Here is a 54,945-nt window from a genome sequence, read left to right as displayed (position 1 = left end):
GCCGCTACGACCTCAAGGGCAAGGGTACCTTCGAGTTCAAGGACAAAGAGCAGACCGTGATGCTCACCGCCGAGGAAGAGTTCCAGCTCGAAGCGATGCTGGAAATCCTGCGCCTGGCGCTGGTCAAGCGCAAGATCGACGTGAAGTGCCTGGAAACCAAGGACCCGTACGCCTCGGGCAAGGAAAAGAAACAGGAAGCCAAGTTCCGCGAAGGCATCGACAAGGACCTGGCGAAGAAGATCGTCGCCACCATCAAGGATGGCAAGCTGAAAGTGCAGGCCGCCATCCAGGGCGAACAGGTACGCGTTACCGGTAAAAAGCGTGACGACCTGCAGGAAGCCATTGCCCTGCTGCGTACCAAGGAATTCGACATGCCGTTGCAGTTCAACAACTTCCGCGACTGATGTGGGCACCACCCGGAACCCCGATGGCGAAATGATGTCCATGGGGGCCGGGGCTGCGCAATCGCGCGCGGCCTGTTCTACCGTGTACTTGCCGCTCGGCATCAGGAGATGAATATGGATTTGAACGCTGAAGTCGATCAGCTGGTCCGCCAATCCCAGACCTGGATTCCCTTGATCATGGAATACGGCAGCCGTGTGCTGCTGGCGCTGCTGACCCTGGCGGTCGGCTGGTGGATCATCAACAAGGTCAGCGCCCGCCTGGGCAGGCTGGTTGGCCTGCGCAACGCCGACCTGGCGCTGCAGGGCTTCATCAGCACCCTGTCGAATATCGTGCTGAAGGTGCTGCTGTTCGTCAGCGTGGCATCGATGATCGGTATCGAGACCACCTCGTTCGTTGCCGCCATCGGTGCCGCGGGCCTGGCCATCGGCCTGGCCTTGCAGGGCAGCCTGGCGAACTTCGCCGGCGGTGTGCTGATCCTGATGTTCCGCCCGTTCCGCATCGGTGACTGGATCGAGGCGCAAGGCGTGGCTGGCACCGTCGACAGCATCCAGATCTTCCACACCGTGCTGCGCACCGGTGACAACAAGACCGTGATCATGCCCAACGGCAGCCTGTCCAACGGCATCATCACCAACACCAACCGCCAGCCGACGCGCAAGGTGGTGTTCGATGTGGGCGTGGACTACGACGCCGACCTGCAGAAGGCCCGCAACGTGTTGCTGGAGCTGGCGCAGGACCCGCGTGTACTGCCCGACCCGGCGCCGCAGGCGGTGGTCGCGACCCTGGGCGACAGCTCGATCACCGTGTCGTTGCGCTTGTGGACCAAGACTGCCGATTACTGGGATGTGATGTTCATGCTCAACGAGCATGCGCGCGACCGATTGAAGGCTGAAGGGATCGACATTCCGTTCCCGCAGCGGGTGATTCGCGTGGTGCAGGAGACTGCAGCGCAGTAATACCGCGTTGAAGCCGGGGCCGCTTCGCGCCCCATCGCCGGCAAGCCAGCTCCCACAGGGTTCTCACAGTCTTCAGGCCTGTGTCGTACCTGTGGGAGCCGGCTTGCCGGCGATGGGGCGCGAAGCGGCCCCGGCTTTTTACACTTGTTCACAGCAATACCCCGCCATTTCTGGCATATAGCCTGACCCCACCTGCCACACCCGATACGCCATCATGAAACCACTGCTGTACATCACCCCCCTGCGCGCCTTGCTGTTCGGCCTGACCCTGGCGCTGTTCGAGCTGCTCACCTACCTGGCCAGCGACGCCGTCATGCCGGCCATGCCGGTGGTGGTCGGCGACCTGAACGCCAGCCCCGAATACATTCCCCACGCCCTCAACCTGTACCTGCTGGGTGGCGTGGTGCTGCAATGGCTGATCGGCCCGCTGGCCGACCGTTATGGCCGGCGCCCGTTGCTGCTGATTGGCTGCGCGTTCTTCGGCCTGGCCTGCCTGGCCACCTTCTGGGTCCACGACATCGGCCTGTTCAACTTGCTGCGCCTGCTGCAGGGCATCGGCCTGGGCTTTGTGGTCACGGTCAGCTACCCGGCCCTGAACGAAGCCTTCAGCGAAGCGGACGCCGTGCGCATGATGGCCCTGCTGGCCAACATCGCCTTGCTCTCGCCACTGCTCGGGCCGCTGGTGGGCACCTTGCTGCTGCAGTGGCTGGACTGGCGCTGGCTGTTCGTGGCCTTTGCCATCGGCGCGGTTCTGGCCTGGCTGCTGCTGCACCGGCTGATGCCGGAAACCCTTGGCGTGGAACGCCGTGATGGCTCGCGCCTGGCATTCACGCCGATCCACCTGCTGCCGCTGCTGGCCGGTTACGGCCAGTTGCTGGCCAACCGCCGCTTTGTCGCTGGTAGCGCGGCCCTGGGCCTGGTCGGTCTGCCGCTGATTGGCTGGATCGGCCTGTCGCCGGTGCTGCTGATCCACGACGAGGGGCTGAGTACCATGGAGTACGCCTTGTGGCAGTTGCCGGTGTTTGGCGGGCTGATCCTGGGCAACCTGATCATCAACCGCATCGCCGACCGCTATCCGCTGCCGGCGCTGGTGCGGGGTGCGTTGTGGCCATACCTGGCCGGCCTGTGCCTGATGGTGCTGGCGACCTGGTACTGGCCGAGCGTGACCAGCGTGGTGGCGGGCATGTCGCTGTACGCATTGGGGTTGGGCGTGGCCAACGCGGTGCTGTATCGCATGACGCTGTTCGCCAGCGAGCAGAGCAAGGGCCTGGTCTCGGCCATGCTGGGGATGATCACCATCGCCTTGCTGGGGTTGGGTGGGACGGTGCTGGCGTTGATTGGCGCCGGGGCCAGCTTGCTGCACTTTGCCCTGGCGGCGGGTGTGGCGGGGGCCTTGGCGCTGTGGCCGCTGTGGTTTGTGGTGGGTGGGCGGCCTGGTGAGGGGGCTGTTGCTCAGTAAACTTTATAGCCTGTACCGGCCTCTTCGCGGGTAAACCCGCTCCCACAGGGACTGCACAGCTCTCGAGGGCAGTGTTGTACCTGTGGGAGCGGGTTTACCCGCGAAGAGGCCAGTACAGGCAATACAAATCTGTCAGGGCCGCTCGGCCGCCGAACCTTCCTCTGCCACCGGTTTGCCCGGCCCGGCCTCCTGGCGCCACTGCAGGGCAATCAGGATCAAGGTCGGCACGCCCAGCAGGGCAGTGATCAGGAAGAAGTCGTGGTAACCGAACTTCTCCACCATCACCCCCGAATAACCCCCGATCAGCCTTGGCAACAGCAGCATGATCGAACTGAGCAACGCGTACTGGGTAGCCGAGAACTTCAGGTTGGTCAGGCTCGACAGGTAGGCGACGAAGGCCGAGGTGGCCATGCCGGAGCTGAAGTTGTCCAGCGAGATGGTCACCACCAGCATCTGCAGGTTCGGGCCCATGTCGGCCAGCATCAGGAACAGGATGTTGGTGCCCGCCGAGGCCACACCGCCGATGAACAGGATCGGCATGATGCCGAAGCGCACGATCAGCAGGCCACCAACCCCGGCGCCGACCAGGGTCATGATCAGGCCGAAGATCTTGCTGACGCTGGCGATCTGGTCCTTGGTGAAGCCCATGTCGATGTAGAACACGTTGGCCATCACGCCCATCACCGTGTCCGACATGCGATAGGTGGCGATCAGGCCGAGCAGCAGCAGGGCCTGCCAGCGGTAGCGGGCGATGAAGTCGTTGACCGGGGTCAGCACCGGGGCCAGGCCGCGACGACCCAGGCTCGACAGGCACGCCCAGGTCAACAGCACGTAGAGGATCAGGCGCAGGAAGGCGCGATCTTCCAGCAGCAGGTCCAGTGGCGTGGCATCACCGGAGATGACGCTGGACCAGCCGGTATTGAACATCTGGGTGAAGCTGGCCGGTACCGAAACCAGCAGGATGATCAGTACGAACACCGAGGCCAGCTGGTGCACCAGCCCATAGCGCGCTGCCGACAGCTGGGTACGCATGGGTACGGGCGGTTCGCGCATGATCAGGGTGGTGAACACGGCGGGCAGCATCATTACTGCGAACATGACGTAGGTGCCGGCCCAGGCCTTGTGCAGGTAGCTGAAGCCGGTGGAGCCGAACCACTCGGCGAAGAACAGTGCACCAGCCGTGGCCAGCAGGGCCGCCACGCGGTAGCCGGCCATGTAGCTGGCAGCGAGCGCAGCCTGGCGCTGGTCGTCGGCGATTTCCAGGCGGTAGGCATCGACGGCGATGTCCTGGGTAGCGGAGGCGAAGGCCACCAGCACCGCCAGGGCGATCAGCCATGACAGGTGCTGTTGCGGATCGCACAGGCTCATGCCGACCAGCCCGACCACCACCAGCGCCTGCGACAGCAGCAGCCACGAACGCCGACGCCCCAGGCTGCCGAGCAGTGGCAGGCGCCATTGGTCGAGCAGCGGCGACCACACCCACTTGAAGGCGTAGGCCAGGCCGATCAGGCTGGCGTAGCCAATGGTCTCGCGGGCCACGCCGGCTTCGCGCAACCACACCGAAAGGGTGGAGAACACCAGCATGTAAGGCAGACCGGCAGCGAAGCCGAGCAGCAAAAGTACCAAGGTTGACGGGCTGGCATAGGCAGCAAGCGCAGCGCGCCAGGTTTTACGGGGCATGGGCCAACATCTGCCTCAAGTTTGCGAAAACAAAGCGCGCACTCTAACCGCTGTGCTCCATCGGGCGCCAGCCATGGCGCGTCATATCCACACGATTGTTGGTTACATTCACACCCTCCGCACGCAGTCGCGCCCGTTGTTCATCCCCAGACGGGGTACCCAGTGCCAGGCTCAGCCGGCCACCTGCGCCAAGCACCCGGTGCCAGGGCAGGCGAGTGTCCGCGGGCAGTTGCCCGAGGGTACGCCCGACCCAGCGTGCCGCCCGCCCAAGCCCCGCCAGCTCGGCCAACTGGCCATAGCTGACCACCTTGCCGGCCGGCACTTGGCCGAGTACCGAATACAGCGCCGTTCGTCGGCCCTCGGCGGAGTCGAGGGCGTGCTCATATCCGTCAGACATCAGGCCCCCACTGGGCTGCAGATGAAACCGGACCGGCGGTCTGGCAAATGAGAGTTGAACTCAACGGCATGCTCCCGGTCTTTCCTTGCTCTGGTCGTGGTTATCTGGATAATGCCCGGCTTTTTTCGCCAAATCGAACCCGTAGTCCGCAAATCATAGCCCGCTTATGTATTCTAGATCCTTGTTGTGCCTGCTTGCTGTTTCCCTGTGCGCCTCCCCGGTGTTCGCCGACACCGTGTGGATGAAGAACGGCGACCGGCTCAGCGGCAAGATCAAAGTCTTCGACGGCGGCAAGCTGCTGCTGGAAACCCCCTATGGCGGTTCCATCGCCCTGGACTGGAAAGAAGTCCAGACCCTGGAGAGCGACCAGGAGATGCTGGTCAAGCAGGACGCCTACAGCGGTGAGCGCGCCAAGTCGCTGAAGGCCGCCGAGCCCGGCAAGGTGACCTTGGCCAATGGCGAGGCGCCAAAGACCGTGGAGCTGGCCAGCATCGAGCAGATCATGAAGCCCAAGCCACTGGTCGAGGACTTCGTGTGGAAGGGCAACGTCGACGTGGCGCTGGACTACAAGCGCGCCGAGAACGACACCGACGACTACGACATCGGCTTCAAGACCAGCGCCCGCCATGGCCGCTGGCGGCACAACGCCGAAGGCGAATACAACCGCGAGACCAAGGACGACGTCACCACCACCGACAACTGGAGTGCCGAGTACGCCCTGGACCGCTTCCTCACCGAGAAGTGGTTCTGGCAGGGGCGCGTGGAGTACAAGCGCGACCGCATCGAAGACCTCGCCCGCCAGCGCACCGTGGGTACCGGCCCGGGTTACCAGTTCTGGGACGACGAACTGGGCGCATTCTCGCTGGGTTCGCTGATCAACCGTACCGACTTCGAATACCAGGATGGCGCCAAGGACAACTTCTATTCCGCGGCGGTGAAGTGGGACTACACCCGCTACCTGATTGGCAAGAACGTGCAGCTGTTCACCAACGGCGAGTTCGCCAAGCCGCTGGGTGGCGTGGCCGACTACGCGCTGGATGCCGAGATTGGCCTGCGCTACAAGGTCACCGAGTGGGCCTCGCTCAACCTCAAGGCGGAGAAGGACGTCATCACCGGTACGCGGGACAGTGACCTGGACAAGACCCGCTATACCGCAGGCTTCGGCGTTACCTGGTAAACCGCCGGGGGCGCGTTGCGCCCCTTTCGCCGGCAAGCCAGCTCCCACAGGTCTGCACAGGCCTTGGCATTGCGCGGTCAGTGTGGGAGCTGGCTTGCCGGCGATAGGGCTGCGTAGCAGCCCCATTGGCACTGGATCTGATAATGCTTATCTTGTCCCATCCAGCCCGATATCAGGAGCCGCCCCCAAGTGAGTACCAATGCCATCCGCCCCGCCCGGGAGCTGCTGCTCAAGGAATACCGCGGCGTGCTCTCGACCCATTCCAAGTCGATGCCCGGCTACCCCTTCGGCTCGGTCGTGCCGTACTGCCTGGACGCTCAGGGCAACCCGCTGATCCTCATCAGCCGCATCGCCCAGCACACCCACAACCTGCAGAAAGACCCCAAGTGCTCGCTGCTGGTGGGCGAACGCGAAGCCGAGGACGTGCAGGCCGTGGGGCGCCTGACGGTGATGGCCGAGGCGCACAAGCTGGTGGAGGAGGCCGCCATCGAGGCCGCCGCCGAGCGCTACTACCGTTATTTCCCGGACGCGGCCAACTACCACAAGGCCCACGACTTCGACTTCTGGGTGCTGCAGCCGGTGCGCCACCGCTACATCGGCGGCTTCGGCGCGATCCACTGGCTTGACCAGGTAACCCTGGCCAACCCGTTCGCCGGTAAAGCCGAGGCGAGCATGGTCGAGCACATGAACAACGACCACGCCAACGCCATCGCCCACTATGTGCAACTGACCGAGCTGCCAAGCCATGCGCCAGCGCAGATGGTCGGGGTAGACAGCGAAGGCATGCACCTGCGTATCGGCCAGGCGGTGCACTGGTTGCCTTTCCCAAGTACTTGCAACACGCCGACACAAGTCCGCGAAGCCCTGGTTTTGCTGGCACGCGCCGACCAGTGGCCGGTTGCGACGGAAGTCGAGGGTTGAAAAGCCGAGCGCCCGCATCCATTTGTTGGTCTTACAGGAAGGGTCTCTTCCGACGAGGAATGCTTTGATGCGTGCTTTTCTACTGTTGTTTCTACTGTTTCCCGTGCTGGAGCTGTTCGTCTTCGTGAAGGTCAGTGCCGCCATCGGTTTTTTCCCGGCGCTGCTGCTGATCATCGCCGGCTCCGCCCTGGGTGTGCTGGTGATGCGCGTGGCCGGGCTGGCCACCGCACTGCGCGCCCGTGAAAGCCTGCAGCGTGGCGAACTGCCCGCCGAGGACATGTTCCAGGGCATGATGCTGGCCGTTGGTGGTGGCCTGCTGTTGCTGCCAGGTTTCATCAGCGACGTGCTGGGCCTGCTGTGCCTGCTGCCATTCACCCGTCACCTGGCCGCGCGCAAGATGCGCGAGCGTGCCGAGGCCCAGGCCATGCGCCAGCGCGCCTTCCAGGACGACCCGTTCCAGGCCCGGCCGCAGGATGGCGGGCATCGGCCGAATGTGATCGAAGGCGAGTACGAGCGCCGCGACAAGTAATAGCCGGGGGCCGCTTCGCGGCCCTTTCGCGACACAAGGCCGCTCCCACAGGGAATGCACACCTCCTGTGGGAGCGGCCTTGTGTCGCGAAAGGGGCGCGCAGCGGCCCCAGCTTTTTGCGGGGCCAAGGCGCTAATGAAAAATTTTCTGAAACAAGCCTTGTAATTGAATATGGCGGCCTCATGTATGTGGTCACCGCAAGGTTTCTGGTGGCGACACCAGACATTACACAGGTGCTTCGCCCATTGCGGATCACCCCCGGCAACGCCGGACTGCATCAAACCGCCGGTGTCGACACCGGCCGATGAAAACCACTATTTGGGAGAGATCGACAATGAAGCTTCGTCCTCTGCATGACCGCGTCGTTATCCGTCGCAGCGAAGAAGAATCGAAAACCGCTGGCGGTATCGTCCTGCCGGGTTCGGCCGCTGAAAAACCAAACCGCGGCGAAGTCGTCGCCGTCGGCACCGGTCGCATCCTGGACAACGGCGAAGTTCGCGCGCTGGCCGTGAAAGTGGGTGACAAAGTGGTTTTCGGCCCTTACTCGGGCAGCAACACCGTGAAAGTCGATGGCGAAGACCTGCTGGTCATGGCCGAGAACGAAATCCTCGCCGTTATCGAAGGCTGATTTCCCCGACTTCCCGTTACTCCAAAGAATTCCAAGGATTAAACGATCATGGCTGCTAAAGACGTAAAATTCGGCGACTCCGCTCGTAAGAAAATGCTGGTTGGTGTCAACGTTCTGGCTGACGCGGTAAAAGCGACCCTGGGCCCGAAAGGCCGTAACGTGGTGCTGGCCAAGAGCTTCGGCGCGCCGACCATCACCAAGGACGGCGTTTCCGTCGCCAAAGAAATCGAGCTGAAAGACGCCTTCGAGAACATGGGCGCCCAGCTGGTCAAGGAAGTTGCTTCCAAGGCCAACGACGCTGCCGGTGACGGCACCACCACCGCTACCGTCCTGGCTCAGGCCATCGTCAACGAAGGCCTGAAAGCCGTCGCTGCCGGCATGAACCCGATGGACCTGAAGCGCGGCATCGACAAGGCCACCGCTGCCGTCGTCGCCGAGCTGAAGAACCTGTCCAAGCCATGCGCCGACTCCAAGGCCATCGCCCAGGTAGGTACCATCTCCGCCAACTCCGACAACTCCATCGGTGAAATCATTGCCGAAGCCATGGAAAAAGTCGGTAAAGAAGGCGTGATCACCGTTGAAGAAGGCTCGGGCCTGGAAAACGAACTGTCGGTCGTGGAAGGCATGCAGTTCGACCGTGGCTACCTGTCGCCGTACTTCGTCAACAAGCCGGACACCATGGTTGCCGAGCTGGAAGGCCCGCTGCTGCTGCTGGTCGACAAGAAGATCTCCAACATCCGTGAGCTGCTGCCAGTTCTGGAAGCCGTTGCCAAGGCCGGCCGCCCACTGCTGATCGTTGCCGAAGACGTTGAAGGCGAAGCCCTGGCTACCCTGGTAGTCAACAACATGCGCGGCATCGTCAAGGTTGCTGCGGTCAAGGCTCCGGGCTTCGGCGACCGCCGCAAGGCCATGCTGCAGGACATCGCCGTCCTGACTGGCGGCCAGGTCATCTCCGAAGAAATCGGCCTGTCCCTGGAAACCGCTACCCTGGAGCACCTGGGTAACGCCAAGCGCGTCATCCTGTCCAAGGAAAACACCACCATCATCGACGGCGCTGGCGCCGACACCGAGATCGAAGCACGCGTCAAGCAGATCCGTGCCCAGATCGAAGAGACTTCCTCGGACTACGACCGTGAGAAGCTGCAAGAGCGTCTGGCCAAGCTGGCTGGCGGTGTTGCCGTGATCAAGGTCGGTGCTGGCACCGAAGTTGAAATGAAAGAGAAGAAAGCCCGCGTTGAAGACGCCCTGCACGCTACCCGTGCAGCCGTTGAAGAAGGCGTGGTGCCTGGCGGTGGTGTGGCCCTGGTTCGCTCCCTGGCTGCCATTGCCGACCTCAAAGGCGACAACGAAGACCAGAACGTCGGTATCGCCCTGCTGCGTCGCGCCGTTGAAGCGCCGCTGCGCCAGATCACTGCCAACGCCGGCGACGAGCCAAGCGTTGTCGCTGACAAGGTCAAGCAAGGTTCGGGTAACTTCGGTTACAACGCTGCTACCGGCGAATACGGCGACATGATCGAGATGGGCATTCTGGACCCAGCCAAGGTCACCCGTTCGGCGCTGCAAGCTGCTGCTTCGATCGGCGGTCTGATGATCACCACCGAAGCCATGGTTGCCGACCTGCCGGAAGACAAGCCAGCTGCTGGCATGCCTGACATGGGCGGCATGGGTGGCATGGGCGGCATGATGTAAGCCAGCCTTACCCCCTGCACCATGAAAAGCCCTGGTTCGCGAGAACCGGGGCTTTTTTGCTTTCCTGTTGGGGCCTTTGGGGCTGCTTTGCAGCCCATCGCGACACAAGGCCGCTCCCACAGGATTGTGCCAACACTGGGACTTGCGCTGTACCTGTGGGAGCTGGCTTGCCGGCGAAAGGGCCGCAAAGCGGCCCTTGGTTCAGGCGATGCTGAAGGCATGCTGGCATGCCGTAAGCCAGTCTTACCCCCTGCACCATCAGAAAGCCCCGGTTCGCGAGAGTCGGGGCTTTTTCGTTTGCCAGTGAGGGCCATCGGGGCTGCTGCGCAGCCCATCGCGCACAAGCCAGCTCCCACAGGATTGTGCCAACACTGGGACTTGCGCTGTACCTGTGGGAGCTGGCTTGCCGGCGAAAGGGCCGCAAAGCGGCCCTTGGTTCAGGCGATGCTGAAGGCATGCTGGCATGCCGTAAGCCAGTCTTACCCCCTGCACCATCAGAAAGCCCCGGTTCGCGAGAGTCGGGGCTTTTTTGTTTTCCTGTGAGGGCCATTGGGGCTGCTTTGCAGCCCATCGCGACACAAGGCCGCTCCTACAGGATTGCGCCAACACTGGGACTTGCGCTGTACCTGTGGGAGCTGGCTTGCCGGCGAAAGGGCCGCAAAGCGGCCCCTGGTTCAGGCGACGCTACGCTCGGCAGCAGGCACCTCAGCCATTCCCCGACGATACAGAACCAGGTAATACGACCCCAAGCCGATCAACCAGCAGAACACCGCCGTCCACACGTTGTGCGAAAGGAAGTGCGCCCCTTGCATCATCCTCCCCAGCGAAAGCACCGACCCGGCCACTAAGGCCACCGCCAACGCGACCCGCGCCAGCCTCGGCTTGCGATCACGCAACATGAAGAACAGCCCGAACAGGCAGAACCCGGTGGCGGCATGCCCGCCCGGCCAGCACAGCCCGGGCTTGTCGGTCGCCGGCCGCGGCTCCAGCAGCTTGCTGTAGGTTTCCTTCCCGCCAAACTGGGTCAGGCTCCACGGGCATTGCACCTGGGTCACTTTCTTCAGCGGTGTGACAAACGCCGTGGACAGGCCCAGTGCCAGCACCAGGCAGCCCAGCTCACGGCGCCAGCCGAACAGGCGCTTCCAGAAGAAGCTGGCAGCAAAGGTCACCAGTGACATCACCCCCAGCAGGATCACCCCCTGCTTGACCCGGTCATGCAGGATGTTCTCCAGCAAATAGCTGTGGCGGCCGATGAATTGCCCGGCAGCAGGGTCGAAGAACAGGTTGGCAATGTCCATGTCGACCGAGGTCAGTTCCAGCAGGATCAAGCCAAGCGCGGTCGCCAGGGGTAGCCCAAGGTACAGCCAGAAATTGATCGGGCGAGGGCGGGTTGGTTGCTGCATGACGGCTCCAGGGCGCGAAAAAGAACGGGCATTGTCGGCCGCCCGCTATCCTGTGTCCGTGAAGGATCAGTGAAAAAACCGTCAAGTGCGCTGAATTTTCCCTGGGGCTGGCACCCTGCAGGCATAGGCCTTAAGCTGCGCCTGCCGCGCACCACAGCGAGAAGCGCCGCACAGGAGAAACCGATGCGCATTCTTTTGGTTGAAGACAACCGCGATATCCTGGCCAACCTGGCCGATTACCTGGGCATGAAGGGCTACACCGTCGACTGCGCCCAGGATGGCCTGTCCGGCCTGCACCTGGCTGCCACCGAGCACTACGACCTGATCGTGCTTGACATCATGTTGCCGGGCATCGACGGCTACACCCTGTGCAAGCGCCTGCGCGAAGACGCCCGCCGCGATACGCCGGTGATCATGCTCACCGCCCGCGACCAACTGGACGACCGCCTGCAAGGCTTCCGCTCCGGTGCCGACGATTACCTGCTCAAGCCCTTCGCCCTGTCGGAGCTGGCCGCCCGCATCGAAGCGGTGCTGCGCCGGGCCCAAGGCGGCGGGCGCCGCACCTTGCAGGTGGCCGACCTCAGCTATGACCTCGACACCCTCGAAGTCACCCGCCAGGGCCGCTTGCTCAAGCTCAACCCGGTCGGCCTCAAGCTGCTGGCGGTGCTGATGCAGAAGAGCCCGCACGTATTGCGTCGCGAAGTGCTGGAAGAAGCCCTGTGGGGCGATGACTGCCCTGACAGCGACAGCCTGCGCAGCCATGTGCACCAGCTGCGCCAGGTGATCGACAAGCCGTTCGAAAAACCGTTGCTGCATACCGTCCATGGCGTCGGCTATCGCCTCGCCGAGGGCCGTGATGGAGTTTAAGCAAAGCCTTGCCCAGCGCATCATCATCGCCTTTGCCCTGATGAGCGCGCTGGTGGCCGGGGCCTTCGCCTTCGGCATCGTCGGCACCGTGCACCTGGTCGAAGAGCGGCTGATTTCCTCGGTGCTGGGCGGTGACCTGCAACGCCTGCTGCGCATGGACAGCGTCAGCGACTGGAGCCACCGGCCACGCCCCGACCAGCTGTTCTACTTCAGCGGCGGGCGTGACGACTTCGAGCTGCCCAAGGACCTGCGCCACCTCGACCGCGGCTTCCACGAGGTATTCCGCGATCAGCTGTCGTACCACGCCATGGTCGAGATCGTCGATGGCCGCCGCTATGTGCTGCTGCAGGACCAGAGCGACTTCGAGGAACGCGAGCGCGTGCTGTTCGCGGTGGTGGTGGTGGGCTTCCTGCTCAGCCTGGTGCTGGCGGCCATCCTCGGCTGGCTGGTGGCGCGCCGAGTGATGGCGCCGGTGATCCGCCTGGCGCGCCAGGTACGCCACCGTGATCAGTTGCTGGGCCTGGCCCCGCCGCTGGCGCCGGACTATGCCGCGGACGAAGTCGGCCAGCTGGCGGTAGCCTTCGACGATACCCTGGGCCGCCTGCGCGATGCGCTGACCCGCGAACGGTTGTTCACCAGCGATGTCAGCCATGAACTGCGCACGCCCTTGATGGTGCTGGCCACCTCGTGCGAACTGCTGATGGAAAACCCGACGCTGGACGCCCGCTCGCGCAGCCAGGTGGAGCGCGTGGCGCGGGCCACGGAAGAAATGCGCGAACTGGTCAAGACCTTCCTGATGCTGGCCCGGGCACAGCGCGACGAGGGCGCCGTGGCTTCGCGGGCCACCCTGCGGGAAGTGGCGGACGAACTGGTCGGGGTCTGGCGCGACACCATCGAGCAAAAGGGCCTGGCCCTGTATTTCGATGGTCGCGTCAGTGCCAGCCCGGTGCTGTACAACGCCACCTTCCTGCAATCGGTGATGGGCAACCTGCTGCGCAATGCCGCGCACTACACCGACAGCGGCTACATCCGCCTGAGCCTGGAAGCCAACGGCTTCAGCGTGGAGGATAGCGGTGTAGGTATCCCGGAGGAGCAGCGCGAGGCGATGTTCCGGCCGTTCGTGCGCGGCGACGAGCGGCGCGGCGAGGGCCTGGGCCTGGGCCTGTCGTTGGTACAGCGGATCTGCGACGACCAGGGCTGGCATGTCACCCTGACCTCGACCTTGCCGCACGGCTGCCGTTTCATGGTGGACCTGAGCAATACCGCGGCCAAGGGCGACCCGGAGGCTTTGGTCGAGTAATCTGTTGTAACAGGTCCTTCGGCGCTCAACATATTTTTCACATCGGCATGACCTGATTCCTACGCTTGCTTACCTAATGTGGGCGGAATGGAGTCAGGAGATGCCCAATGCGTAGCCCCATCAAGCTTGAATTTTCCGAGAAGTACGACAAAGAACATGCGCGCGAGTACTTTCTCAAGCACCAGGATGGCCTGGCGCGACGCCTTTCCCACAAGCGTGATGAGCAGCTGGCGCGTCGCGCCTTGGCATTGGCTGGTGAGCCTGGGCTAGTCCTCGACCTGCCATGCGGTGCCGGCCGCTTCTGGCCATTGCTGGCAGAAAAGCCCAACCGGGTGATCATCGGCGCCGACAACTCCGAAGCGATGATCGAGACAGCCTGTACCGCGCAAGCGCCAGAGGTGGTTGCACGGGTACGCCCTTTGCAGACTTCGGCGTTTGCCATCGACTTGCCGGACAACTCGGTGGACAGCATTTTCTGCATGCGCCTGTTCCACCACATTGGCGAAGCGGCGCACAGAAAGACCATTCTTTCGGAATTTCAACGGGTTAGCCGTGATAGTGTGATCCTGTCATTGTGGGTGGATGGTAACTTCAAGGCCTGGCGCCGGAAAAAACTGGAACAGCGTCGCAGCGCCAGAAAGGGCGACCAGGACAATTACCAGAACCGTTTTGTGTTACCGGCCGACACGGTCGAAGAAGAATTCCGAGCCGCCGGCTTCAGAATCCAGGAACGCCTCGACTTCCTGCCGTTCTATGCCATGTGGCGGGTATATGTATTGCGTAAGGGGTAGTGTTTGATGGCTGTAGCCCAGAGAGGGGAGTCGCGGTTCGATTTTTACTGGCGCCAGCAGGGCGAGTGGGTCGAGGAGCCTAACCAGCGCCGTGGTGGCGAGAGTGGTGTGCAACGCCTCGACGATGGCAATGGCAAGTTGCTGTATGCCAAGCGCCAGGTCGGGCATATCTACCGTAGCCTGCTGCACCCTTTCGGCCGGCCGACGGTATTGCGTGAACTCGATGCGTTGAACAGCTTCGAGCAACTGGGCGTACGTGTACCGCGCATCGTCTTCTGTGGCGCCGAGCGTGGTGCCGACCAGCAGTGGCGTGCGCTGCTGGTGAGCGAAGCACTCGACGGCTTCGTCGAACTCGACACCTGGCATGCCGAAGGTGCCCGCGAGCGTTACCCGCAGGTGGTGCATGAGCGCATGCTCAAGGACCTGGCGGACAACCTGGCGCGCATGCACCTGGGGCACTGGCAGCACGGCTGCCTGTATGGCAAGCACGTGTTCATCAAGGTGATTGGCGAGGGCGAGCAGGCCCGGGTCGAGGTCGCCCTGCTGGACCTGGAAAAATGCCGGCGGCGCATCAGCTGCCAGCGCGCGGCGGGCAATGACCTGCGCCAGCTGCGTCGCCATTCGTCGATCAATGACGCGGAATGGCAAACACTGCTCTACTTTTACCAGATGGCGTTTGGCAGCGCTGTCAAAGGGTTAGGGTAATGAAACTAGAAATAGCTCGAGCTTTGTTCCTGGTAGCTGGCCTGGCGGTGACCACCGCGGCGGTGGCTGCGTGGGAAGAGCCGAGGCCGACAGTGTTCAGCAAGGCCGAACTGGCCGACCAGTGCGCGTTGCCGCGGGATGTGAAACCGCAGCAACAGGCCGAGGCCGCGCCGGATCAGGACCTGTTGCTGTTCCTGTTCGGCATGCGCCAGGGGTTGCGGCCGTTCGGTTGAACCCGGTGTAGATGGAAATGCCAGAGGCCTCGCGATTGCGGGGCCTCTGGCATTTTTGCATCTGCCTTGCCGGCCTCTTCGCGGGCTTGCCCGCTCCCACAGGTATGGCACCGGTCCTGAAACTGGTGCCGCACCTGTGGGAGCGGGCGAGCCCGCGAAGAGGCCGGTTCAGGCAACCGATGTTTCCCTGGCAACCGCCTTGTGCGCCAGCAGGGTGTAGATACAAGGCAACACGAACAGGGTAAACAGCGTGCCGATCGACATCCCGGTGGCAATCACCGTACCGATGTCGAAGCGGCTGACCGCCCCCGCCCCGGTCGCCAGGATCAGCGGCACCATGCCGAACACCATCGCCGCCGTGGTCATCAGCACCGGCCGCAGGCGAATCGCCGCGGCTTCCTCGATCGCCTCGCGCACGCTCAGGCCGCGCTCCTCACGCAACTGGTTGGCAAACTCGACAATGAGGATGCCGTGCTTGCTGATCAGCCCGATCAGCGTCACCAGCCCGACCTGGGTGTAGATGTTCATGCTCGATACGCCCAGGAACAGCGGCAACAGCGCGCCACAGATCGACAACGGCACCGTCACCAGAATCACCAGCGGGTCGCGGAAGCTTTCGAACTGCGCCGCCAGCACCAGGAAGATGATTGCCAACGCCAGGCCGAAGGTCACCCACAGCGCGCTGCCTTCCTGCACGTACTGGCGCGCCACGCCGGCATAGTCGAAGGCGAAGCCTTCCGGAGCCTCTTCGCGGGCGATGCCCTGCACGGTCTGCAGCGCCTCGCCCAGACTGACCATGGGCACGCCCTGGATGATCGCCGAGTTCAGCTGCTGGAACTGGTTGAGCTGGCGCGGGCGGGCGCGGTCGGTGAGGGTGATGAGGGTGGATAGTGGCAGCAGTTGGCCCTGGTCGTTCTTCACGTAGTAGTTGTTCAGCCAGCCGGGGTTGTCGCGGTACGGCCGCTCGACCTGGGCAATCACCTTGTAGCTGCGGCCTTCGAGGGTGAAGCGGTTGATTTCCGCCTCGCCCAGCAAGGTCGCCAGGGTGCTGCCCAAGGTGTCCATCGACACCCCCATCTGCGCCGCCTTGGCCCGGTCGATATCCACCACCACCTCGGGCTTGTCGAAGGCCAGGTCGATGTCGAGGAAGGCGAACTTGCCGGATTCCTGGGCGCGGGCCTTGATGCGCTGGGCCACATCCAGCAGTGCCGGGTAGTCGCCAGCGCTGTTGATGACGAACTGGAATGGCAGGCCCTCGCCGGTGCCGGGCAGCGACGGCAGGTTGAAGCCGAAGATCTGCAGGCCGCTGATTTCCTCGAGCTTGCTCTGCACCAGCGGCAGCAGCTCCATCTGCGTGCGCTCGCGCTCGTTCCAGGGCTTGAGCAGAAAGCCGCCGATGCCGGTCTGCACGCCATTGAAACCGTTGATCTGGAACGACGAGTAGTACTCGGGGAAAGCCTTGAACAGCGGGGTGAATTCGTCGGTATAGGCGTTGAGGTAATCAAGGTTGGCCGGCTGCGGCGAGCTGCTCATCATGAAGATCACCCCCTGGTCCTCGTTGGGCGCCAGTTCGTTCTGGGTGAACTTCAGCAGTACCGGAATCAGGCACAGGATGATCACGGCAAACACCAGCACGACAGGCCGGCTGTCGAGGGTGGTGTGCAGCAGGCGCTGGTAGCGCACCTTCAGGCGTTCGAACAGCACGTCCAGGCGGTGGGCCAGGCCGCTGGGGTTCTGTTCCTGGCGCAGCAGCAGCGCGCACATCATCGGTGACAGGGTGAGGGCAACTATGCCGGAGATGATCACCGCACCGGCCAGGGTCAGGGCAAACTCCTTGAACAGCGCGCCGGTCAGCCCGGTAAGGAAGCCGATCGGTGCATACACCGCCGCCAGGGTGATGGTCATCGACACCACCGGCATGGCGATTTCGCGGGCGCCCTCGAGGGCGGCGTCGAACGGCGACTTGCCTTCTTCCATGTGCCGGTGGATGTTCTCCACCACGACAATCGCATCGTCCACCACCAGGCCGATGGCCAGCACCATGGCCAGCAGGGTCAGCAGGTTGAGCGAGTAGCCCATCATCTGCATGAAGAACAGCACGCCGATCATCGACAGCGGAATGGTTACCACCGGGATCAGCACCGAACGTAGGGCACCGAGGAACAGGAACACCACCACGATGACGATCAGTACCGCTTCGCCGAGGGTCTTGATCACTTCGTCGATGGAGGCCTGGATGAACAGCGTGGCGTCGTAGGCGATCGATACCTTCAGCGCCGAGGGTAGCTGGCTTTCCAGCTCGGGCATGATGCGCCGCACTTCCTTGATGACGTCCAGCGGGTTGGCGGCCGGTGTGGCCTTGATGCCGATGTACACCGATGGGGTGCCGTCGAACGAGCTGACCGTGTCGTAGTTTTCCGCCCCCATCTCGACCCGTGCCACATCGCCCAGCAGCACGCGGCTGTCGCCACTGGTCTTGACCGGCAGGGCGGCGAACGCCTCGGCCGACTTCAGCTCGGTGCTGGCGTTGATGCTGGTGACCACGTATTCGCCCTTCACCTCGCCGGCCGCGGAAAGGAAGTTGTAGCGGCGCACGGCATTGGTCACGTCGGTGGCCGACAGGCCATAGCCTGCCAGTTTCACCGGGTCGATCCAGATGCGCATGGCGAACACCTGGTTGCCGAGGATTTCCGCTTCGGCCATGCCCGGCAGGGTCGCCAGCTTGGGCTGGATCACCCGTGACAGGTAGTCGGTGATTTGCGGGTTGCTCATCTCCTTGCTGTAGAAACTGATGTACATCAGCGCCGAGGCATCGGCGGCTTCCTTGCTCAGTACCGGGTCTTCCGAGTCCTGGGGCAGCTTGTTGCGCACTTCGTTGGCCTTGGCCAGCAGTTCGGTGAACAACCGGTCGCTGTCGGCGCCGATGCGGGCGTAGATGGAAATGATCGAGAAGTTCTGCCGGCTCACCGAGGTCATGTAGTCGATGCCTTCGGCGCTGGCCAGGCTTTGCTGCAGCGGCTGGGTGATATAGCCCTGGATGGTCTCGGCGTTGGCGCCGGGGTAGGCGGTGGTCACCGTGATCAGGGCATTTTCCATTTGCGGGTACTGGCGGATCTGCAGCTTGTTCCAGGCCTGGAAGCCCAGCAGCAGGATCAGCAGGCTGACCACGCTGGCCAGCACCGGGCGGCGGATGAACGGGTCGGTGAACGCCATGCCAGCCTCCTGTCAGTCCTTGCCCGGCGCGCCCTGTGCGGGCTTGAGGGCTTTGTCCTGGCCGATGCGGATCGCGGCGCCGGGGGTGAGCTTCAGCTGGCCGGCGGTGACCACCTGTTCCCCGGCCTGCAGGCCCTTGCTGACCACCACCACGCCGTCACGGCGCTCGCCGGTCTGCACCGTGCGCTGCTCGGCGGTGAGCTGCGGCTGGCCCTTGTCGTCGTTTTCCGGCTTGCCGTCCTTGTCCTTTTTCGGCGTGGCGACGTATACCGAGTTGCCATACAGGGTGTAGGTGATGGCGCTTTCCGGCACTACCACTTGTGGCTGCGGGTTGGGTAGCAGGATCAGCAGGCTGGCGAACATGCCCGGCAGCAGCTTGCCGTCCGGGTTGGCCATGGTCGCGCGCACCAGCAGGTTGCGCGTGGTTTCCTCGACCTTGGGATTGATGGCGCTGAGGCTGGCTGGGAAGGTCTGGCCCGGGTAGGCGGCCACCTGCACCAGCACCTGCTGGCCCAGGCTGAGCTGCGGCAGGGCCTGTTCCGGTACGTTGAAGTCGACGTAGAGGCTGGATGTGTCCTGCAGGGTGGCGATCACCGTGCCGGCGGCCAGGTAGTCGCCGACGTCCACCTGGCGAATGCCGATGGTGCCGCTGAACGGGGCGCTGATGCTCTTCTTGGTCTTCGATGCCTTGAGCTGGTCGACCACCGCCTGGTTGCGCCGGTACTGGGCGGTGAGGCGGTCGAACTCGCCGCGGGAGATGGCCGAGTCGCCGACCAGCTGGCTGCCACGGCCGAAATCTACCTTGGCCAGGCCCAGGTCGGCCTGGGCGGTGCCGAGCAGGGCGGTTTCCTGGTCGTCGTTGAGTTGCAGCAACAGTTGCCCGGCCTTGACCTGCTGGCCCGAGTCGAAGTGCAGGGCCTTGACGATACCTTCCACCTCCAGGCTCAGCTCCACGCCCTGTAGCGCCTTGAGGCTGCCGACGGCGGGCAGGCGCTCTTGCCACGGGCGCTGTTCGGCCAAGGCGGCCGCCACGGTGATAGGCGGCTTGGGGGCAGTGAACATCTGGATCTGCTGGTAGATCGAAAAGGCTTTGTAGCCCCCCAGGGCCAGCACGATCAGCAGAACCACGGCCAACATGATGAGCATGCGGCGGCGCAGCATAGTCCGGTTCCTTGGATGCGGTTGTTATTCGCTTAGACACGACAACGGGCGATCCTGCCCACGTGTGGATGGGGGAAGTATTGACTGTTTTTTGGGGGAAGGGGAGTGGAATGCCTGGGCCGGCCCCTTCGCGGCTGAAGCCGCTCCCACAGGGACCGCGCAGTCAGCGGGTTGCGCTATTCCTGTGGGAGCGGCTTTAGCCGCGAAGGGGCCAGTACAGCCAACCCGAAAATCAGACGAGATGCAGGTGGTTGTCCCAGAAACCGGACGGCAGGTTCATCGGTTGCCCGACCAGCTCGGCCTTGCGGCAATCATAGAACCGGCAACGGCCCTGCCCGGAGGTGACGACAAAGCCGTCCTGTACCGCGCCCACCCCCGCGCAATCGGGCATTGGCGCATCCAGCCGCACCGCGCCGCTGTCCAGGTCCCAGACGAACAGGCGGTTGGCCCGTGGCGCGGTCAGCGCCACCAGCCGCAGCTCGCTGTGGATAGCCACGCTGGCGGTGTACTGGGCCATGGCCTGCAACTGCCGCTCCGGCACCGGGAAGGCCTTGAACGGCTCGCCCGGGCGCTTGATCGCCAGCAGCTCTGCGGTTTCATCGGCATCACCCATGAACTGTTGGCAGGCGGCGATGGTGCCATCGCTGCCTACCGCCAGGTGGCGCACGCTGTTCATCTGCTGGGCCAGGGTTTCCTTGCTCAGCAGGGTACCGTCGCGCTGCATCAGCACCAGGCTCGGTTCCATGGCGTCGAGGTTCATCTCCACCCGGCTTTCGGCTTCGGTGCGGATACCGCCGTTGGCCACGATCAGCGTTTCGCCGTCCGGTAGCCAGGCCACTTCGTGCGGGCCGATGCCGTGGGTCGGAATCTCCCCGCTGTGCACCAGGCGCTCGCCTTCGAAGCGGTACACACCGAGTACGCCACGCCCCGGGTCGGTGGTGTCGTTCTCGGTGGCATACAGCCATTCGCCACCTTTGTGGATGACCGCGTGGCCGTAGAAGTGCCGGTTCGGCTGCGAGGTGACGGTCTGCAGCAGGCGCCCGTCGCGCAGGTCGACCAGGTAGCTTTCGGTGCCGGGACGGCGGGCGACGAACAGGGCGATCGGCAGGTCCGGGTGATGGATGATGGCATGGCAACGTTGGGCGACCTGGGTGCTGAACACCTGGGTGCCGTCCAGGCGGAACCCGACCGCATAGTGCTTGCCGTCGCCGTCGTCACGCGCCGACAGCAGCAGGGGCTCGCTGCCTTTGTTGCGGAACAGGCTCCAGCCGCCCAGGGTGAGGGCGCTGAGCAATACGCTACCGAGTTTGAGGGCCTGGCGTCGCAGCATGATCAGTCACCGTCGTTGGCATTGAAGCCCAGCTGGATGTTCAACGCCTTGGCCAGCTCGCCTTCGTGCAGGCGGTGGACGGCGTTGAGGCTGTCGTAGATCTGGTTCAGGGTTTGCTGGCCGGCGTCGTCGGCCAGCAGCTCGCCCAGGGTCTTCTGGTTGGCGGCCAGCAGTTTGAGCGAGGCAGCGTAGGCGGCATCGATCTTGTCCGCCAGGGCTTTCTGATCGCTGGACAGCAAGCCGCGCAGGCCTTGGTTGTCGACCCCGACCCAGACCGCTTCGGCGGCCTTGAGGCTGGCCTCCAGGCTCTTGAGCGAGCTGTGGCTGCGCCAGGCTTCGGCCTGCAGTGGCTGCGGGATACCCTTGCTCTGGCGGCCCATCGGCGCACCGAGCTTTTTCTTCAGGCTGTCCAGGGCGGTGACCTGAGCGCGCAACAGGTCGGCGATGGCCTCGTGGGAGTCGGCGTAGCGCTGGTTGGGGAACTTGGTCATCTGCGAGAGCATGCCGTCGGTGCTGTTCCAGCCCTTGAGGATCTCTTCGGCCAGGGCCTTCTGGTGTTCACCAATGGCCACCAGCAACGGGCAGTAGCGGGCTTTCTGCTCGGCTGTGGCGATGTCCGGCTTGCTGTCGAACAGGATGTACTCGTAGGCCGACAGGCCACGTACCACCACGCTGGCCTTGCCCAGGGCCGCGGCATCGACCGGCTGGTCGGCGTTGACCAGTTGCTCGACCTGGCGGCCGACCAGGTTCTTCTTGTCGGGCCAGAACTGTACCTGCCAGGCGCGGTTGCCTTCGGCCAGCGGGCCGACCAGCAGCGGTTGCAGTTCGGCCCAGGCCTTTTGCGCGTTGAGGAAGTCGGCACGGGCCTTGTCCAGGGTTTCCTTGCCTTCGCAGTAGGCCAGGGCGCTGGCGGCCAGCGTGCGGTCGGCTTCGACCCAGCGGCTGTAGGTGGGCAGGATCACCTGCTTGGCGATGGCAGCGGAGGTCACGGCTTGCGGGTCCTGCGGCGAGCAGGCGCCGAGGGCGAGTGCGGCGAGGCTGGTGAACAACAGTTTGGGTCGGAACATGCCCGGCTCCTTTGCGCTTTTTAAAGTGAGTTCAGGAAAGCCAGCAACGCGGCACGCTGCTCGGCATTGAAAGTGAGTACGAAATTGCGTGCCGCCTCGGCCTCGCCACCGTGCCAGAGCACGGCTTCGAGCAGGTTGCGGGCGCGGCCGTCGTGCAGGAACTGGCTGTGGCCACTGACCGTTTCGCTCAGGCCGATGCCCCACAGTGGCGGGGTGCGCCAGTCCTGGCCGTTGGCGGCAAATTCGGTGCGCTCGTCGGCCAGGCCCGGGCCCATGTCATGCAGCAGCAGGTCGCTGTAGGGACGGATCAGCTGGTTGGCCAGCTCCGGCTCGGCGGCATTGGCGGCGGTGGTGAACTGCGGTGTATGGCAGCCCTGGCAGCCAGCCTGATAGAACAGGTTCTTGCCCGCCAGCACCTGTGGCGAGCCCACGTCGCGGCGGGCCGGCACGGCCAGGTTGCGGGTGTAGAAAGTGACCAGGCGCAGGATGTTGTCGCTGACTTCCTTCTCGCCATTGGCGCCGTCGCCGTTGGGCGCGGCCAGGCAGTCGGCCTGCGCCGGGGTACAGTCGTCGTTGGGCTGCAGGGTGGTGGTCAGGCCCATGTCGCCGGCAAAGGCGTGCACGTTCTGCTGGTTGACGTTGGGCTGCCCGGCCTTCCAGCCGAAGCGGCCGACCACGGTCTTGCCCTGGGCGTCGTCCCACACCCGGTTGGCCCGGCCGCGGATGCCGTCGCGGTTGTGGTCATCCGGGTCTTCGTTGGCCAGCAGGTCGGCTTCGGGGATGGCTTCGAGCAGGCCCAGGCCGATCATCGGCGGAGCCACCCGCGCCGAAAAGCGCGTGTCGGGGTGCATCACGCCATAGCCGAGTTGGGTGATCTGCAGGGCCGGCTTGCGCAGCTCGACCTGGTGGCCGTCCTCGAACGACACCGTTTCGCTGGTGTAGCTCACCCGCACCTTGCCTTCCGGCGTCACGCCGGGGATGGCCATGTCCTGCAGCTGGGTGCCATAGACTGGCTCCGGCACCACGCCGAGGCGTTCGACCACCTTGGCCAGGTAGGGCTGGTCGGGGATCGACAGGCGTACCAGCATCGATACGGCGTTGCTGTCGCCCGGCTCTGGCGGGTGGCCGCGGCCGTCGCGCACGTGGCAGTTCTGGCAGGCATTGGTGTTGAACAGCGGGCCCAGGCCGTCACGGGCGGTGGTGGTGGACGGGGCGATCACCCAGGGGTTGCGGAAGAAGCTGTTGCCTACGGCGAAGTCCAGGCGCCGCTCGGGCGAGAGGTTGGCCGAGGGCAGGGAATAGGCATTGCGGTCAGTGCGCTGCACGGTGGCTTTGCCGCCCGACAACGCTTCGCCGGGCTCGGCCTGGGTGAAACGCGGGGCGTCGTCACAGGCGGCGAGGGCAAAGGCCAGCAGCAGGGGGGAGAGTCGGGACAGCGACAAGGACATCGAGAATCCTGGGCGTGAGCGAAAAACCGGCGTGCAAGCTTAGCAGGGTGAGGGAGTTTGAATAAGAGCAATTTGCAATTGCTGGATGAAATCGGTGTCAGTTGGCCATGGTCTGTGGTTGCCTGGTCGGGCCCTATCGCCGGCAAGCCAGCTCCCACAGGTACTTCACAGCCCTTGAGCCCTGTGGGAGCTGGCTTGCCGGCGATAGGGCCGGAAGCAAAAAAGGCGACCCGAAGGCCGCCTCTTTCAGAACCGCTACAGCAGGATCAGAACTCGTGATCCGCGGTATCCGGGTTCAGGTTGGCAATGCCCAGCTTGCCCGCGGCCTGCTCGATCGCACCGGTCTGCTTGACCAGGGAGGCGATGGCGTCACGCACGATCTGGTTGCCGGCTGCGTTGTCGGCAGCGATCAGCTGGTCGTAGTGCTCGCCCTTGAGGGCGTGGTCGACGATTACCTGGATCTTGGCTTCGGTGGCTTCCAGGTCGGCCTTGAGGGTGGCGTCGGCGGCCGGGTCTACCTTGGCCACCAGCGACGACAGGCTCGGGCCGGTCACCTTGCTGCCGTCCGGGCGGGTGTACTCGCCCAGGTAGACGTTGCGGATGCCCTTGGCGTCGTAGAAGTGCGAGTAGTGAGTGTTGTCGCTGAAGCAGTCATGCTCGTCTTCCGGCGAGTTGGCTTCCAGCGAAACCTTCATGCGTTCGCCAGCCAGTTCGCCCAGCGACAGGCTGCCCATGCCGAACAGCATCTTGCGCAGGCCGTCGTTGACCGACTCGGCTTCCAGCTTGGCGCGGTAGTTGTCGGCGACGTTCGGTGCCCAGTTGCCGACCATCTCTTCGAGGTCCTTGACCAGCAGGTCGGTGACCGCTTTCAGGTAGGCACGGCGGCGGTCGTTGTGGCCGCCGGTGGCGCCCTTGCCTTCCAGGTAGTCCGACGCCGGACGGTTGCCCGCGCCCGGGCCGGTGCCGTTCAGGTCCTGGCCCCAGAGCAGGAACTCGATGGCGTGGTAGCCGGTGGCGACGTTGGCCTCGGAGCCGCCCAGTTCGTTCAGGCTGGCCAGCTTCTCGGGGGTGATGTCCTTGACGTCGATCTTCTCTTCGCCCACCTGAATCTCGGTGTTGGCGATGATGTTGGCGTTGGCCGCCGGGTTGCCCAGGGCGTGCTCATAGCTCTTGTCGACGTAGTCGATCAGGCCTTCGTCCAGCGGCCAGGCGTTCACCTGGCCTTCCCAGTCGTCGATGATAGTGTTGCCGAAGCGGAAGGCTTCGCTCTGCAGGTACGGTACGCGCGAGGCGACCCAGGCTTCTTTGGCTGCCTTAAGGGTTTCGTCGTTGGGCTTGGCCAGGAACGCGTCGACTGCGGTCTGCAGGGTCTTGGCGGTGCTCAGCGAGTCGCTGTACACGGCGTAGACCAGCTCGGCGTAATGCTTGACCACGGCTTTGCCGGCGGCTTCGTCGACAGCCCCGGGCGCCGCAGCGGTGGTGCTGGCGGCAGCAGGTGCCTGGGCTTGCGGCGCGGCGGCCTTGTCGTCCTTGCCTTCACCGCAACCGGCGAGAGCGATGGCAATGGCCAGCAGACTGGCGGAGGCCAGAGGCATTCGAATCATTATTGGTTTTCCTGCGTCGTGTGGTTAGACCAAGGGGTGGACCGTGCGCCGTGGCACGCGAAACCGCAACATCATGCGAAAGATTTGCATTTGCTGTAAAGGGGGCAGGCATGCAATTCGTGTAAATGCCGGTCACGGCCTGTAACCGGGCAGGCGGCTCAGAACATCGAAACCTGGTTTCGCTGCGCCTGCTTGAGGAAGTTGGTCAGCTCACGGGCCGACAGCGGCTTGCTGTAGTGGTAGCCCTGGCCCTCGTGGCAGCCCTGGGCGACGATGTAGGTTTCCTGTTCGGCGGTTTCCACGCCTTCGGCGATCACCTGCATCCCCAGGCTCTTGCCCAGCTGGATGATGGCGCGAACGATGGTGGCGTCGTCATCGTCGTCCAGCAGGTCCTGGACGAAGCTCTTGTCGATCTTGATCTTGTCCAGCGGCAGCGATTTCAGGTAGCTGAGCGACGAGTAGCCGGTGCCGAAGTCGTCGATGGCAATCAGTGCTCCGGATCGGCGCAGGCTCAGCAGGTGCTGGGCGGCGGTGCTGATGTCTTCCATCAGGCCGGTCTCGGTGACTTCCAGTTCCAGGCTGCGCGGCGGCAGGCGATAGGCCTGCAGCAGGTTGTTGACCACCCGCGGCAGTTCGTTGTGGTGCAGCTGCACGGTGGACAGGTTGACCGCCATGCGCAGCTCGCTGAAGCCCATGTCGTGCCATTCGCGCAATTGCCGGCAGGCCTGGTCGAGCACCCATTCGCCGATGCTGATGATGCTGCCGTTCTGTTCGGCCAGGGGGATGAATTGGTCTGGCGGCACCATGCCCAGCTCCGGGTGCTGCCAGCGCAGCAAAGCCTCGACACCGACCACGCGGTGGTCGCGGTAGCTGATCTGTGGCTGGTACACCAGGTACAGCTGGTTGCGCGGCAGGGCTTCGCGCAGGTCCTTTTCCAGCTCGCGACGGCGGCGCATCTCGCTGTCGACGCTGGCGATGTAGAACTGGTAGCGGTTGCGCGAACGGGCCTTGGCCAGGGTCATGGTCTGTTCGGCTTTCTGCAGCAGCTTCTCGGTGCTGTCGCCGTCTTCCGGGAACAGGGTGATGCCGATGGTGGCGCGCAGGCGGATCTGCTGGTGGTGGTCGAGGTCGAACGGCACTTCCAGGTCGTCGAGGATACTCTGCGCCAGTTCGGCCGCCTCGTAGGGCTGCTCGATATTGGCCTGCACCAGGGCGAACTGGTCACCACCCAGGCGTGCCAGGGCGCCCAGGCGGCCACTGTGGGCGCGCAGGCGGTCGGCCAAGGCCAGCAGCAACTGGTCGCCGACCTGGTAGCTGAACTGCTCGTTGATGCCCTTGAAGTCGTCCAGGCCTACGCACAGTACCGCCACGCGGTGTTGCAGGCGGCCGCCGTCGACGAGGATCTTGTCCAGTTGCTGCTGCAACTGCTGGCGGTTGGGCAGGCCGGTGAGGAAGTCGTACTGGGCCATGCGTTGCAGGCTGTTTTCCGCCTCGTGGCGCAGATGGGTGTTGCGCTCGATCGAGGCCAGCAACTGGTTGGCGGTATTTACCCACAGGCCCAGCTCGTTCTTCTCGTGGCCCTTGAGCAGCGGCAGCTGGTGCTGGCTTGGGCGGTCGGGGTTGATCTGGGTGAGGTGCTCGATGATCTTCGACAGCGGTTTGGTCAGCAGCCAGTGGTAGACCAGGTACAGCACCAGGCCCATGGCCAGGGCCCGCAGCACACCGGAGATGAAGATGATCACGGCGTTGATCAGGAAGTCTTCGCCGTAGGACGAGGTGTCCAGGGTGATGCTCAGGTCGCCGTAGTATTCGCTGTAGGGGCCGCGGCCGACCAGTTGCGTGGTGTAGGTACGTTCCTGGCCGAGGATCAGGTCGGTCAGCCAGCGCATGGACATGTCCTGCAGCGGGCGGGACTTTTCCGCCAGCATGGTTTCGTTGGGGTGGCCGATGGAGGCCATGCGTACCGATTCGTCCTGGAACAGGCCTTCCATCACCTGCATGCCCATTTCGCGGTCGAGGCTGTATACCGCCTGGGTCGAGGGGTCGCGGAACATGTCGAGGATGCGCTGGGCATCGTTGTTCACGGCCTGGCGGGTCTTGTAGGTGTCGTAGACGATTTGCGCACAGCTGAGCACGACACCGACCGCTAGCGCCGACAGCAGCACGACCCTGAGCAACTTGACCGACAAGCTGTTCCGCAATTCCAGCTTCAATGGGGTTTCCTTAATCCATGCGCATGGCATCATTTTGCCATCAACGATGACGATACACTATCGGCCGACCATCAATAGTGTATCGGTTGCCTGACCCCGCAACTTGAATGCGCTGTAACAATCTTCCAGAGGTTTGATGTTAGCGTGCTATGCGGGCTGAGCAAGCAAAACCGTGCTGGCTTTTTCGCGGGTAAACCCGCTCCCACAGGGATAGCATCAAGTCCACAAGCTGCGCCGTACCTGTGGGAGCGGGTTCACCCGCGAAGAGGCCGGTACAGGCATAAAAAAACCCGGCACCGGGCCGGGTTTTTCGTTCAGGGCTGAATGACTCAGGCCTTGAAGGTCTTGCCTTCGAACTGTTCGGCAACGAAGGCCCAGTTGACCAGGTTCCAGAACGCCTCGACGTACTTCGGACGCAGGTTGCGGTAGTCGATGTAGTAGGCGTGTTCCCAGACGTCGCAGGTCAGCAGCGGGGTGTCGCCGCTGGTCAGCGGGCAGCCGGCGCCGATGGTGCTGGCCAGGGCCAGGGAACCGTCAGCCTTCTTCACCAGCCAGCCCCAGCCGGAACCGAAGGTGCCAACCGAAGTCTTGGTGAACTCTTCCTTGAACTTGTCGAAGGAACCGAAAGCGGCGTTGATGGCGTCAGCCAGGGCACCGGTCGGCTGGCCACCGGCGTTTGGTGCCAGGCAGTTCCAGTAGAAGGTGTGGTTCCAGACTTGAGCGGCGTTGTTGAAGATGCCGCCCGAAGAGCTCTTGACGATCTCTTCCAGGGTCTTGCCTTCGAATTCGGTGCCTGGGACCAGGTTGTTCAGGTTCACGACATAGGTGTTGTGGTGCTTGTCGTGGTGATACTCCAGGGTTTCCTTGGAGATGTGCGGCTGCAGGGCATCGTGGGCGTACGGCAGCGGCGGCAATTCAAAAGCCATGGTGGATCTCCTGATTCAGGTCTGTTTGCGGTTTGCGCAAGGCCGATCACGGGCGGCCCGATGAGCGTCGGCGAGTTTGTACTCTTTGCGACGCAAGGGCTGGATCATAGCACCGGGCCCGGCGCATAACCACGCAACAAAGATAGGGAATAGAGGTTCCAGAGCGGTTGGGGCGTGCCGACCAGTGGCGTCAGCTATTGCCTGCAAGGGCCTCATCACCGGCAAGCCAGCTCCCACAGGGATATCACCGACCTCAGGCCTGGTGATATCCCTGTGGGAGCTGGCTTGCCGGCGATAGGGCCCTTGAGGTCAGTTGAAGATCAACTGCGCCGCCACCGCGAACATCATCACCGCCACCATCAGGTCGAGCATGCGCCAGGTCGCCGGCCGGGCCAGCCACGGTGCCAGCCAGGCGGCACCGATCGCCAGGGTCGAGAACCACAGCAGCGAGGCGCTGGCAGCGCCGGCCACGTAGGCGCCAGGCGCAGCCTGCTGGGCGCCCAGCGAGCCGATCAGCAGCACCGTGTCGAGGTACACGTGCGGGTTCAGCAGGGTCACCGCCAGGGCGCTGAGCAGTACCGCGCGGCGTGAGCGCGCACCCTGGCCTTGCTGGTGTTGCAGGCTCTGCCTGGAGCAGGCGCTGCGCAAAGCCTTGGCGCCGTACCAGATCAGGAACACCGCACCGCCCCAGCGGGCGACCGCCAGCAACGTCGGGTTGTGCGCCAGCACGGTGGCCAGGCCGAACACTCCGGCCGCCACCAGGATGGCGTCACAGACGATGCACAGTGCCGCCACCGGCAAATGATGCTCGCGGCGCAAGCTCTGGGCGAGGACGAAGGCGTTCTGTGCACCGATGGCCATGATCAGGCCGAAGGCCACGAGCATGCCGTTGAGATAGCTTTGCCACATGGCGTGCTCTCCAAAGAGTCCAAAAGATGCTGGTCATTGTGATGAACCACGTTGTATAAGAAAAACAAATAGAGCTGATCCGTCATTAGGAAAATCGATGTTCGACTACAAGCTGCTGGCCGCCCTTGCCGCGGTGATCGAGCAGGGCGGTTTCGAACGCGCGGCGCAGGTGCTGGGCTTGTCGCAGTCGGCCATCTCCCAGCGCATCAAGCTGCTCGAGGCGCGGGTCGGCCAGCCGGTGCTGGTGCGTGCCACACCGCCAAGCCCGACCGAAGTCGGCCGCCAGTTGCTCAACCATGTGCAGCAGGTGCGCCTGCTCGAACGCGACCTGCAGCGCCAGGTGCCGGCGCTGGACGAGGAGGGCATGCCGGAGCGCCTGCGCATCGCCCTCAACGCCGACAGCCTGGCTACCTGGTGGGCCGGCGCAGTGGGCAACTTCTGCGCACAGCAGAACGTGCTGACCGACCTGGTGGTGGAAGACCAGGAAGTGGGCCTGAAACGCATGCGAGCGGGCGAAGTGGCGGCCTGCCTGTGTGGTAGCGAGCGGCCGGTGGCCGGCGCGCGCAGCCTGCCGCTGGGCGCCATGCGCTACCGGGCGCTGGCCAGCCCCGGGTTCATGGCGCGGCATTTTCCGCAGGGCTTCGCTGCCAGCCGCCTGGCCCGTACCCCGGCAATCGTTTACGGCCCGGACGACTTCCTGCAACACCGCTACCTGGCATCGCTGGGCATCGAGGATGGCTTCCTGCACCACTTGTGCCCGTCGTCCGAAGGCTTCCTGCGCATGACCGAAGCCGGCCTGGGCTGGGGCCTGGTGCCGGAACTGCAGGCTCGCGAGCAACTGGCCAGCGGCCAGTTGGTGGAAATCTGCAGCGATACCCCCATCGATGTGCCGCTGTACTGGCATCATTGGCGCAATGGCGGGCAACTGCTCGCGCAACTGACCGACCACCTGCGGCACACCGCACGGCAATGGCTGGTGCCCTTGTAGCCACGGCTGGCGTCAGTTGCATCTGAAATCTGGCAAGACGGAGTCTTACATGCGAATTCTGGTCACCGGCGCGAGTGGCTTCATTGGCGGGCGCTTTGCGCGCTTTGCCCTGGAGCAGGGCCTGGACGTGCGGGTCAGCGGCCGTCGAGCCGAAGGGGTCGAGCACCTGGTCAAGCGCGGCGCCCAGTTCATCCCCGGCGACCTGGGTGATGCCGAGCTGGCACGCCGCCTGTGCCAGGGCGTCGAGGCGGTGGTGCACTGCGCTGGCGCAGTGGGCAACTGGGGGCGCTACCAGGACTTCTATCAAGGCAATGTGGTGGTCACCGAAAACGTGGTCGAGGGCTGCTTGAAGGAGCACGTACGGCGGCTGGTACACCTGTCGTCGCCGTCGATCTACTTCAATGGCCGCTCGCGCCTGGACATCCGGGAAGAGCAGGTGCCGCGCCGCTTCCATGACCACTACGGGCAGACCAAGCACATGGCCGAGCAGAAAGTGTTCGGTGCCCAGGAGTTCGGCCTCGAGGTGCTGGCGCTGCGCCCGCGCTTCGTCACCGGCGCCGGCGATGCCAGTATTTTCCCGCGGCTGATGCAGATGCAGCGCAAGGGGCGTGTGGCGATCATCGGCAACGGCCTGAACAAAGTCGATTTCACCAGCGTGCACAACCTCAACGAAGCGCTGCTCAGTGCCCTGTTCGCCGACGACCGGGCGCTGGGCCAGGCCTATAACATCAGCAACGGCCAGCCGCTGCCGCTGTGGGACGTGGTCAACTACGTGATGCGCCAGATGCAGTTGCCGCAGGTTACCCGCTACCGCTCCTACGGCCTGGCCTACAGCCTGGCCGCGCTGAACGAGGCGGCCTGCATGTTGTGGCCGGGGCGCCCGCAACCGACCCTGTCGCGCCTGGGGATGCAGGTGATGAGCCGCGATTTCACCCTGGATATCAGCCGCGCCCGGCAGTACCTGGACTACCAGCCCAAGGTCAGCCTGTGGACGGCGCTGGATGAGTTCTGTGCCTGGTGGAAGCACCAGCCGCCGGGGTAGTGAAACCGTCGGGCCGACAATGGACATCAACGCGCCGCGCTGGCGGTTTATACTCGTGCCCTCTTTGCGACTACCGCGGTTGAATGTATCCATGCGTAACCATGCTCACGATGACTACGATGACGTGCCTAGCCTGCGGGCCGGCACCCATGACGATGACGAACTGATGCCGGCGCACGTGGTGCGCAGCCGCCAGAAAGCCGCTCGCGGTGCCAGCACGGCGCCGCTGTGGGCATTGCTCGGGGCCGCGTTCATCGCCTTGGCGGGCCTTGGCTGGTGGAGCTTCCAGCAGATCTCGCTGATGGAGCAGCAACTGGTGGCGACTCAGGAAAGCTTCGCCCGCATCAGCGAAGAGGCTGCCGGGCGCCTGCAGGCGATCAGCGGCAAGGTGGCAGCCAGCGAATCCGGCGCCACTACCAACAGCGAGGCGTTGAAGCTGCAGCTGCGCCAGTTGCAGAAGGGTGTGGCCGGGCAGACCGGCGACCTGGGCAAGCGCCTGGAGCAGGTACTGGCCGATACCCGTGAACAGCAGAAGGTCGTGACCCAGCTGCAAACCCAGTTGCAGGCGCAGCTGAAGGCGGTGAATGGCGAGCTGGCCGCGTTGCGCTCGGGGCAGGTCGATGGTGGCAAGCTGGATACGCAGTTCAAGGGCCTGAACGAACAGGTTGCTGCGCTGAAGGCCGCGCAGGCTGATGGCGCCAAGCTGGACGGGCAGCTCAAGAGCCTGGGCAACGAGGTGGCAGCGCTGAAGAAGCAGGGTAACCCGAGCGCGGCCATCCAGGACCTGGAGCAGGACATCCTGGTGCTCAAGAGCCAGATCGACAACCGCCCGGCCGCGGCGGCGTCCAGTGGTGCTTCGGTACAGGAATTCGACGCCTTCCGGGCGCAGACGACCCGCAACCTGAATACCTTGCAGAGCCAGATCCAGAACCTGCAGCAGCAGATCAATGCCCGGCCGTGAGATCACCTGAGCCTTCTTCGCGGGCACGCCCGCTCCCACAGGTACAGCGACAAGCTTGAGGATTGTGCTGACCCTGTGGGAGCGGGCGTGCCCGCGAATGGCCCTGAATCACAACCGCGGATAATCGATGTACCCCACCGGCCCCTTGCCATAGAAAGTCTCCGGCCGCGCCTCGTTCAACGGCGCATCCGCCGCCAGCCGCGCCGGCAGGTCAGGGTTGGCAATGAACGGCACGCCAAACGCCACGGCGTCGGCCTTGCCATTGGCCAGGGCTGCATTGGCACTGGCCTTGTCAAACCGCTCATTGACGATGTACGGGCCACCGAACGCCTCTTTGATCAGCGGGCCGATACTGTCATCGGCTTCCTTTTCCCGCGAGCAGATGAAGGCAATACCACGCTTGCCCAGCTCACGGGCCACGTAGGTAAAGGTTTCGGCACGATCGGCATCGCCCATGTCATGGGCATCGGCACGCGGCGCCAGGTGCACGCCAACGCGGTTTGCGCCCCACACCTCGATGGCCGCATCGGTCACTTCCAGCAGCAGCCGAGCACGGTTTTCCAGCGAGCCGCCGTAGCGGTCGGTGCGCTGGTTGGTGCTGCTCTGCAGGAACTGGTCGAGCAGATAGCCGTTGGCACCGTGGATTTCCACGCCATCGAAACCGGCAGCCTTGGCATTCTCGGCACCGCTGCGGTAGGCCTCGACGATGTCGATGATTTCTTCGGTTTCCAGCGCGCGTGGGGTGGGGTAGTCACTGAGCGGGCGCACCAGGCTTACATGGCCCTTGGGCTGGATCGCGCTGGGGGCTACCGGCAGCTCGCCGTTCAGGTAGCTGGGGTGGGAGATGCGGCCAACGTGCCACAGCTGCAGGAAGATGCGCCCGCCAGCGGCATGCACGGCCTTGGTCACATTGTTCCAGCCACGCACTTGCTCGTCGTTCCAGATACCAGGGGTATCCGGGTAGCCGACGCCCATGGCGCTGACCGAGGTCGCCTCGCTGAGGATCAGCCCGGCGCTGGCGCGCTGCACGTAGTACTCGGCCATCAGCGCATTGGGCACGCGGCCTTCGTCGGCCCGGCAGCGGGTGAGCGGGGCCATGATGATGCGGTTGGGCAGTTGCAGGTCGCCCAGGGTGATCGGATCGAAAAGCGTGGTCATGACGGTTACCTGCCTGTTCAGAGTGCTTGGCGCAGTTGTTCGAGAAACGCCTGGATAGTGGCTTCGTTGCGTTTGAAGAAGTGCCATTGGCCGATCTTCTGGCTGCTGATCAGCCCGGCGCGCTGCAGGGTGGCCAGGTGGGCGGAGACGGTCGACTGCGACAGGCCGCAGCGTTGGTCGATCTGCCCGGCACACACACCGTTCTCGGTGCTGTGGTACTGGTCGGGGAATTGCGTTGCCGGGTCCTTCAGCCAGCTGAGGATTTCTCGCCTGACCGGGTGGGCCAGCGCTTTTATGATTTCGTCGAGATCGAGAGGCATGGGTTGAGGCTCGTTGTAGCGGTATATCGCGATAGGACGAAATGTAAATCGTGGATTCCCGATATACAAATATGAAGAGGTTCTGAGCTGAGCACGAATCGCTATATCGCGTTATAACGATATAGGGGGCGGCGGTGCTAGACTGCGCTCATGAACTACCTCGCACACCTGCACCTTGGCGGCCCGGCGCCGCAACAACTGCTTGGCAGCCTGTATGGCGACTTCGTCAAAGGCTCGCTGGAAGGGCGCTTCCCGCCTGCGCTGGAGGCGGCCATCCGGTTGCACCGGCATATCGACAGCTATACCGACCAGCACCCGTTGGTGCTGGCGGCACTGGCGCGCTTTCCGCGGGAGCGGCGGCGCTTTGCCGGCATTGTTCTGGATGTGTTTTTCGACCATTGCCTGGCCCGGCATTGGCGGGATTACGCCGAGCAGCCGCTGGCGCAGTTCACCGGGGACTTTTATCGGGTGTTGCTGGCGGAGCCCGAGTTGCCGGGGCGGCTGGCGCGGATTGCGCCGTTCATGGCGGCGGATGACTGGCTGGGGGCGTATGGCGACTTTGCCACGCTGGAGCAGGTGTTCAACGGCATTGCCCGGCGCCTGTCGCGGCCGGAGGGGATGGTTGGGGTGATGGGGGAGCTGGAGCGGCTGTATGAGCCATTGCTGGCGGACTTCAGGGAGTTTTATCCACAGTTGCAGGCGTTTGCAGCGGCTGGCCGGTTGTCTGGCAGTTAGTCCCGCGCTGGCTTCTTCGCGGGCTGCCCGCTCCCACAGGTTGGCGCAGTTCTCAAGATATGCGCGGTCCCTGTGGGAGCGGGCAAGCCCGCGAAGAGGCCGGTACTGGCAGTGCAAGAATTCAGGCAGCCCGCGCCTGCCGCCGTGGCGCCAGCTCAACTTCTTCAACCCCGAACAACGCCAGGTGAATCGCCTGCTGCGCCTGCAACGCCAGCACCGCTCGCTCCTTGCCCACGCTGCCGATCGGCTGCAGCAGGTGAATGCATACCTCGCCCCGCGGCAGGGCAAACAGGCGCATCAGGTGCGACACCAGGTCATCGTCACCAATGAACGGTGCAATCGGGTCGATCTGGCCATCGCGCAGGTACTGGATGGCGACCGGCTGCACCGCCACGCCACGGTCGATGGCGCCTGCCAGCAGGCGGCCATGGAAGGTGCGCAGGGTACGGCCGCTGGTGGTGGTGCCTTCCGGGAAGATCAGCAGCGGCCGGGCAAGGCCCAGTTGCCCGGCGATCTGTTCACGCAGGCGCTGGCTGTCGCCCCCGCCACGGCGGATGAACAGGGTGCCGGCCTTTTCCGCCAGCCAGCCGGCCACCGGCCAGTGGCGCACTTCGGCCTTGGACAGGAACGACAGCGGCAGCAGCATGCCGAGCAGCGGGATATCGGTCCAGGACACGTGGTTGCTGACCCACAGCATCGGCCGCTGCGGCAGCTCGCCGACCACCCGCACATCGAAGGGCAGGGCCGCGACCAGGCGCTTCATGAACAGGCAGGTCCAGCGCTGGCGGCGCTCGATGGGCGCCTTGAACCCCAGGCGTTCGCCCAGGGCGATCACGCTGGCCATCAGCATGCCCAGCAGCAGTACCAGCAGCAGTCGAGTCAGGCGGGCCATTACCCGCAGCTTCGGCATCAGACCGCTGCCTTGAAGTGGCGGGCGTAGCGTGGGCACAGTTCGTCGCGCTTGAGCAGGATGAACACGTCGGCCACCTGGAAGTCTTCGTCCCAGCACGGCTCGCCGCAGATCTTCGCGCCCAGGCGCATGTACGCCTTGAGCAGCGGTGGCATTTCGGCAATGACGTTGTTTGGCAGGGCCAGGTTGGGCAACGGGTTCTTCGGCTCGGCGCGCAGGTGCTCGGTGCACAGGTAGCGGTCACGCAGGCGCTGCATTACCGCGTGGGCCTGCACCCCGCCATCCTGCATGGGGATGCTGGCGCAGCCCATCAGGTAGCTGTAGCGGCCTTCGTTGAGCACTTCGGCCAGTTCGCCCCAGAGCACGGCGATGGTGCCGCCGTTGCGGTAATCGGGGGCTACGCAGGTGCGGCCCAGCTCCAGGATCGGGCCCTGCAGCTGCAACAGGCCGTGCAGGCTGAATTCTTCTTCGCTATAGAAGCGGCCCAGGCTGCTGGCGGCCTGATGGTCGAGCAGGCGGGTGGTGGCAACCAGCTCGCCAGTGCTCAGGTCGCGTACGCCAATGTGGCGGCAGTGCACGTCGTAGTCGTCCATGTCCAGGCCTTGCTCGGCTCCTTTGAGCTTGGCCTTGAATTCGGCGCTGAACACTTTGTAGCGCAGGGCCTGGGCTTCCTGCAGGGCCGCGGCGCCAACCAGGCGTTCGGCTTGCAGACGGCGTTCGGTGCTGTTGTCGCCAGCGTGAGCGATCCGAGTCATTACGAGTCTCCATAAGCCAGCCATGAAGGGTTGCGGCCGGTCGGCTTTGTTGTGCAAAGTCAGCCTAGGTAGATGGGGTGTCACCCCTGTGAATCTTTGGTGATGCTTGCGTGACACCCCTTAGCCTCAACTGAAAGCCCTTCAGCAAGGAGCCGACCGATGGCCTGGTTGCAACGACTCAACGACCCGCTTCGCCAAGCGCTGGCGGGCACCCTGGGCGAAACCTATGCCGCGCTGCTCGAACGCCTTGGCCCGGTTGCCCCGTTCGAACTGGCGGTGCGCGGCGGGCGCGCGATGGCCACCCCGGGCCTGGCCTTCCTGGTCGGCTACCAGGCCGCCTTGCGCGTGCTGTGGCCCAGTGCTCCACCGAGCCTCGGTGCCCTGTGCGCCACCGAGCGGCGCAGCGTGCGGCCGGCGGACATGCGCACGCGCCTGGACGGCTTGCGGCTGACCGGCAGCAAGGACTTCGTCACTGCCGGCCTGGAGGCGGAATGGCTGCTGGTGGCGGCGCGCTGCGAGGCGACGGGCGCGGCACCGCAGTTGAACCTGGCGGTGGTCTACCCCGGGGAGCCAGGTGTGACGCTGGAAGCGCTGCCGACCCTGCCGCTGATGCCGGAGGTGGGCCATGGGCGACTGGTGCTGGACCAGGCGGCGTGCGAGTTGCTGGCCGGTGATGGTTGGGATGCCTATGTGAAGCCGTTCCGTTCGCTGGAGGACTTGTATGTGCTTACGGCGTTGACGGCCTGGCTGTATGGCGTGGGGCAGGAGTGCGCCTGGCCGCAGGCCCTGCGCCTGCAGTTGCTTGGGCTGCTGGCCGGGTGTGCCGAAGGTAGCCGGCAGTGCGCCGATAGCGTTGGCTGCCATTTGTTGCTGGGGGGGTTGTTTGCACAGTTCCAGGCGCTGCGAGGGGAGATCGATGCTGCGTTGGCGGCGGGGCCGGCGCAGTGGGCGCAGATCTGGCAGCGTGACCAGGGGGTGATGGCGCTGGCGGCGGCGGCGCGGGAGAAGCGGCTGAACAAGGCTTGGGCTGCTGCGGGATTGTCATGAATGCCTGATAGGTTTGTGTGATCCGATGAATCCTGGGGCCGCTTTGCGGCCCTTTCGCGACACAAGGCCGCTCCTACAGGGGAACGCGTCAAGTTCAGGCTGACGCTGTACCTGTAGGAGCGGCCTTGTGTCGCGATAGGGCTGCGCAGCGGCCCCAATAATGGCGATCACGATGAAGGTACTGTTGATCATCCTGATATTGCTTGCGGGTTGTGCCCGGGCCGAAGACTGGCCTGAACCCGACTGGCCAATCGACAACACCCCCCTCGACTGGCAACCCGTCGACGCCTACGCCTTCCCCGCACACACCACCCCCGAACGCAGCGGCATCCGCACCGACGCCCTGCTGATCATCCGCGACGGCCGCATCCTCCACGAACGCTACGCCGCCCCCACCACCGGCGCCACCGCCCACCTGACCTGGTCGATCAGCAAGAGCGTACTCGCCACGCTATTGGGCGTAGCCCAGGGCGAAGGCCGCTTCCAGCTGCAAGACCCGGTCACCCGCTTCTACCCGGCCATGCACGCCCATCCCGGCGTGCGCATGGCCGATCTGCTGCATTGGGCCAGCGGCCTGGACTGGCAGGAAGACTACGAGTACGCCCCGCTCAAGTCCTCGGTGGTGGCCATGCTGTATACCCGTGGCCGCGAGGACATGGCGGCCTATACGGCGGCGCGGGAAGCGGTGGCCAGCCCGGGCCAGCGGTTTCTCTATTCCAGTGGCGACAGCAACCTGCTGGCCGCCGCGTTGCGCGGCATGCTCGATGCCGGTCAGTACGCCGACTACCCCTGGCATGCACTGTTCACCCCGTTGGGGATCGACAGCGCGGTATGGGAGCGTGACCGCGCGGGTACCTACGTGGGTTCGTCCTACCTGTACCTCAGCGCTCGCGACCTGGCGCGCATCGGCCTGCTGATGCAACGCGACGGGCGCTGGCAGGATCGGCAATTGCTGCCCAAGCCATGGGTGGCTTTCAACCGCACGCCGTTTGCCGCGGCCCAAGCGCTGCCCGGCGAGGCCAACCCCGGTGGCCACTGGTGGCTCAACCAGCCGCTGGCCGGCGCTGCACGGCCTTGGCCGAGTGCACCCGCGGACACCTACGCAGCCCTTGGCCACTGGGGCCAGGCGCTGTACGTGCTGCCCGCGCAAAAGCTGGTGATCGTGCGTTACGCCGATGACCGCGACGGCAGCTACCAGCACGACGAACTGCTCAAGCGGATACTCGCGGCGCTGGCTGGGGAGGGGGCATGAAGCGGGTGCTGCTGGTGGTGTTGCTGGGGCTGGTGTACTGGGCCTGGCACGAGCGCCAGGCCCTGGCGGACTTCCCCGGTATCCTTTCGGCCTACTCGGCCAAGGAATATTGCTCGTGCCGCTTCGTCATGGGGTTCGAGCCGGCGTATTGCCAAGGCTACGTGAAGCAATGGCTGCCGCTGAGCCTGCTGGAGGAAGACAGCCAACAGCGGCAGGTTACCGCCGAAGGCCTGGGCCGTCGCAATCAGGCCGCCTGGCAAGGCCCGCGCGAGGGCTGCCGCTTGCTGCCGTGAAGGCGGGCGGGTAAGGTTGGCGGCCTGGTTTCACGAGATCTGTCATGTTCAAGCTGCCCCGCCTGCTGCCCGCCTTGTTGCTGGCTTTTTGCCTGCCCGCCCATGCCAACTGGCACCTCGATGGCGAGTCTTCGAGCCTTTCGTTCATTACCGGCAAGAACGGTAACACCGCCGAAGTGCACCGCTTCCTGGTGCTGCATGGCACGGTCGACCGCAAGGGTGTGGCCGGGTTGAGCATCGAGATGGACTCGGTGAGCAGCGGTATTCCGCTGCGTGATGAACGCATGCGCGAGGACCTGTTCGAGGTCGAACGCTTTGCCGAAGCCAAGGTGCAGGCGCAACTGGACCTGCGGCCGATCAACGACCTGGCCAACGGTGCCCAGATCGAACTGCGCCTGCCATTGACCGTGACCCTGCATGGCCAGTCGCACAGCTACAACGCCCTGCTGCTGGCCACCCGCCTGGACGAGCGACGCTTCCAGGTGGTGACCCTTGAGCCCCTGGTGCTGCGCGCCGAGGATTTCGGCCTGTTGCTGGGGCTGCAACGCCTGCGCAAGCTCGCCGGGCTCAAGTCCATCAACCCGTCGGTGCCGGTTAGCGCGGTGCTGATCTTCACCGCCCGCTGACATGCCGGGGCCGGTCTTTCCCTGGCGGGATGGCAATCAGTTCGAACTGCTGATCGACGGCCCCGAGTTTTTTCCGCGCATGCTCCTGGCGATCATGCGCGCCGAGTTCCAGGTCGACCTGGAGCTGTACCTGGTCGAGGCCGGTGACTGCGCGGATGCGGTGGTCGAAGCGCTGGAGCAGGCTGCCCGACGTGGCGTGCGGGTGCGCTGCCTGTTCGACGACTATGGCTCGCTGGCTTTCAACAGCCAGTTGCGTCAGCGCCTGCTGGACGCAGGTGTGTACTTGCGCTGGTACAACCGCTTGCGCTGGAAGCGTGGCCTGCGCAACCTGTACCGCGATCACCGCAAGTTGCTGCTGGTGGACGAGCGCTGGGCAGTGGTGGGCGGCACGGGCGTCACCGACGAGTTCTGGACACCGGGCGAGGCGACCAGTGAATGGCACGAGGTGATGGTGCAGATGCAGGGGCCGGTGGTAAGCGACTGGCAGTTGCTGTTCGACCGCCAGTGGCACGCCAACAACCGTCGCACCGCCTGGCGCCCCGCCGAGGGCTTTGGCCTGCCGCGCCTGCCCAAGGTGCCTGCGCAGGGGCAGGGCATGGGCCGGGTGGCCTATGCCGACGCCCGCCAGCACCAGGACATCCTGCATTCGCTGGTGCGGGCGATCAACAGTGGCAAGCAGCGAGTTTGGCTGGCCACGCCTTACTTCCTGCCGACCTGGAGCGTGCGCCGGTCGCTGCGCCGGGCTGCCGGCAAGGGGGTCGATGTGCGGCTGCTGCTGACCGGGCCGCGCACCGATCACCCCTCGGTACGTTACGCCGGCCACCGCTATTACCCACGTCTGCTGCGCGCCGGGGTGCGCATCTATGAGTACCAGCCGTGTTTCCTGCACCTGAAGATGGTGCTGATCGACGACTGGGTCAGTATCGGCTCATGCAACTTCGATCACTGGAACCTGCGCTTCAACCTCGAGGCCAATATCGAGGCACTCGACCCGCCGCTGACGGCTGCCGTGCAGGCCAGTTTCGAGCGTGATTTCGCCTTGAGCGAGGTGGTCGACCTGGGCCACTGGAATGCCCGGCCGCTGTGGCGCCGGGTGAAGCAGCGGTTGTGGGGGTGGCTGGACCGGTTGGTGGTCAACTTGCTCGACCGTCGCGACTGAGACCGGCTATCGTGCAGTGACTGTCTCAAGGCAATCGAAGGAGTGGGTGCGATGACGGCGAAGAAAATTCTCATGTTGGTCGGCGACTACGTCGAAGATTACGAAGTCATGGTGCCGTTCCAGGCGCTGAGCATGGTCGGGCACACGGTGCATGCGGTATGCCCGGAAAAGGTCGCGGGGCAGACTGTGCGTACCGCGATTCATGATTTCGAGGGCGAACAGACCTACAGCGAAAAGCCGGGGCACAACTTTGCCCTGAACTACGATTTCGTGCGGGTGCGTGCCGAGGGTTACGACGCGTTGCTGATCCCGGGTGGACGTGCACCGGAGTACCTGCGCCTGGATGAGCGGGTGCTGGAGCTGGTGCGGGCGTTCGACCAGGCCGGCAAGCCGATCGCGGCGGTATGCCATGGTGCCCAGTTGCTGGCGGCGGCCGGCGTGCTGGAAGGGCGCGAATGCAGTGCGTACCCGGCGTGCGCCCCGGAAGTGCGCTTGGCGGGCGGGACATTCATCGATATCGCGGTGGACCAGGCGCATGTGGAGGGCAACCTGGTGACGGCACCGGCATGGCCGGCGCATCCGGCGTGGTTGGCGGCATTCCTCAAGGTGCTTGGTACCCGTATTGCCTGACAGGGCCTTATCGCCGGCAAGCCAGCTCCCACAGGTTTAGCGAAGGTTTCAAGACCTGTGGAGTACTTGTGGGAGCTGGCTTGCCGGCGATGAGGCCAGTACAGGCAGCACAGTCAACCAGGCTTAACCCACCTGCTCAACCCAGTCATTGAGGTTGTAGTAGTTGGTCACCCGGGCAATCTTCCCGCAATGGATATAGAAGAACGCCCCCGCCGGCAGTACATAGGTCTGCCCGTTGGCCGCCGGCAACCCTTCGTCATCGGCCAGATATTCCCCATGCACGGTGAACTCCGCCGCCGCGCGGCTGCCGTCGGCGTTCTGCATCACCACGATATCGGCCAGGCGCTCGCGGTAGCAGCGGTTCATCTTGTCCATGAACGCTGCAAACCGGGCCTTGCCCATCTGCCGCTCGCCCTGGTTGATGTCGTGGATCACATCCTCGCTGAGCAGGGCGAGAAAGGCCGGCATGTCGCCCGCATTGAAGGCGGCGTAGTAAGCATTTACCAGTTCGGTAGCGGTCATGGAACAATACCTGTCGTGGAGGGAAAAGGCGGGTCGTTGCTCCGGATGATAGGGTTTCCCCTCAAGCCCGGCTTAGCCGAGCGCGTCATCCACATCGACAAAACGACCGCCAAGCATGGAAATACGCCTGTTGCACGGCGCCGCTATCGCGCCTTACATCGATGACCTCGCTCGCCTGCGCCTTACCGTGTTCCGCGAGTTTCCCTACCTTTACGACGGCACCCCGGAGTACGAGGCCGACTACCTGGCCACCTATGCCCGCTCCGGGCGCAGCCTGGTGGTGCTGGCACTGGACGACGGCAAGGTCGTTGGCGCCTCCACCGGCCTGCCGCTGGTGGATGTCGCCCCCGAGTTCCAGCAGCCGTTCCTGGCCCAGGGGCGCGACCCGGCCAGCGTGTACTACTTTGGTGAATCGGTGGTACTGCCCGAGTACCGTGGCCAGGGCCTGGGGGTGCGCTTTTTCATCGAGCGCGAGTCCTACGCCCACAAGCTGGCCGAGTTCGACTACTGCGCGTTCTGTGCGGTCGAGCGGCCAGGCGTGCATCCACGGCGGCCAGCGGACTACAAGCCATTGCATGGCTTCTGGCGAAACCGCGGCTTCCTGCACGACCCGTCGCTGCGCACCAGCTACGCCTGGCGCGACTTGGACGAGCAGGAAAGCTCCGACAAGCTGATGTCGTTCTGGCTCAAGGAACTGCCGATATGATCCGCCTGGCGGCCTGCCAGTACGCCATCGAGCTGCATGAAACCTGGGAGGCCTACGCCGACCACCTGCAAGGCCTGTGTGCCGAAGCGGTGGAGGCGGGGGCCCGCCTGCTGCTGTTGCCGGAGTACGCCGGGCTGGTGCTCAGCGGGCAGCTGAGTGCCGAGCAGCGGGGTGACCTGAAGGCCTCCATCGCCGGTATCCAGCCGCTGATCGAGCCCTGGAAGGCACTGTGCGAAGGCATTGCCAGGCGTTGGGGTATCTACCTTCAACCGGGTAGCGTACCGGTGCTGGACAGCGATGGGCGCTACCGTAACCGTGCCTGGCTGTTCGGCCCCAAGGGCGTGCTGGGTTACCAGGACAAGCTGATGATGACCCGTTTCGAACGGGAGCAATGGGACATCGCGGCGGGCCAGGGGTTGCAGGTGTTCGACACCGAACTGGGGCGCCTGGGCATCCTGATCTGCTACGACAACGAATTCCCGATGCTGGCGCGGCGCCTGGCCGAGGGTGGTGCCGACCTGATCCTCGCCCCGAGCTGTACCGACACCGAGGCGGGTTACCACCGGGTGCGTATCGGTGCCCAGGCGCGGGCGCTGGAGAACCAGATTGCGGTGTTGCAGAGCCCTACGGTCGGGCTGGCGCCCTGGTCGCCGGCGCTGGACGAGAATATCGGCCGGGCAGGACTGTTCGTGCCGCCGGATCATGGGATGCCGGGGGATGGGGTGGTGGCCTTGAGTGAAGAATCGAGCCCTGCCACTAGTCAGTGGCTGGTCTGTGAGGTGGACCTTGAGGAAGTACGGCGGGTGAGGCGGGAAGGGCAGGTGTTTACCCGCAGGGATTGGCCGGAGCAGTTTGACAGAGTCCTGTGAAAACAGCGGCGGCCTCTTCGCGGGCTTGCCCGCTCCCACAGGTAACGCGTAGCCCTCGGGCTTGCGCTGTACCTGTGGGAGCGGGCAAGCCCGCGAAGAGGCCGCCGCCGTTACATCAGGCTTACTTCACTTCGACTGCCAGGCTCTGGGCAATCTTGCTCTGCCACAGGGCAGGGCCAGTGATGTGTACCGACTCACCGTTGCTGTCCACGGCGACGGTCACCGGCATGTCCTTGACCTCGAACTCGTAGATCGCTTCCATGCCCAGCTCGGCGAAGGCCAGGACCTTCGACTTGCGGATGGCCTGGGCCACCAGGTAGGCAGCGCCGCCGACGGCCATCAGGTACACGGCCTTGTTGTCCTTGATCGCTTCGATGGCGGCAGGGCCGCGCTCGGACTTGCCGATCATGCCCAGCAGGCCGGTCTGCTCGAGGATCTGGCGGGTGAACTTGTCCATGCGGGTGGCGGTGGTCGGGCCGGCTGGGCCTACCACTTCGTCACCGACCGGGTCGACCGGGCCAACGTAGTAGATGAAGCGGCCTTTCAGGTCCACCGGCAGCTCTTCGCCACGGTTGAGCATTTCGACCATGCGCTTGTGCGCGGCATCGCGGCCGGTCAGCATCTTGCCGTTGAGCAGGATGGTTTCGCCCGGCTTCCAGCTGGCGACCTCTTCCGGGGTGATGGCGTCGAGGTTGACGCGACGGGCGCTCGGGCCGGCTTCCCAGACGATTTCCGGGTAGGCGTCCAGTGACGGCGCTTCCAGCTCGGCCGGGCCGGAGCCATCGAGCACGAAGTGGGCGTGGCGGGTGGCGGCGCAGTTGGGGATCATGCACACCGGCAGCGAAGCGGCGTGAGTCGGGTAGTCCATGATCTTGACGTCGAGCACGGTGGTCAGGCCACCCAGGCCCTGGGCGCCAATGCCCAGCTGGTTGACCTTCTCGAACAGCTCCAGGCGGATTTCTTCCAGGCGGTTCTGCGGGCCACGGGCTTTCAGTTCGTGGATGTCGATGGACTCCATCAACACTTCCTTGGCCATCACGGCGGCCTTCTCGGCGGTACCGCCGATGCCAATGCCGAGCATGCCAGGCGGGCACCAGCCAGCGCCCATGGTCGGGACGGTCTTCAGTACCCAGTCGACGATCGAGTCGGACGGGTTGAGCATGGCCATCTTCGACTTGTTCTCCGAGCCGCCGCCCTTGGCTGCGACATCGACCTCGACCTTGTCGCCGGGGACGATGGAGTAGTGGATCACTGCCGGGGTGTTGTCCTTGGTGTTCTTGCGGGCACCGGCCGGGTCGGCCAGGATCGAAGCGCGCAGGACGTTTTCAGGCAGGTTGTAGGCGCGACGCACACCTTCGTTGATCATGTCGTCGACGCTCAGGGTGGCGCCGTCCCAGCGCACGTCCATGCCCACGCGCACGAACACGGTGACGATACCGGTGTCCTGGCAGATCGGGCGGTGGCCGGTGGCGCACATGCGCGAGTTGATCAGGATCTGGGCGATGGAATCGCGCGCAGCAGGCGACTCTTCACGCAGATAGGCCTCGTGCATGGCCTGGATGAAATCGACGGGGTGGTAGTACGAAATGAATTGCAGGGCGTCGGCGACGCTCTGAATCAGGTCGTCTTGCTTGATCACGGTCATGCAGCGCGCTCCTCTTAAAGACGGGAACATTCATTACGGCGCTCGACGGTGCCGACCAGCGTGTCGAAGCGCCTTGCAAGGCGCCGGCAGGTCAGGCCGACGGAAAAAGGCGCGGCAGTATAGCGCGCATCCGTGCCGGGCACACCTGCGGCCGGTCTGGACCATGGTCGGCAGGTGGCAGGCATTGTTCTTGCTGACTTGTTGTAGAGATAGGATGCTTGGAGGGGGCTGCCCTGCAGCCCCTTCGCCGGCAAGCCAGCTCCCACAGGATTGCACCAGGCCTGAAGCCTGCACATTAACTGTGGGAGCTGGCTTGCCGGCGAAGGGCCGCAAAGCGGCCCCAGAAACTCAAGAGCTGGAAGAGATAGCTGAAAATGCCCGAACTTTGCGTGGGCGAGCGCCGCTGGGCGGTGCCGACCGGCAGCAACCTGCTCGATGCCTTGAACGAGGCCGGGCTGAACGTGCCCTACAGTTGCCGCGCCGGCAGTTGCCATGCCTGCCTGGTGCACTGCCTGGGCGGGCAACCGCTGGATGCCATGCCCGAGGCCCTGGCGCAGGACAAGCATGCCCAGGGCTGGCGCCTGGCCTGCCAGTGCCGGGTAGTCGAGGACCTGCGCGTGGCGCTGTTCGACCCGCAGCAGGATGGCGTGCCTGCGCAGGTCTGTGCCCTGGACTGGTTCGGCGATGTGCTGCGCGTGCGGCTGCGGCCCGAACGGGCAATGCGTTACCAGGCGGGGCAGCATGTGGTGCTGTGGAATGGCGCGGTGGCGCGGCCTTACTCCTTGGCCAGCCTGCCGGGCGAAGATGATTTTCTCGAGTTTCATATCGACTGCCAGCGCCCCGGCGCCTTTTGTGACAAGGCCCGTGGCTTGCAGCTGGGTGATGTGCTGCGCCTGGGCGAGCTAAGGGGTGGGGCCTTGCATTACGACCCGGACTGGCAGCAGCGGCCGCTGTGGTTGCTGGCGGCGGGGACCGGGCTGGCGCCGTTGTGGGGCATCTTGCGCGAGGCTCTGCGGCAGGGGCACCAAGGGGAAATCAGGGTCATGCATGTGGCGCGCGAGGGCGTTGGGCATTATCTGGCCGAGCCGTTGCGGGAGATGGCGGATGTGAATGTCGAGTTGGTACTGGCAGAGCAACTGGATGAAGCGTTGGCCGGGTTGCGGCCATCATCGCGGCAGACGGTGGCGCTGGTGTGCGGGGCGCCGGGGAGTGTCGAGCGGTTTGCCCGGCGGCTGTTCATTGCCGGGGTGCCGCGGGGGCAGGTGTTTGCCGATGTGTTTGTCGAGCATGCCTGAGGCATTTGTGTAGCCTGGGCTGGCCTCATCGCCGGCAAGCCAGCTCCCACAGGATTGCATCAGACCTGGGCCTGCGCGGTACCTGTGGGAGCTGGCTTGCCGGCGATTGGGCCGCAGAGCGGCCCCCTCTGAAGCAGATCAACCGACCAGCGGATCACCGACATGCAGGATCTTCATGCCATTGGTGCCACCGATGGTGTGGTAGCTGTCACCCTTGGTCAGGATTACCCAGTCACCTTGCTCCACCAGGCCACGCTTGAGCAGTTCGTCGACCGCTGCCTGGCTCACCTTGTCGGCCGGCAGCGAGGCCGGGTCGAAGGCGATCGGGTACACGCCGCGGAACATGTTGGCACGGGCCTGGGTAGCGCGGTGCGGCGACAAGGCGAAGATCGGCACGTGCGAACGCAGGCGCGACATGATCAACGGGGTGTAGCCACTCTCGGTCAGGGCGATGATCGCCTTCACGCCCGGGAAGTGGTTGGCGGTGTACATGGCCGCCAGCGCGATGCTCTCGTCGCAGCGCTCGAAGGTGGTGTGCAGGCGGTGGCTGGACTTCTGGCTGGTCGGGTGCTTTTCGGCACCCAGGCAGATGCGGGCCATGGCCTGGACGGCTTCGATCGGGTAGGCACCGGCGGCACTCTCGGCCGACAGCATCACCGCGTCGGTGTTGTCCAGCACGGCGTTGGCCACGTCGGACACTTCGGCACGGGTCGGCATCGGGTTCTGGATCATCGACTCCATCATCTGGGTCGCCACGATCACCGCCTTGTTGTTGCGGCGGGCGTGCTGGATGATCTTCTTCTGGATGGCGATCAGCTCGGCGTCGCCGATTTCCACGCCCAGGTCGCCACGGGCGACCATGACGGCGTCGGAGGCGAGGATCAGCTTGTCGAGGGTTTCGTCGTCGGCCACCGCTTCGGCGCGTTCGATCTTGGCCACCAGCCAGGCGCTGCCGCCAGCTTCGTCACGCAGCTTGCGTGCGTATTCCATGTCGCTGGCGTCACGTGGGAAGGACACGGCCAGGTAGTCCAGGTCCATTTCCGCGGCCAGCTTGATGTCGGCCTTGTCTTTCTCGGTCAGGGCCGGTGCGGTCAGGCCGCCACCTTTACGGTTGATGCCTTTGTGGTCCGACAGCGGGCCACCGATGATCACCACGCAGTGCAGGGCATCTGCGGTGGCGGTCTCGACGCGCATCACCACGCGGCCATCGTCGAGCAGCAGTTCGTCACCAACGCCGCAGTCCTTGACCAGGTCGGGGTAGTCGATACCGACGATGTCCTGGTTGCCTTCGGTCAGCGGGTGGGCGGTGGAGAAGGTGAACTTGTCACCGATCTTCAATTCGATGCGCTTGTTGGCGAACTTGGCGATGCGGATCTTCGGACCCTGCAGGTCGCCCAGCAGTGCAACATGGCGGCCGTTCTTGGCGGCGATGTCACGGATCAGGCGCGCGCGGGCCTTGTGCTCGTCCGGAGTGCCGTGGGAGAAGTTCAGGCGTGCCACGTCCAGGCCGGCGAGGATCAGCTGTTCGATCACTTCCGGCGAGTTGCTGGCGGGGCCAAGGGTGGCGACGATTTTGGTACGGCGGATGCTCATGCACAGACTCCTATAGTGAAGCGCAGCGAAAGGCTACTCCTGAATCTCGCTGTAGTCATTGTTCCGTTGCACTACCTGCGACCAAGGCAGGGTGGCATTTGAACGGGCAGGGTATCCTTGCAAAAGGGTGTGAAGATTTGCCGGCAAAGGCCGATACACTGGCATCAAAGGAGACCCCCATGCGAGCCCTGATCGTTTTAGCCCTGGCGGCCAGCGCCGTCGGCTGCACCCGCTGGTCCATGGACCACCACCTGAACAATGCCTACCGCGCCTACGACCGTGGTGATTGCGCACGGGTCATGCTCGAGCTGTCGCAGGTCGACCGCACCAGCCGTGCGCGACCGTTCATCCACCCCGAGGTGTCGCTGCTGCGCGGCCAGTGCCTGGAGCGCCAGGCCTTGTACGTGGATGCGGCGCAGACCTACCAGTACCTGATTCAGCAGTACCCGGGCAATGAATACGCCTATCGCGCCCAGGCTCGCCTGCAGACCCTGGAGAAACTCGGCCATTTGCGCGGCGCCGAAGCCGCCGTGGCAAACCCGGTGAGCGCCGCACCTTGGCGTTAACACCAAGGTGTGATTTATTTCACGGGATTTGCCGCGCGTGCTGCGCTAATCTGTAACTCAGCTGTTACAACAACCGCCAGTTCCACGTATTCCTGGCATCGGATACGGACTGCACTTGCGATCATGTTCAACAAGCGCCACATCGAACGCCATCAGCTGCCTTGTGTTCTCAAGGTGTTCAACCGCATTACCGGCCAGGCCATCGGCCAGCTGGGCAACGCCTCCGAAGACGGGCTGATGCTGATAAGCCAGCTACCTGTGCTGGTCGGGCCCGACTACGATCTGCAATTACGCCTGCCGCTGGTTGGTGGCGGGCATCAGTTCGTCAACCTTACCGCCAGCTGCCTGTGGTGCCGTGAAGACCAGACGCCCGGGCACTACGATTCGGGCTTCATGCTGCTGCAGGCGCCCCGCGAGTACGACGAATTCGTCCGCTCGTTGCGCGACTATTTCAGTTTCCGCCCCGCCAACGCCTCTGCCTGAGCCTCGGGCCCAGGCTCGCTGGAGTCGCGCCAGAATCGCGCTAGAATCGGGTCGACCTCGATACAGGACGACCCCGTGACCTCCAGCATTTTCTGGCACGACTACGAAACCACCGGCATCAACCCGCGCTGCGACCGGCCGCTGCAGGTGGCCGGCGTGCGCACCGACTTCGACCTCAACGAAATCGACGAGCCGATCAGCCTTTATTGCCGGCCCTCCGACGATATCCTGCCGCACCCGGCCGCCTGCCTGGTGACCGGCATCACCCCGCAACTGCTGGCCGAGCAGGGCTTGTGCGAAGCCGAGTTCATGACCCGGGTGCACGCACAACTGGCGCACCCTGGTACCTGTGGCGCCGGCTACAACACCCTGCGCTTCGACGACGAAGTGACCCGCTACAGCCTGTACCGCAACTTTTTCGACCCTTATGCCCGAGAGTGGCAGGGTGGCAACAGCCGCTGGGACCTGATCGACATCGTACGCACGGCCTATGCATTGCGCCCGGACGGCATCGAGTGGCCGCAGCAGGACGGGCGCACCAGCCTGCGCCTGGAGCTGCTGAGCAAGGCCAATGGCATCGACCATGGGCATGCCCACGAAGCGCTTTCCGACGTGCGGGCAACCATCGCCCTGGCCCGCCTGATCCGGCAAAAACAGCCCAAGTTGTATGACTGGCTGTTCCAGTTGCGCAGCAAGCATAAAGTGATGGAGCAGATCCGTTTGTTGCAGCCACTGGTGCATATATCCGGACGCTTCTCGGCGGCACGCAATTACCTTGGTGTCGTATTGCCACTGGCCTGGCACCCGCGTAATCGCAATGCACTGATTGTGTGCGACCTGCATCAGGAAACCCTACCGTTACTACGGGAAAGTGCTGAAGTTCTACGCCAGCGTTTGTATACCCGCCATGAAGAACTGGCCGAAGGCGAATTACCCGTGCCGCTCAAATTGGTGCAGATCAATCGCTGCCCGGTACTGGCGCCACTTTCGGTATTGCGCCCGGCTGATCAACAACGGTTGGGTCTGGACTTGACGTTGTTACAATTGCGCGGCGAAGAATTGGCCAAGCAGCAGGCGCAATGGCAAGACAAGCTGGAAAACATCTATGGCAAGGAAGACTTCGCCCCGAGTGAAGACCCGGAACAACAGTTGTATGACGGTTTTCTGGGGGACCGTGACCGCCGCTTATGTGAGCAAGTTCGTGCACTGGAACCGGCGCAGTTGGGCCGTGGGCAGTGGATGTTCGATGACCCGCGCCTGCCTGAACTGTTGTTCCGCTATCGGGCGCGCAACTTCCCCGAGACCCTGACCGGCGAAGAGCGGCAACGCTGGTTCAGCTTCTGCCAGCAGCGCCTGAGCGACCCGCATTGGGGCGCGCCGAATACGCTGGGCGACTTCGAACAGGCGCGGCAGCAGGCCTGGGAGGGCGCCGACGAGGCGGGGCGGCGCGTGCTGGACGCGTGGCAGGTACATGCCCGGCAATTGCAGGCACAGTTTGCAATTGGCTGAGCGCCGACACAAAACGCGGACAAACAAAAACGCCGGCAATATGCCGGCGTTCTTGTTGCGATAAGCAGCAGGCGTGTGCGGACAATCAGTCCAGCAGGGTCGCCCAGCTTTCAACCACATCGCCACCCCACTTGGCTTTCCATTCTTTCAGGGTCTTGTGGTTGCCGCCTTTGGTTTCGATCACTTCATTGTTGTGCGGGTTCTTGTATTGCTTGACCTTGCGTGCACGCTTGGTGGCGGTAGTCTTGACCGCACCACGAGGTGCCTTGCTCAGTTTCGACTCTGGGTCGAGCAGGGCAATCACGTCGCGCAGCGACTTGGAGTACTCGCCCATCAGTGTGCGCAGTTTGCCTTCGAACTCCAGTTCTTTCTTCAGCTTGTCATCCTGCGACAGGTTGGCCAGGCGGGCCTGAAGTTCCTTGATGGCTTCTTCGGTAGCGCGGTACTCGTTGATCAGGGACATGGAGTGTTCCTTAATGCGTGTTCAGAAATGTGTGGGGCAATAATAGACAGGCAATACTCGCAAGTAAACATATTGTTGGGCAATTAACTGTTAACTAAGCTGTGACAACCATTTCTCTACGTGAACAAAAATTTACAATTAACCCTGCATTTCGTCATGTCTGTCAGAGAATGCCGGCAGTGCATCTCGTCAGGAACACAGGCGACGGCCGCTGCGATCAATACTGCGTTTTTCCTGGCGGGCCGCTAGAATGAGCGCCTTTGCGAAGTTCTGGAGTCTCATTCATGCGCACCTATCGTCTGGTGATCGCCTGCCCCGACCGTGTTGGCATCGTGGCGAAAGTCAGTAATTTCCTGGCCTTGTACAATGGCTGGATCAACGAAGCCAGCCACCACTCCGATGAGCAGAGCGGTTGGTTCTTCATGCGCCATGAAATCCGCGCCGAATCGCTGCCATTCGGTATCGAAGCCTTCCGCGAGGCGTTTGCGCCGATCGCCGAAGAGTTCTCCATGACCTGGCGCATTACCGACTCGGCGCAGAAAAAGCGCGTGGTGCTGATGGCCAGCCGCGAGTCGCACTGCCTGGCCGACCTGCTGCACCGCTGGCACACCGATGAACTGGACTGCGAGATCCCTTGCGTGATCTCCAACCACAACGACCTGCGCAGCATGGTCGAGTGGCACGGTATTCCGTTCTTCCATGTACCGGTCGACCCCAAGGACAAGGCCCCGGCCTTTGCCGAAGTGTCGCGCCTGGTGCAGGAGCATGCCGCCGATGTGGTGGTGCTGGCCCGCTACATGCAGATCCTGCCGCCGCAACTGTGCCAGGACTATGCTGAAAAGGTGATCAACATCCACCACAGCTTCCTGCCGTCGTTCGTCGGCGCCAAGCCGTATCACCAGGCCGCCCTGCGTGGTGTGAAGCTGATCGGCGCGACCTGCCACTACGTCACCGAAGAGCTGGACGCCGGCCCGATCATCGAGCAGGACGTGGTGCGTGTCAGCCATGCCGACAGCATCGACGACATGGTCCGCTTTGGCCGTGATGTGGAGAAGATGGTGCTGGCCCGTGGCCTGCGTTATCACCTGGAAGACCGGGTGCTGGTGCATGGCAACAAGACTGTAGTTTTTGATTGATGGCCTTGGGGCTGCTTTGCAGCCCATCGCCGGCAAGCCAGCTCTCACAGGTTTGCACCTGGCTTGAGGTCGATGCGGTCGGTGTGGGAGCTGGCTTGCCGGCGAAAGGGGCGCAAAGCGCCCCCGGCAATCTTGAGGGATATGCAATGGCGAAGACCCGTAACAACCCCACCGCTTCACCCCCACCCACCCTCGGTGAAGGCTGCCTGGCCCGCTACGACCCCGAAGCCCTGGCCGACACCGATGGCACCGATTTCCCCGGCGCCGCCGAACTCTGGCAGCAGCTCAACCCGCCTGACGCCGCCAGCGCTCCAGCAGCGGGCGCGCCAGCAGGCACACAAACACCGGCCCACCCGCCAGCAGATAAAAGTAGTAAGTGACCGCCCGCCATATCAGGATCGCCGCAGCCGCGGTCGAACTGCCCACCAGTGGCGTCAGCAAGCTGGCCGAAGTCAGCTCGGCGGCACCGGCACCGCCAGGCAGCAGGCTGAACTGGCCGGCACTGAGCGAGAGCATCTGCACCAAAAAGCTGGGAATCCACGCCAGGTCTACCCCCAACCCCCTCAATACCAGATACAACACGCTGTAGCGCAGGCCCCAGTGGGCGCAGGTCAGGGTGAACACCAGGGTCAGCGTGCGCTTGGGCAGGCGCCAGGTCTGCGCCAGTGCGTCGATGAAGCGCAGCAGCTTGCGCGCCCAGCGCCACTTGCGCTGGCGGCTCATGCCCAGGCGGCGCAGCAACCTGCCGTTCACGCGCATCACCGTGCGCCGGTAGCGCAGCAGGCCGATCACCCCGGCCAGTGCCGTGCACAGCAGCAACGCGCTGCCCAGCAACATGCTTTCCTGGCTGCGGCCCAGGCTGTGGAACAGTGCATAGCCGGCAATCGCCAGCATCGCGCAGAAAAAGAACACCAGGTCGTTCAGCTGGTCCATGGCAAACACCGCGCCGCTGCGCGCCGGGCCGATCCGGTCGCGTGCCAGCAGGGCCATCAGGGTCAAGGGGCCGCCGCTGCCGCCGGGGGTGGTACAGATGGCGAACTCGGTGGCCATCACCACACCCAGGCTGCGCAGGCGCCCAAGCCTTGCTCCTTGCTGGCCGAGCAACAGGCGCAAGCGGATGGCGTTGATGACCCAGCACAGCAAGATCATGCCCAGCAGGGTCAACATCAGGCTGGGTGCGAAGCGCTGCAGCCTCGGCAGCAACTCGCTGCCACCGAGCAGGGCCGGCACCAGCACGGCACCGAGCAGTGCCAGGGCCAGCCAGGCCAGGCGGTTCATGCGTTGGCCTGGCGGTCGAGCCAGGTGGACTTGGTCAGGGGCTCGCGGCCCTGTGCCAGTAGCGTGTTCAAGGTGTTCAGCCAATAGTCGCGGGAGGCGCGATGGCGCATGTCCACCGGGTGCAGGCCCAGGCGCAGGGTCTGGGCGTCGTGCCAGCGCCGGCATTGCCAGTCGCACAGCACCCGTGACAGGCCGCGACGCCAGGCGCTGCGGGCACTCCAGACCAGCCCCGGGGCCTTGAACGCGGTGAAGTCTGGTAAACGGTACAAGTGCTGTGGCGTGCTGGTGTAGCGCAGCGGCAGGCGGCGCAGTGCCTGGCGGGTGCCTTCGCTCATCAGCCAGGCAGGCGCGACGAAGCCGGCCACCGGCCAGCCCTGCTGGGCGAACAGGGCCAGGCCGTGCTCCAGACGTTGCAGGGCCTGCTGCTGGTCCAGGGCGTAGAACTCGCCTTCGTGGGTATAGATGCGGCGCATGAAGTATTCGCCGGGCGTGCGTGGTGGCGGGCCGTTGTCGGCATGGTAGAAGCCGTGCAGGGCAAGCTCGTCGCCCTGGGCCAGGCGCCGTTCGAGCAAGCGGCAGAAGGTGGGCGAGCGCTGCAGCGGGTTGCGGTGGTGAAAGTCCGGCACCACCAGCCAGGTCATGGGGATGCCGCCGATGGCGTCGACGGCCTGGACGAAGGGTTGATAGTCGGGCCAGGTCTCGGGCGCAACATCGTGCAGCACCAGCATCAGGCTGCGCGCTGGCGGCAGTGGCTCAGCCATGGGCACGGACCTGCGGCTGGTGGCCAAGCACGGCCTGGTAGTGCTGCAGCAGGCCGGCGACCACGTGGTCCCACGAATACTGCTGCTCGGCATGGCGACGGGCCTGAGCCCCGAGCTTGCGCACGCCGGCCTCGAACGCCTCCTGCACGGCCGTCGCCATGGCCTTGCTATCGTTGGGGCGGCACAGGCGCCCGCACTGTTCGTTGACGATTTCGCCGAAAGCACCGGCGCGCACGGCCACCACCGGCGTGGCGCTGGCCATCGCTTCGAGAATGACCAGGCCGAAGGTTTCCTGGTCGCCGGCGTGCACCAGCAGGTCGGCGCTGGCCATCAGCCGGGCGACTTCCGGAGCCGGGCAGAAGTGATCGATCACACTGACGTTCTGCGGCACGTTGGCCGGCATGTTCGAACCCACCAGCAGCAAGTGGTAGGGGTGGCCCAGGTGCTGCATGCACTCGAGCAGCACCGGCAGGTTCTTTTCCCGCGAGCCACGGCCGGCGTAGATCAGCAGGCGACTGGTGTCGGCAATGCCCAGTTCGGCACGCAGCTGCGGGTCGCGCTGGCTGGGGTGGAAGGTGGCCAGGTCGACGCCCAGGCGCTGCACGTGCACATCGCGCACCCCCAGGCGGCGCAACTTGTCGGCCATGACCTGGCTGGGGGCCAGGACCCGGTCGAAATTGCCGTACAGCTTGCTGACATAGGCCTCTACATTGGGGGTGAACCAGTTACCCATGCGGTTGCTGACCAGCAGCGGCAGATCCGAATGGTAGAAGCCGATCACCGGCACATCGAGCTTGCGCCGCGCTTCCAGCGCAGCCCAGGCGGTCAGGTAGGGGTCGCCGACTTCGATCAGGTCGGGCTTGAGCCTGCGCAGCACATTGCACCAGGGGGCCAGGCGCACCGGGAAGCGGTAGCCATTGCCGAACGGCAGCGGCGGTGCGGGCACCTGGTAGATGCCATCGGCGTGTTGGGCACTGGCACCGGGTATCAGCAAGCTGTGGCGGACGCCCTGGATGGCGTCGAGGCGGTGGTGTTTGGCATCAAGATAGGTACGTACGCCGCCACTGGCGGGGGCGTAGAACATGGTGATGTCGGCGATGTGCACGATCAGCATCCCTCCGGGATCGTCTTCGGGTCTGTCATCCGGCGCTAACGGGCCGGCGATGACGCGCCTAAAGGTTGACCTATCAGAAGGATAGTTTGTTCGATCGGGGTTGGTGGGGGCGGGGGGC

Annotated in this window: 53 protein-coding genes (1 of these 53 only partly in view); 30 read left to right on the top strand and 23 right to left on the bottom strand. The window is 64.3% G+C overall.

Features of this window, described 5'->3' with window-relative positions; all coding sequences use genetic code 11:
- The 3 genes from CAG34_RS20660 to CAG34_RS20650 all read left to right on the top strand — a co-directional run.
- Window positions 1–404 carry the 3' portion of a YajQ family cyclic di-GMP-binding protein gene (locus CAG34_RS20660; protein WP_016713577.1) on the top strand. The gene continues 82 nt to the left of window position 1, outside the view, so only the last 404 of its 486 coding nucleotides appear in the window; the start codon falls outside the window, past its left edge; it ends in the stop codon at window positions 402–404.
- 114 nt (window positions 405–518) lie between these two features.
- Window positions 519–1,361 (top strand): mechanosensitive ion channel family protein, encoded by an 843-nt coding sequence (locus CAG34_RS20655; RefSeq protein ID WP_025340536.1) that lies wholly within the window; start codon window positions 519–521, stop codon window positions 1,359–1,361.
- A 214-nt stretch (window positions 1,362–1,575) separates the two neighbouring features.
- Window positions 1,576–2,820, top strand: a complete 1,245-nt coding sequence (locus tag CAG34_RS20650) for an MFS transporter (protein ID WP_085592115.1) — start codon at window positions 1,576–1,578, stop codon at window positions 2,818–2,820.
- A gap of 132 nt (window positions 2,821–2,952) precedes the next feature.
- On the opposite strand, the gene CAG34_RS20645 is transcribed toward CAG34_RS20650, so the two are convergent.
- Together CAG34_RS20645 and CAG34_RS20640 are read right to left on the bottom strand one after the other, a co-directional pair.
- The gene (locus tag CAG34_RS20645; protein WP_025340534.1) at window positions 2,953–4,500 is read right to left on the bottom strand and encodes an AmpG family muropeptide MFS transporter; all 1,548 of its coding nucleotides are present in this window, start codon (window positions 4,498–4,500) and stop codon (window positions 2,953–2,955) included.
- Between the two features lie 43 nt (window positions 4,501–4,543).
- The gene (locus CAG34_RS20640) at window positions 4,544–4,897 is read right to left on the bottom strand and encodes an MGMT family protein (protein ID WP_085592113.1); all 354 of its coding nucleotides are present in this window, start codon (window positions 4,895–4,897) and stop codon (window positions 4,544–4,546) included.
- Window positions 4,898–5,063: 166 nt separating this feature from the next.
- Here CAG34_RS20640 and CAG34_RS20635 point away from each other — a divergent pair, with 166 nt between their 5' ends.
- From CAG34_RS20635 to groL, 5 genes are all read left to right on the top strand, one after another.
- The gene (locus tag CAG34_RS20635) at window positions 5,064–6,074 is read left to right on the top strand and encodes a DUF481 domain-containing protein (protein ID WP_085592110.1); all 1,011 of its coding nucleotides are present in this window, start codon (window positions 5,064–5,066) and stop codon (window positions 6,072–6,074) included.
- A 189-nt stretch (window positions 6,075–6,263) separates the two neighbouring features.
- Window positions 6,264–6,995 (top strand): HugZ family protein, encoded by a 732-nt coding sequence (locus CAG34_RS20630; protein WP_025340531.1) that lies wholly within the window; start codon window positions 6,264–6,266, stop codon window positions 6,993–6,995.
- Between the two features lie 67 nt (window positions 6,996–7,062).
- Window positions 7,063–7,524 (top strand): FxsA family protein, encoded by a 462-nt coding sequence (locus CAG34_RS20625; RefSeq protein ID WP_025340530.1) that lies wholly within the window; start codon window positions 7,063–7,065, stop codon window positions 7,522–7,524.
- Between the two features lie 334 nt (window positions 7,525–7,858).
- Window positions 7,859–8,152 carry a co-chaperone GroES gene (locus CAG34_RS20620; RefSeq protein WP_003260750.1) on the top strand — a complete coding sequence of 98 codons (294 nt, stop codon included), beginning with the start codon at window positions 7,859–7,861 and terminating at the stop codon, window positions 8,150–8,152.
- Window positions 8,153–8,200: 48 nt separating this feature from the next.
- Window positions 8,201–9,841 carry a chaperonin GroEL gene (gene groL, locus CAG34_RS20615; protein ID WP_085592107.1) on the top strand — a complete coding sequence of 547 codons (1,641 nt, stop codon included), beginning with the start codon at window positions 8,201–8,203 and terminating at the stop codon, window positions 9,839–9,841.
- A gap of 674 nt (window positions 9,842–10,515) precedes the next feature.
- Here the strand turns inward: groL and CAG34_RS20610 are convergent.
- On the bottom strand, window positions 10,516–11,244 hold the full coding sequence (locus CAG34_RS20610; protein ID WP_085592104.1) for a phosphatase PAP2 family protein: 729 nt from the start codon (window positions 11,242–11,244) through the stop codon (window positions 10,516–10,518).
- Window positions 11,245–11,427: 183 nt separating this feature from the next.
- Between CAG34_RS20610 and colR the strand changes: the two genes are divergently transcribed.
- The 5 genes from colR to CAG34_RS20585 all read left to right on the top strand — a co-directional run bounded on the left by colR (window position 11,428) and on the right by CAG34_RS20585 (window position 15,140).
- A complete protein-coding gene (colR, locus tag CAG34_RS20605) occupies window positions 11,428–12,111 on the top strand; it encodes a two-component system response regulator ColR (RefSeq protein ID WP_003255215.1) in 684 nt (227 codons plus the stop codon).
- Window positions 12,101–13,411: a HAMP domain-containing sensor histidine kinase gene (locus CAG34_RS20600; RefSeq protein ID WP_085592102.1), complete on the top strand. Its 1,311-nt coding sequence runs from the start codon at window positions 12,101–12,103 to the stop codon at window positions 13,409–13,411. Before colR ends, CAG34_RS20600 begins: the two co-directional genes overlap by 11 nt.
- 107 nt (window positions 13,412–13,518) lie before the next feature.
- The gene (locus CAG34_RS20595; RefSeq protein ID WP_025340527.1) at window positions 13,519–14,202 is read left to right on the top strand and encodes a class I SAM-dependent methyltransferase; all 684 of its coding nucleotides are present in this window, start codon (window positions 13,519–13,521) and stop codon (window positions 14,200–14,202) included.
- A gap of 6 nt (window positions 14,203–14,208) precedes the next feature.
- Window positions 14,209–14,907, top strand: coding sequence for a lipopolysaccharide kinase InaA family protein (locus CAG34_RS20590; RefSeq protein WP_085592100.1), 699 nt, complete (start codon window positions 14,209–14,211; stop codon window positions 14,905–14,907).
- Window positions 14,907–15,140, top strand: coding sequence for a hypothetical protein (locus CAG34_RS20585; RefSeq protein WP_085592097.1), 234 nt, complete (start codon window positions 14,907–14,909; stop codon window positions 15,138–15,140). Before CAG34_RS20590 ends, CAG34_RS20585 begins: the two co-directional genes overlap by 1 nt.
- A gap of 168 nt (window positions 15,141–15,308) precedes the next feature.
- Here CAG34_RS20585 and CAG34_RS20580 read toward each other — a convergent pair whose 3' ends face one another.
- The 9 genes from CAG34_RS20580 to CAG34_RS20540 form a co-directional block, all read right to left on the bottom strand.
- Window positions 15,309–18,353, bottom strand: coding sequence for a multidrug efflux RND transporter permease subunit (locus CAG34_RS20580; RefSeq protein WP_085592095.1), 3,045 nt, complete (start codon window positions 18,351–18,353; stop codon window positions 15,309–15,311).
- 12 nt (window positions 18,354–18,365) lie between these two features.
- Complete coding sequence (locus CAG34_RS20575) at window positions 18,366–19,514, bottom strand: efflux RND transporter periplasmic adaptor subunit (protein WP_085592092.1); 1,149 nt, start codon at window positions 19,512–19,514, stop codon at window positions 18,366–18,368.
- 232 nt (window positions 19,515–19,746) lie between these two features.
- Window positions 19,747–20,844, bottom strand: coding sequence for a DUF1513 domain-containing protein (locus CAG34_RS20570; RefSeq protein WP_013974083.1), 1,098 nt, complete (start codon window positions 20,842–20,844; stop codon window positions 19,747–19,749).
- 2 nt (window positions 20,845–20,846) lie between these two features.
- Window positions 20,847–21,911 carry an imelysin family protein gene (locus CAG34_RS20565; protein WP_025340522.1) on the bottom strand — a complete coding sequence of 355 codons (1,065 nt, stop codon included), beginning with the start codon at window positions 21,909–21,911 and terminating at the stop codon, window positions 20,847–20,849.
- Window positions 21,912–21,931: 20 nt separating this feature from the next.
- Entirely contained in the window at window positions 21,932–23,359 is a 1,428-nt protein-coding gene (locus CAG34_RS20560; RefSeq protein ID WP_075046243.1) for a di-heme oxidoredictase family protein, read from the bottom strand.
- Window positions 23,360–23,625: 266 nt separating this feature from the next.
- Window positions 23,626–24,963, bottom strand: coding sequence for an imelysin family protein (locus tag CAG34_RS20555; RefSeq protein WP_025340520.1), 1,338 nt, complete (start codon window positions 24,961–24,963; stop codon window positions 23,626–23,628).
- A 158-nt stretch (window positions 24,964–25,121) separates the two neighbouring features.
- On the bottom strand, window positions 25,122–27,176 hold the full coding sequence (locus tag CAG34_RS20550) for a bifunctional diguanylate cyclase/phosphodiesterase (RefSeq protein ID WP_085592090.1): 2,055 nt from the start codon (window positions 27,174–27,176) through the stop codon (window positions 25,122–25,124).
- Window positions 27,177–27,505: 329 nt separating this feature from the next.
- Entirely contained in the window at window positions 27,506–28,102 is a 597-nt protein-coding gene (locus CAG34_RS20545; protein WP_013974076.1) for a superoxide dismutase, read from the bottom strand.
- A gap of 309 nt (window positions 28,103–28,411) precedes the next feature.
- The gene (locus tag CAG34_RS20540) at window positions 28,412–29,011 is read right to left on the bottom strand and encodes a LysE/ArgO family amino acid transporter (RefSeq protein WP_085592088.1); all 600 of its coding nucleotides are present in this window, start codon (window positions 29,009–29,011) and stop codon (window positions 28,412–28,414) included.
- 97 nt (window positions 29,012–29,108) lie between these two features.
- On the opposite strand from CAG34_RS20540, the gene CAG34_RS20535 reads away from it, so the two are divergent.
- The 3 genes from CAG34_RS20535 to CAG34_RS20525 all read left to right on the top strand — a co-directional run bounded on the left by CAG34_RS20535 (window position 29,109) and on the right by CAG34_RS20525 (window position 32,002).
- Complete coding sequence (locus CAG34_RS20535; protein WP_054573319.1) at window positions 29,109–29,999, top strand: LysR family transcriptional regulator ArgP; 891 nt, start codon at window positions 29,109–29,111, stop codon at window positions 29,997–29,999.
- Between the two features lie 49 nt (window positions 30,000–30,048).
- Window positions 30,049–31,041: an NAD(P)-dependent oxidoreductase gene (locus CAG34_RS20530; RefSeq protein WP_085592086.1), complete on the top strand. Its 993-nt coding sequence runs from the start codon at window positions 30,049–30,051 to the stop codon at window positions 31,039–31,041.
- 91 nt (window positions 31,042–31,132) lie between these two features.
- Window positions 31,133–32,002, top strand: a complete 870-nt coding sequence (locus CAG34_RS20525; protein WP_085592084.1) for an ATPase — start codon at window positions 31,133–31,135, stop codon at window positions 32,000–32,002.
- A gap of 108 nt (window positions 32,003–32,110) precedes the next feature.
- Here the strand turns inward: CAG34_RS20525 and CAG34_RS20520 are convergent, their stop codons facing one another.
- Window positions 32,111–33,160, bottom strand: coding sequence for an alkene reductase (locus tag CAG34_RS20520; protein WP_013974072.1), 1,050 nt, complete (start codon window positions 33,158–33,160; stop codon window positions 32,111–32,113).
- A gap of 17 nt (window positions 33,161–33,177) precedes the next feature.
- Window positions 33,178–33,480, bottom strand: coding sequence for a helix-turn-helix transcriptional regulator (locus CAG34_RS20515; protein ID WP_003258229.1), 303 nt, complete (start codon window positions 33,478–33,480; stop codon window positions 33,178–33,180).
- Between the two features lie 150 nt (window positions 33,481–33,630).
- Between CAG34_RS20515 and CAG34_RS20510 the strand changes: the two genes are divergently transcribed.
- Window positions 33,631–34,215, top strand: a complete 585-nt coding sequence (locus CAG34_RS20510) for an ACP phosphodiesterase (protein ID WP_085592081.1) — start codon at window positions 33,631–33,633, stop codon at window positions 34,213–34,215.
- Between the two features lie 121 nt (window positions 34,216–34,336).
- Here CAG34_RS20510 and CAG34_RS20505 read toward each other — a convergent pair whose 3' ends face one another.
- Both CAG34_RS20505 and olsB read right to left on the bottom strand, forming a co-directional pair.
- The gene (locus CAG34_RS20505) at window positions 34,337–35,125 is read right to left on the bottom strand and encodes a lysophospholipid acyltransferase family protein (protein WP_025340514.1); all 789 of its coding nucleotides are present in this window, start codon (window positions 35,123–35,125) and stop codon (window positions 34,337–34,339) included.
- The gene (gene olsB, locus CAG34_RS20500) at window positions 35,125–35,880 is read right to left on the bottom strand and encodes an L-ornithine N(alpha)-acyltransferase (protein ID WP_015271672.1); all 756 of its coding nucleotides are present in this window, start codon (window positions 35,878–35,880) and stop codon (window positions 35,125–35,127) included. The genes CAG34_RS20505 and olsB overlap by 1 nt, the downstream gene beginning before the upstream one ends.
- A 159-nt stretch (window positions 35,881–36,039) precedes the next feature.
- Here olsB and CAG34_RS20495 point away from each other — a divergent pair, with 159 nt between their 5' ends.
- The 6 genes from CAG34_RS20495 to CAG34_RS20470 all read left to right on the top strand — a co-directional run bounded on the left by CAG34_RS20495 (window position 36,040) and on the right by CAG34_RS20470 (window position 40,887).
- Complete coding sequence (locus tag CAG34_RS20495; protein ID WP_085592079.1) at window positions 36,040–36,927, top strand: acyl-CoA dehydrogenase; 888 nt, start codon at window positions 36,040–36,042, stop codon at window positions 36,925–36,927.
- A 172-nt stretch (window positions 36,928–37,099) separates the two neighbouring features.
- Window positions 37,100–38,179 (top strand): serine hydrolase, encoded by a 1,080-nt coding sequence (locus tag CAG34_RS20490; RefSeq protein WP_085592077.1) that lies wholly within the window; start codon window positions 37,100–37,102, stop codon window positions 38,177–38,179.
- Window positions 38,176–38,472 carry a hypothetical protein gene (locus tag CAG34_RS20485; RefSeq protein WP_025340511.1) on the top strand — a complete coding sequence of 99 codons (297 nt, stop codon included), beginning with the start codon at window positions 38,176–38,178 and terminating at the stop codon, window positions 38,470–38,472. The genes CAG34_RS20490 and CAG34_RS20485 overlap by 4 nt, the downstream gene beginning before the upstream one ends.
- Before the next feature lie 44 nt (window positions 38,473–38,516).
- Window positions 38,517–39,098, top strand: a complete 582-nt coding sequence (locus tag CAG34_RS20480; RefSeq protein ID WP_085592075.1) for a YceI family protein — start codon at window positions 38,517–38,519, stop codon at window positions 39,096–39,098.
- A gap of 1 nt (window position 39,099) precedes the next feature.
- The gene (locus tag CAG34_RS20475) at window positions 39,100–40,257 is read left to right on the top strand and encodes a phosphatidylserine/phosphatidylglycerophosphate/cardiolipin synthase family protein (RefSeq protein ID WP_025340509.1); all 1,158 of its coding nucleotides are present in this window, start codon (window positions 39,100–39,102) and stop codon (window positions 40,255–40,257) included.
- 51 nt (window positions 40,258–40,308) lie between these two features.
- Window positions 40,309–40,887 carry a DJ-1/PfpI family protein gene (locus CAG34_RS20470; protein WP_085592073.1) on the top strand — a complete coding sequence of 193 codons (579 nt, stop codon included), beginning with the start codon at window positions 40,309–40,311 and terminating at the stop codon, window positions 40,885–40,887.
- A 123-nt stretch (window positions 40,888–41,010) separates the two neighbouring features.
- Here CAG34_RS20470 and CAG34_RS20465 read toward each other — a convergent pair whose 3' ends face one another.
- Window positions 41,011–41,409 carry a nuclear transport factor 2 family protein gene (locus tag CAG34_RS20465; RefSeq protein WP_015271666.1) on the bottom strand — a complete coding sequence of 133 codons (399 nt, stop codon included), beginning with the start codon at window positions 41,407–41,409 and terminating at the stop codon, window positions 41,011–41,013.
- A gap of 115 nt (window positions 41,410–41,524) precedes the next feature.
- On the opposite strand from CAG34_RS20465, the gene CAG34_RS20460 reads away from it, so the two are divergent.
- Complete coding sequence (locus tag CAG34_RS20460; RefSeq protein WP_013974061.1) at window positions 41,525–42,115, top strand: GNAT family N-acetyltransferase; 591 nt, start codon at window positions 41,525–41,527, stop codon at window positions 42,113–42,115.
- Complete coding sequence (locus tag CAG34_RS20455) at window positions 42,112–42,984, top strand: carbon-nitrogen hydrolase family protein (RefSeq protein ID WP_085592071.1); 873 nt, start codon at window positions 42,112–42,114, stop codon at window positions 42,982–42,984. The genes CAG34_RS20460 and CAG34_RS20455 overlap by 4 nt, the downstream gene beginning before the upstream one ends.
- A 121-nt stretch (window positions 42,985–43,105) precedes the next feature.
- On the opposite strand, the gene CAG34_RS20450 is transcribed toward CAG34_RS20455, so the two are convergent.
- Window positions 43,106–44,629 (bottom strand): fumarate hydratase, encoded by a 1,524-nt coding sequence (locus CAG34_RS20450; RefSeq protein WP_025340505.1) that lies wholly within the window; start codon window positions 44,627–44,629, stop codon window positions 43,106–43,108.
- 374 nt (window positions 44,630–45,003) lie between these two features.
- Here CAG34_RS20450 and CAG34_RS20445 point away from each other — a divergent pair, with 374 nt between their 5' ends.
- Complete coding sequence (locus tag CAG34_RS20445) at window positions 45,004–45,924, top strand: iron-sulfur-binding ferredoxin reductase (protein WP_085592068.1); 921 nt, start codon at window positions 45,004–45,006, stop codon at window positions 45,922–45,924.
- A gap of 138 nt (window positions 45,925–46,062) precedes the next feature.
- Here CAG34_RS20445 and pyk read toward each other — a convergent pair whose 3' ends face one another.
- Window positions 46,063–47,517, bottom strand: coding sequence for a pyruvate kinase (gene pyk / locus CAG34_RS20440; RefSeq protein ID WP_013974057.1), 1,455 nt, complete (start codon window positions 47,515–47,517; stop codon window positions 46,063–46,065).
- A gap of 179 nt (window positions 47,518–47,696) precedes the next feature.
- Between pyk and CAG34_RS20435 the strand changes: the two genes are divergently transcribed.
- The 3 genes from CAG34_RS20435 to sbcB all read left to right on the top strand — a co-directional run bounded on the left by CAG34_RS20435 (window position 47,697) and on the right by sbcB (window position 50,075).
- The gene (locus CAG34_RS20435; protein WP_084785259.1) at window positions 47,697–48,083 is read left to right on the top strand and encodes a hypothetical protein; all 387 of its coding nucleotides are present in this window, start codon (window positions 47,697–47,699) and stop codon (window positions 48,081–48,083) included.
- A 123-nt stretch (window positions 48,084–48,206) separates the two neighbouring features.
- Window positions 48,207–48,566 carry a PilZ domain-containing protein gene (locus CAG34_RS20430; RefSeq protein ID WP_025340502.1) on the top strand — a complete coding sequence of 120 codons (360 nt, stop codon included), beginning with the start codon at window positions 48,207–48,209 and terminating at the stop codon, window positions 48,564–48,566.
- A 75-nt stretch (window positions 48,567–48,641) separates the two neighbouring features.
- Window positions 48,642–50,075: an exodeoxyribonuclease I gene (gene sbcB / locus CAG34_RS20425; protein WP_085592066.1), complete on the top strand. Its 1,434-nt coding sequence runs from the start codon at window positions 48,642–48,644 to the stop codon at window positions 50,073–50,075.
- 85 nt (window positions 50,076–50,160) lie between these two features.
- Here sbcB and mvaT read toward each other — a convergent pair whose 3' ends face one another.
- The gene (gene mvaT, locus CAG34_RS20420) at window positions 50,161–50,538 is read right to left on the bottom strand and encodes a histone-like nucleoid-structuring protein MvaT (RefSeq protein WP_003259590.1); all 378 of its coding nucleotides are present in this window, start codon (window positions 50,536–50,538) and stop codon (window positions 50,161–50,163) included.
- A 284-nt stretch (window positions 50,539–50,822) separates the two neighbouring features.
- Here mvaT and purU point away from each other — a divergent pair, with 284 nt between their 5' ends.
- Window positions 50,823–51,674 (top strand): formyltetrahydrofolate deformylase, encoded by an 852-nt coding sequence (gene purU, locus CAG34_RS20415; protein ID WP_023662871.1) that lies wholly within the window; start codon window positions 50,823–50,825, stop codon window positions 51,672–51,674.
- Window positions 51,675–51,959: 285 nt separating this feature from the next.
- Here purU and CAG34_RS20405 read toward each other — a convergent pair whose 3' ends face one another.
- From CAG34_RS20405 to CAG34_RS20395, 3 genes are read right to left on the bottom strand one after another with little or no spacing between them, the layout of a single operon-like run.
- Window positions 51,960–52,952: a lysylphosphatidylglycerol synthase transmembrane domain-containing protein gene (locus CAG34_RS20405; RefSeq protein ID WP_085592062.1), complete on the bottom strand. Its 993-nt coding sequence runs from the start codon at window positions 52,950–52,952 to the stop codon at window positions 51,960–51,962.
- Window positions 52,949–53,713: a DUF2334 domain-containing protein gene (locus CAG34_RS20400; RefSeq protein WP_085592060.1), complete on the bottom strand. Its 765-nt coding sequence runs from the start codon at window positions 53,711–53,713 to the stop codon at window positions 52,949–52,951. Before CAG34_RS20400 ends, CAG34_RS20405 begins: the two co-directional genes overlap by 4 nt.
- Entirely contained in the window at window positions 53,706–54,827 is a 1,122-nt protein-coding gene (locus CAG34_RS20395) for a glycosyltransferase family 1 protein (protein WP_025340498.1), read from the bottom strand. Before CAG34_RS20395 ends, CAG34_RS20400 begins: the two co-directional genes overlap by 8 nt.
- Window positions 54,828–54,945: the final 118 nt, after the last annotated feature.

The sequence above is a fragment of the Pseudomonas sp. B14(2017) genome (assembly GCF_002113255.1).
Classification (GTDB): Bacteria; Pseudomonadota; Gammaproteobacteria; order Pseudomonadales; family Pseudomonadaceae; genus Aquipseudomonas; species Aquipseudomonas putida_Z.
This window is presented reverse-complemented; position numbering and strand designations above follow the sequence as displayed.

What these genes read in the sequence shown, in the direction of transcription:
- CAG34_RS20585 (WP_085592097.1), top strand. Translation starts at nt 14,907, where the DNA reads ATGAAACTAGAAATAGCTCGAGCTTTGTTCCTGGTAGCTGGCCTGGCG.
- CAG34_RS20460 (WP_013974061.1), top strand. Translation starts at nt 41,525, where the DNA reads ATGGAAATACGCCTGTTGCACGGCGCCGCTATCGCGCCTTACATCGAT.
- CAG34_RS20515 (WP_003258229.1), bottom strand. Translation starts at nt 33,480, where the DNA reads ATGCCTCTCGATCTCGACGAAATCATAAAAGCGCTGGCCCACCCGGTC.
- CAG34_RS20395 (WP_025340498.1), bottom strand. Translation starts at nt 54,827, where the DNA reads ATGCTGATCGTGCACATCGCCGACATCACCATGTTCTACGCCCCCGCC.
- CAG34_RS20490 (WP_085592077.1), top strand. Translation starts at nt 37,100, where the DNA reads ATGAAGGTACTGTTGATCATCCTGATATTGCTTGCGGGTTGTGCCCGG.
- CAG34_RS20530 (WP_085592086.1), top strand. Translation starts at nt 30,049, where the DNA reads ATGCGAATTCTGGTCACCGGCGCGAGTGGCTTCATTGGCGGGCGCTTT.
- CAG34_RS20635 (WP_085592110.1), top strand. Translation starts at nt 5,064, where the DNA reads ATGTATTCTAGATCCTTGTTGTGCCTGCTTGCTGTTTCCCTGTGCGCC.
- purU (WP_023662871.1), top strand. Translation starts at nt 50,823, where the DNA reads ATGCGCACCTATCGTCTGGTGATCGCCTGCCCCGACCGTGTTGGCATC.
- CAG34_RS20620 (WP_003260750.1), top strand. Translation starts at nt 7,859, where the DNA reads ATGAAGCTTCGTCCTCTGCATGACCGCGTCGTTATCCGTCGCAGCGAA.
- CAG34_RS20480 (WP_085592075.1), top strand. Translation starts at nt 38,517, where the DNA reads ATGTTCAAGCTGCCCCGCCTGCTGCCCGCCTTGTTGCTGGCTTTTTGC.
- CAG34_RS20570 (WP_013974083.1), bottom strand. Translation starts at nt 20,844, where the DNA reads ATGCTGCGACGCCAGGCCCTCAAACTCGGTAGCGTATTGCTCAGCGCC.
- CAG34_RS20535 (WP_054573319.1), top strand. Translation starts at nt 29,109, where the DNA reads ATGTTCGACTACAAGCTGCTGGCCGCCCTTGCCGCGGTGATCGAGCAG.
- CAG34_RS20465 (WP_015271666.1), bottom strand. Translation starts at nt 41,409, where the DNA reads ATGACCGCTACCGAACTGGTAAATGCTTACTACGCCGCCTTCAATGCG.
- CAG34_RS20405 (WP_085592062.1), bottom strand. Translation starts at nt 52,952, where the DNA reads ATGAACCGCCTGGCCTGGCTGGCCCTGGCACTGCTCGGTGCCGTGCTG.
- CAG34_RS20445 (WP_085592068.1), top strand. Translation starts at nt 45,004, where the DNA reads ATGCCCGAACTTTGCGTGGGCGAGCGCCGCTGGGCGGTGCCGACCGGC.
- CAG34_RS20625 (WP_025340530.1), top strand. Translation starts at nt 7,063, where the DNA reads ATGCGTGCTTTTCTACTGTTGTTTCTACTGTTTCCCGTGCTGGAGCTG.
- CAG34_RS20470 (WP_085592073.1), top strand. Translation starts at nt 40,309, where the DNA reads ATGACGGCGAAGAAAATTCTCATGTTGGTCGGCGACTACGTCGAAGAT.
- CAG34_RS20495 (WP_085592079.1), top strand. Translation starts at nt 36,040, where the DNA reads ATGGCCTGGTTGCAACGACTCAACGACCCGCTTCGCCAAGCGCTGGCG.
- olsB (WP_015271672.1), bottom strand. Translation starts at nt 35,880, where the DNA reads ATGACTCGGATCGCTCACGCTGGCGACAACAGCACCGAACGCCGTCTG.
- CAG34_RS20545 (WP_013974076.1), bottom strand. Translation starts at nt 28,102, where the DNA reads ATGGCTTTTGAATTGCCGCCGCTGCCGTACGCCCACGATGCCCTGCAG.
- CAG34_RS20525 (WP_085592084.1), top strand. Translation starts at nt 31,133, where the DNA reads ATGCGTAACCATGCTCACGATGACTACGATGACGTGCCTAGCCTGCGG.
- CAG34_RS20650 (WP_085592115.1), top strand. Translation starts at nt 1,576, where the DNA reads ATGAAACCACTGCTGTACATCACCCCCCTGCGCGCCTTGCTGTTCGGC.
- CAG34_RS20565 (WP_025340522.1), bottom strand. Translation starts at nt 21,911, where the DNA reads ATGTTCCGACCCAAACTGTTGTTCACCAGCCTCGCCGCACTCGCCCTC.
- colR (WP_003255215.1), top strand. Translation starts at nt 11,428, where the DNA reads ATGCGCATTCTTTTGGTTGAAGACAACCGCGATATCCTGGCCAACCTG.
- CAG34_RS20540 (WP_085592088.1), bottom strand. Translation starts at nt 29,011, where the DNA reads ATGTGGCAAAGCTATCTCAACGGCATGCTCGTGGCCTTCGGCCTGATC.
- mvaT (WP_003259590.1), bottom strand. Translation starts at nt 50,538, where the DNA reads ATGTCCCTGATCAACGAGTACCGCGCTACCGAAGAAGCCATCAAGGAA.
- CAG34_RS20400 (WP_085592060.1), bottom strand. Translation starts at nt 53,713, where the DNA reads ATGGCTGAGCCACTGCCGCCAGCGCGCAGCCTGATGCTGGTGCTGCAC.
- CAG34_RS20655 (WP_025340536.1), top strand. Translation starts at nt 519, where the DNA reads ATGGATTTGAACGCTGAAGTCGATCAGCTGGTCCGCCAATCCCAGACC.
- CAG34_RS20575 (WP_085592092.1), bottom strand. Translation starts at nt 19,514, where the DNA reads ATGCTGCGCCGCCGCATGCTCATCATGTTGGCCGTGGTTCTGCTGATC.
- CAG34_RS20645 (WP_025340534.1), bottom strand. Translation starts at nt 4,500, where the DNA reads ATGCCCCGTAAAACCTGGCGCGCTGCGCTTGCTGCCTATGCCAGCCCG.
- CAG34_RS20600 (WP_085592102.1), top strand. Translation starts at nt 12,101, where the DNA reads ATGGAGTTTAAGCAAAGCCTTGCCCAGCGCATCATCATCGCCTTTGCC.
- CAG34_RS20640 (WP_085592113.1), bottom strand. Translation starts at nt 4,897, where the DNA reads ATGTCTGACGGATATGAGCACGCCCTCGACTCCGCCGAGGGCCGACGA.
- CAG34_RS20595 (WP_025340527.1), top strand. Translation starts at nt 13,519, where the DNA reads ATGCGTAGCCCCATCAAGCTTGAATTTTCCGAGAAGTACGACAAAGAA.
- CAG34_RS20590 (WP_085592100.1), top strand. Translation starts at nt 14,209, where the DNA reads ATGGCTGTAGCCCAGAGAGGGGAGTCGCGGTTCGATTTTTACTGGCGC.
- CAG34_RS20475 (WP_025340509.1), top strand. Translation starts at nt 39,100, where the DNA reads ATGCCGGGGCCGGTCTTTCCCTGGCGGGATGGCAATCAGTTCGAACTG.
- CAG34_RS20450 (WP_025340505.1), bottom strand. Translation starts at nt 44,629, where the DNA reads ATGACCGTGATCAAGCAAGACGACCTGATTCAGAGCGTCGCCGACGCC.
- CAG34_RS20505 (WP_025340514.1), bottom strand. Translation starts at nt 35,125, where the DNA reads ATGCCGAAGCTGCGGGTAATGGCCCGCCTGACTCGACTGCTGCTGGTA.
- CAG34_RS20455 (WP_085592071.1), top strand. Translation starts at nt 42,112, where the DNA reads ATGATCCGCCTGGCGGCCTGCCAGTACGCCATCGAGCTGCATGAAACC.
- CAG34_RS20510 (WP_085592081.1), top strand. Translation starts at nt 33,631, where the DNA reads ATGAACTACCTCGCACACCTGCACCTTGGCGGCCCGGCGCCGCAACAA.
- groL (WP_085592107.1), top strand. Translation starts at nt 8,201, where the DNA reads ATGGCTGCTAAAGACGTAAAATTCGGCGACTCCGCTCGTAAGAAAATG.
- CAG34_RS20580 (WP_085592095.1), bottom strand. Translation starts at nt 18,353, where the DNA reads ATGGCGTTCACCGACCCGTTCATCCGCCGCCCGGTGCTGGCCAGCGTG.
- CAG34_RS20520 (WP_013974072.1), bottom strand. Translation starts at nt 33,160, where the DNA reads ATGACCACGCTTTTCGATCCGATCACCCTGGGCGACCTGCAACTGCCC.
- CAG34_RS20435 (WP_084785259.1), top strand. Translation starts at nt 47,697, where the DNA reads ATGCGAGCCCTGATCGTTTTAGCCCTGGCGGCCAGCGCCGTCGGCTGC.
- CAG34_RS20430 (WP_025340502.1), top strand. Translation starts at nt 48,207, where the DNA reads ATGTTCAACAAGCGCCACATCGAACGCCATCAGCTGCCTTGTGTTCTC.
- CAG34_RS20555 (WP_025340520.1), bottom strand. Translation starts at nt 24,963, where the DNA reads ATGATTCGAATGCCTCTGGCCTCCGCCAGTCTGCTGGCCATTGCCATC.
- CAG34_RS20610 (WP_085592104.1), bottom strand. Translation starts at nt 11,244, where the DNA reads ATGCAGCAACCAACCCGCCCTCGCCCGATCAATTTCTGGCTGTACCTT.
- CAG34_RS20560 (WP_075046243.1), bottom strand. Translation starts at nt 23,359, where the DNA reads ATGTCCTTGTCGCTGTCCCGACTCTCCCCCCTGCTGCTGGCCTTTGCC.
- CAG34_RS20485 (WP_025340511.1), top strand. Translation starts at nt 38,176, where the DNA reads ATGAAGCGGGTGCTGCTGGTGGTGTTGCTGGGGCTGGTGTACTGGGCC.
- pyk (WP_013974057.1), bottom strand. Translation starts at nt 47,517, where the DNA reads ATGAGCATCCGCCGTACCAAAATCGTCGCCACCCTTGGCCCCGCCAGC.